This window comes from Segatella maculosa DSM 19339 = JCM 15638 (assembly GCF_000382385.1).
Taxonomy (GTDB): Bacteria; Bacteroidota; Bacteroidia; order Bacteroidales; family Bacteroidaceae; genus Prevotella; species Prevotella maculosa.
The window spans coordinates 57,672-115,342 of record NZ_KB908324.1; the positions used below are offsets into that span (position 1 = coordinate 57,672).

General features: G+C 47.6%; 44 protein-coding genes and 2 tRNA genes (1 of these 46 only partly in view). 20 read left to right on the top strand and 26 right to left on the bottom strand.

The genetic code is table 11. The annotated features are described in order from the left end of the window. Both H164_RS0107150 and H164_RS0107155 read left to right on the top strand, forming a co-directional pair. On the top strand, positions 1–4,353 hold the 3' portion of the coding sequence (locus tag H164_RS0107150; RefSeq protein WP_019967983.1) for a phage tail tape measure protein. Its footprint begins 261 nt before the window's first position; the window shows 4,353 of its 4,614 coding nt (coding positions 262–4,614); the start codon falls outside the window, past its left edge; its stop codon occupies positions 4,351–4,353. Next, on the top strand, positions 4,353–6,257 hold the full coding sequence (locus H164_RS0107155) for a hypothetical protein (protein ID WP_019967984.1): 1,905 nt from the start codon (positions 4,353–4,355) through the stop codon (positions 6,255–6,257). Before H164_RS0107150 ends, H164_RS0107155 begins: the two co-directional genes overlap by 1 nt. 105 nt (positions 6,258–6,362) lie before the next feature. Here H164_RS0107155 and H164_RS0107160 read toward each other — a convergent pair whose 3' ends face one another. Together H164_RS0107160 and H164_RS0107165 are read right to left on the bottom strand one after the other, a co-directional pair. Then, a complete protein-coding gene (locus H164_RS0107160) occupies positions 6,363–7,529 on the bottom strand; it encodes a tyrosine-type recombinase/integrase (protein WP_019967985.1) in 1,167 nt (388 codons plus the stop codon). Between the two features lie 119 nt (positions 7,530–7,648). Next, positions 7,649–7,721, bottom strand: a tRNA-Met gene (locus H164_RS0107165). Between the two features lie 221 nt (positions 7,722–7,942). On the opposite strand from H164_RS0107165, the gene H164_RS0107170 reads away from it, so the two are divergent. Beyond that, a complete protein-coding gene (locus H164_RS0107170; protein WP_025829845.1) occupies positions 7,943–8,536 on the top strand; it encodes a TetR/AcrR family transcriptional regulator in 594 nt (197 codons plus the stop codon). Positions 8,537–8,692: 156 nt separating this feature from the next. Further along, positions 8,693–11,470, top strand: a complete 2,778-nt coding sequence (locus tag H164_RS0107175; RefSeq protein WP_019967986.1) for an AAA domain-containing protein — start codon at positions 8,693–8,695, stop codon at positions 11,468–11,470. 772 nt (positions 11,471–12,242) lie between these two features. Here the strand turns inward: H164_RS0107175 and H164_RS0107180 are convergent. The 10 genes from H164_RS0107180 to H164_RS0107225 all read right to left on the bottom strand — a co-directional run bounded on the left by H164_RS0107180 (position 12,243) and on the right by H164_RS0107225 (position 20,461). Next, positions 12,243–12,779, bottom strand: a complete 537-nt coding sequence (locus H164_RS0107180; protein ID WP_019967987.1) for a 2-oxoacid:acceptor oxidoreductase family protein — start codon at positions 12,777–12,779, stop codon at positions 12,243–12,245. Between the two features lie 12 nt (positions 12,780–12,791). Further along, positions 12,792–13,559 carry a thiamine pyrophosphate-dependent enzyme gene (locus H164_RS0107185; protein ID WP_019967988.1) on the bottom strand — a complete coding sequence of 256 codons (768 nt, stop codon included), beginning with the start codon at positions 13,557–13,559 and terminating at the stop codon, positions 12,792–12,794. Continuing rightward, positions 13,552–14,643, bottom strand: coding sequence for a 3-methyl-2-oxobutanoate dehydrogenase subunit VorB (locus H164_RS0107190; protein ID WP_019967989.1), 1,092 nt, complete (start codon positions 14,641–14,643; stop codon positions 13,552–13,554). Before H164_RS0107190 ends, H164_RS0107185 begins: the two co-directional genes overlap by 8 nt. Before the next feature lie 14 nt (positions 14,644–14,657). Then, positions 14,658–14,888, bottom strand: a complete 231-nt coding sequence (locus H164_RS0107195) for a 4Fe-4S dicluster domain-containing protein (RefSeq protein ID WP_008564890.1) — start codon at positions 14,886–14,888, stop codon at positions 14,658–14,660. A 35-nt stretch (positions 14,889–14,923) separates the two neighbouring features. Next, positions 14,924–15,103, bottom strand: a complete 180-nt coding sequence (locus H164_RS0107200; RefSeq protein WP_008564891.1) for a tetratricopeptide repeat protein — start codon at positions 15,101–15,103, stop codon at positions 14,924–14,926. A gap of 131 nt (positions 15,104–15,234) precedes the next feature. After that, on the bottom strand, positions 15,235–15,948 hold the full coding sequence (locus tag H164_RS0107205; protein ID WP_025829844.1) for an HAD family hydrolase: 714 nt from the start codon (positions 15,946–15,948) through the stop codon (positions 15,235–15,237). Continuing rightward, positions 15,948–17,291 carry a glucose-6-phosphate isomerase gene (locus H164_RS0107210; protein WP_019967991.1) on the bottom strand — a complete coding sequence of 448 codons (1,344 nt, stop codon included), beginning with the start codon at positions 17,289–17,291 and terminating at the stop codon, positions 15,948–15,950. The genes H164_RS0107205 and H164_RS0107210 overlap by 1 nt, the downstream gene beginning before the upstream one ends. 47 nt (positions 17,292–17,338) lie before the next feature. After that, positions 17,339–18,334, bottom strand: coding sequence for an NAD(P)H-dependent glycerol-3-phosphate dehydrogenase (locus H164_RS0107215; RefSeq protein ID WP_019967992.1), 996 nt, complete (start codon positions 18,332–18,334; stop codon positions 17,339–17,341). Beyond that, positions 18,327–20,066 (bottom strand): lysine--tRNA ligase, encoded by a 1,740-nt coding sequence (lysS, locus tag H164_RS0107220; protein ID WP_019967993.1) that lies wholly within the window; start codon positions 20,064–20,066, stop codon positions 18,327–18,329. Before lysS ends, H164_RS0107215 begins: the two co-directional genes overlap by 8 nt. Positions 20,067–20,387: 321 nt before the next feature. Then, positions 20,388–20,461 (bottom strand) — tRNA-Met (locus H164_RS0107225). Between the two features lie 201 nt (positions 20,462–20,662). Here H164_RS0107225 and H164_RS0107230 point away from each other — a divergent pair. The 15 genes from H164_RS0107230 (at position 20,663) to H164_RS0107305 (ending at position 37,781) form a co-directional block, all read left to right on the top strand. Beyond that, positions 20,663–22,567, top strand: a complete 1,905-nt coding sequence (locus H164_RS0107230) for an LptF/LptG family permease (protein ID WP_019967994.1) — start codon at positions 20,663–20,665, stop codon at positions 22,565–22,567. A 62-nt stretch (positions 22,568–22,629) separates the two neighbouring features. Beyond that, positions 22,630–23,841: a bifunctional 3,4-dihydroxy-2-butanone-4-phosphate synthase/GTP cyclohydrolase II gene (locus H164_RS0107235; protein WP_019967995.1), complete on the top strand. Its 1,212-nt coding sequence runs from the start codon at positions 22,630–22,632 to the stop codon at positions 23,839–23,841. Between the two features lie 424 nt (positions 23,842–24,265). After that, positions 24,266–25,459 carry a pyridoxal phosphate-dependent aminotransferase gene (locus H164_RS0107245; protein WP_019967996.1) on the top strand — a complete coding sequence of 398 codons (1,194 nt, stop codon included), beginning with the start codon at positions 24,266–24,268 and terminating at the stop codon, positions 25,457–25,459. A gap of 193 nt (positions 25,460–25,652) precedes the next feature. Then, on the top strand, positions 25,653–26,489 hold the full coding sequence (locus H164_RS0107250) for a MotA/TolQ/ExbB proton channel family protein (RefSeq protein ID WP_019967997.1): 837 nt from the start codon (positions 25,653–25,655) through the stop codon (positions 26,487–26,489). 30 nt (positions 26,490–26,519) lie between these two features. Beyond that, the gene (locus H164_RS0107255; RefSeq protein WP_008564905.1) at positions 26,520–27,161 is read left to right on the top strand and encodes an ExbD/TolR family protein; all 642 of its coding nucleotides are present in this window, start codon (positions 26,520–26,522) and stop codon (positions 27,159–27,161) included. A 3-nt stretch (positions 27,162–27,164) separates the two neighbouring features. Continuing rightward, entirely contained in the window at positions 27,165–27,812 is a 648-nt protein-coding gene (locus H164_RS0107260; protein WP_019967998.1) for an ExbD/TolR family protein, read from the top strand. Positions 27,813–27,848: 36 nt separating this feature from the next. Next, positions 27,849–28,688, top strand: coding sequence for an energy transducer TonB (locus H164_RS0107265; RefSeq protein ID WP_019967999.1), 840 nt, complete (start codon positions 27,849–27,851; stop codon positions 28,686–28,688). Between the two features lie 9 nt (positions 28,689–28,697). Next, positions 28,698–29,657 carry a PstS family phosphate ABC transporter substrate-binding protein gene (locus tag H164_RS0107270; protein ID WP_019968000.1) on the top strand — a complete coding sequence of 320 codons (960 nt, stop codon included), beginning with the start codon at positions 28,698–28,700 and terminating at the stop codon, positions 29,655–29,657. A 76-nt stretch (positions 29,658–29,733) separates the two neighbouring features. After that, complete coding sequence (locus tag H164_RS0107275; protein ID WP_026356274.1) at positions 29,734–31,164, top strand: tetratricopeptide repeat protein; 1,431 nt, start codon at positions 29,734–29,736, stop codon at positions 31,162–31,164. Positions 31,165–31,613: 449 nt separating this feature from the next. Next, positions 31,614–32,801 carry an N-acetylglucosamine-6-phosphate deacetylase gene (nagA, locus tag H164_RS0107280; RefSeq protein WP_019968002.1) on the top strand — a complete coding sequence of 396 codons (1,188 nt, stop codon included), beginning with the start codon at positions 31,614–31,616 and terminating at the stop codon, positions 32,799–32,801. A 2-nt stretch (positions 32,802–32,803) separates the two neighbouring features. After that, a complete protein-coding gene (locus H164_RS0107285) occupies positions 32,804–33,574 on the top strand; it encodes a glucosamine-6-phosphate deaminase (protein ID WP_025829840.1) in 771 nt (256 codons plus the stop codon). Between the two features lie 425 nt (positions 33,575–33,999). Further along, entirely contained in the window at positions 34,000–34,956 is a 957-nt protein-coding gene (locus H164_RS0107290) for a methylenetetrahydrofolate reductase (protein WP_019968004.1), read from the top strand. 3 nt (positions 34,957–34,959) lie between these two features. Then, on the top strand, positions 34,960–36,108 hold the full coding sequence (locus H164_RS0107295; RefSeq protein ID WP_019968005.1) for a DNA polymerase III subunit: 1,149 nt from the start codon (positions 34,960–34,962) through the stop codon (positions 36,106–36,108). A 9-nt stretch (positions 36,109–36,117) separates the two neighbouring features. Continuing rightward, a complete protein-coding gene (locus H164_RS0107300) occupies positions 36,118–37,296 on the top strand; it encodes a PSP1 domain-containing protein (protein WP_019968006.1) in 1,179 nt (392 codons plus the stop codon). After that, positions 37,293–37,781, top strand: a complete 489-nt coding sequence (locus H164_RS0107305; RefSeq protein WP_019968007.1) for a gliding motility lipoprotein GldH — start codon at positions 37,293–37,295, stop codon at positions 37,779–37,781. The genes H164_RS0107300 and H164_RS0107305 overlap by 4 nt, the downstream gene beginning before the upstream one ends. Before the next feature lie 212 nt (positions 37,782–37,993). On the opposite strand, the gene H164_RS15490 is transcribed toward H164_RS0107305, so the two are convergent. From H164_RS15490 to H164_RS0107355, 11 genes are all read right to left on the bottom strand, one after another. After that, positions 37,994–38,131, bottom strand: coding sequence for a hypothetical protein (locus H164_RS15490; protein ID WP_154652122.1), 138 nt, complete (start codon positions 38,129–38,131; stop codon positions 37,994–37,996). A gap of 65 nt (positions 38,132–38,196) precedes the next feature. Next, complete coding sequence (gene rodA, locus H164_RS0107310) at positions 38,197–39,669, bottom strand: rod shape-determining protein RodA (RefSeq protein WP_019968008.1); 1,473 nt, start codon at positions 39,667–39,669, stop codon at positions 38,197–38,199. Further along, complete coding sequence (gene mrdA / locus H164_RS0107315) at positions 39,650–41,500, bottom strand: penicillin-binding protein 2 (protein WP_019968009.1); 1,851 nt, start codon at positions 41,498–41,500, stop codon at positions 39,650–39,652. Before mrdA ends, rodA begins: the two co-directional genes overlap by 20 nt. Positions 41,501–41,546: 46 nt before the next feature. Next, positions 41,547–42,047 carry a rod shape-determining protein MreD gene (gene mreD / locus H164_RS0107320; protein ID WP_025829838.1) on the bottom strand — a complete coding sequence of 167 codons (501 nt, stop codon included), beginning with the start codon at positions 42,045–42,047 and terminating at the stop codon, positions 41,547–41,549. A gap of 22 nt (positions 42,048–42,069) precedes the next feature. Beyond that, positions 42,070–42,945, bottom strand: coding sequence for a rod shape-determining protein MreC (gene mreC, locus H164_RS0107325; protein ID WP_026356275.1), 876 nt, complete (start codon positions 42,943–42,945; stop codon positions 42,070–42,072). A 69-nt stretch (positions 42,946–43,014) separates the two neighbouring features. Beyond that, the gene (locus H164_RS0107330) at positions 43,015–44,037 is read right to left on the bottom strand and encodes a rod shape-determining protein (protein ID WP_025829837.1); all 1,023 of its coding nucleotides are present in this window, start codon (positions 44,035–44,037) and stop codon (positions 43,015–43,017) included. Between the two features lie 3 nt (positions 44,038–44,040). After that, a complete protein-coding gene (locus tag H164_RS0107335; protein WP_019968013.1) occupies positions 44,041–44,640 on the bottom strand; it encodes an IMP cyclohydrolase in 600 nt (199 codons plus the stop codon). A gap of 85 nt (positions 44,641–44,725) precedes the next feature. Continuing rightward, positions 44,726–46,081 (bottom strand): NAD(P)-dependent oxidoreductase, encoded by a 1,356-nt coding sequence (locus tag H164_RS0107340; RefSeq protein WP_026356276.1) that lies wholly within the window; start codon positions 46,079–46,081, stop codon positions 44,726–44,728. 456 nt (positions 46,082–46,537) lie between these two features. Beyond that, entirely contained in the window at positions 46,538–47,410 is an 873-nt protein-coding gene (locus tag H164_RS0107345) for a sigma-70 family RNA polymerase sigma factor (protein ID WP_008564927.1), read from the bottom strand. A gap of 234 nt (positions 47,411–47,644) precedes the next feature. Further along, positions 47,645–49,153: an MBOAT family O-acyltransferase gene (locus tag H164_RS0107350; RefSeq protein WP_019968015.1), complete on the bottom strand. Its 1,509-nt coding sequence runs from the start codon at positions 49,151–49,153 to the stop codon at positions 47,645–47,647. Continuing rightward, the gene (locus H164_RS0107355; RefSeq protein WP_025829834.1) at positions 49,150–50,538 is read right to left on the bottom strand and encodes a GDSL-type esterase/lipase family protein; all 1,389 of its coding nucleotides are present in this window, start codon (positions 50,536–50,538) and stop codon (positions 49,150–49,152) included. Before H164_RS0107355 ends, H164_RS0107350 begins: the two co-directional genes overlap by 4 nt. 199 nt (positions 50,539–50,737) lie before the next feature. On the opposite strand from H164_RS0107355, the gene H164_RS0107360 reads away from it, so the two are divergent. Then, a complete protein-coding gene (locus tag H164_RS0107360) occupies positions 50,738–53,725 on the top strand; it encodes a ligand-binding sensor domain-containing protein (RefSeq protein ID WP_026356277.1) in 2,988 nt (995 codons plus the stop codon). Between the two features lie 286 nt (positions 53,726–54,011). Here the strand turns inward: H164_RS0107360 and H164_RS0107365 are convergent, their stop codons facing one another. From H164_RS0107365 to H164_RS0107375, 3 genes are read right to left on the bottom strand one after another with little or no spacing between them, the layout of a single operon-like run. Continuing rightward, positions 54,012–54,704, bottom strand: coding sequence for a thiamine diphosphokinase (locus tag H164_RS0107365; protein ID WP_019968018.1), 693 nt, complete (start codon positions 54,702–54,704; stop codon positions 54,012–54,014). Beyond that, positions 54,677–55,267, bottom strand: coding sequence for a nicotinamide riboside transporter PnuC (gene pnuC, locus H164_RS0107370; protein WP_019968019.1), 591 nt, complete (start codon positions 55,265–55,267; stop codon positions 54,677–54,679). The genes H164_RS0107365 and pnuC overlap by 28 nt, the downstream gene beginning before the upstream one ends. Position 55,268: 1 nt before the next feature. After that, positions 55,269–57,446 (bottom strand): TonB-dependent receptor, encoded by a 2,178-nt coding sequence (locus tag H164_RS0107375; protein WP_019968020.1) that lies wholly within the window; start codon positions 57,444–57,446, stop codon positions 55,269–55,271. Positions 57,447–57,671: the final 225 nt, after the last annotated feature.

Below are 57,671 nucleotides of genomic sequence, written 5' to 3' on the forward strand. Positions count from 1 at the left end.
CTTGAAAAGGCTGTACGTTCGCTTAAAAGGCAGCAGAAGAAAACGAATGACGAAAATCTTTATGCTGAAATTGCTGTACAGATACAACGATGCAAGGAGCGTATTGATGAATTCAAGCAGGCTGAACGTGGGGCTACAGAAGAGGCGAAAGCGCTTTCGGCTGGCATGCTCAATTTGCGTAATGTAATGTCAAATATCGGTCACGCTTCTTTGAATAAATTGCGTGAGGCTGAAAGTTATTTGAAGAAGCAAGTTAGCAATCAGGATCCGTCTTCAACTTCTTATGCTACTTCTGTTAGTCAACTGAAAGAGGTTCAGGCCCAAATTCTGAAAATTGAGACTGAACAGAAACGCGTTAATCAGCTTGTTGATCAATACGATGATGAGATTAAGCAGGCACATAAGGATATGAGCACTGTGCAGCGAGAGACGAAGCTTGTTAATGATACCTTGCGAACACTTGATCATGCTTCTGTTGATAAACTGCAGTATTCTATCAAGATCATCAATGAGAACTTGCGGCACATGGATCGTGGTACCGCGGAATTTAAGCAGATGTCTGAGCAGGCGAAACGCTTACGTACTGAACTCGCTAAGGTGAACTTTGAGGGTAGGGCACAACAATCCTGGATTAACCGTACCGCTGATTGGTTCAACAAAATGCAGGGCATGGCAATAGCTGCTGTAGCTTCTTTGTCGGGTGTCGCATTGACAGTGCGTCAGTGTGTCAGCGAATTTGCGAAAATGGACGAGGAACTTGTTAACGTTCAGAAATATACGGGGCAGACGAAACAGGAGGTTGAGGAGATGAACGAGACCTTTAAGAATATGAATACTCGTACTCCTCGCGAAAAGCTTAATCAGCTTGCACAAGATGCTGGGCGACTGGGTATTCACACGAAAGAGGCGGTTGAGGAATTTGTCGACGGAGCGGATAAAATTAACGTTGCGTTAGGCGATGATCTTGGTGACGATGCTGTTAAAAATATCGGTAAGCTCGCACAAATGTTTGGCGAAGATAAGACTAAGGGCTTGCGTGGAGCAATGTTGGCAACCGGTTCTGTTGTCAATGAACTTGCACAGAATTCTTCTGCAGCAGGTAGCTATCTTGTTGACTTTACCGCACGCCTTGCCGGTGTAGGTAAACAAGCGAAATTGTCGCAGCAGCAGATTATGAGTTATGCTTCTGTTCTTGATCAGAATATGCAGCAGGACGAAACGGCTGCTACAGCCATGAGCGGGTTGATTAGTAAGATGTTCCAAAATCCTGCTAAATTTGCGAAGCTTGCAGGACAGAATGTTAAGGAGTTCTCAAAACTTTTGAAGACTGATGCAAATGAGGCGTTGTTACGCTTCTTCGCTGCAATGAAAGCGAAAGGTGGATTTGCACAGTTGGCTCCGATGTTTGAGAAAATGAAGCTTGACGGCACGCGTTCAGTAGGCGTGCTTTCGGTCATGGCAGATAAACTTGATGATGTCAAAAAGGCGCAGGTTCTTGCTAATCAGGCTTATGCAAGTGGCACAAGTGTGCTCAACGAGTTCAATACGCAGATGTCTTCAGAGCAAGCGAAGCTTGATATAGCTTCTAAGAAATTCAAGGAAATGCGTATTGAATTGGGTAAGAAACTTTTACCTATTGCGTCGCATGGCTTGAAGCTGGGTTCTACTTTCATTGAGTTACTAAGTACGCTGATTGACTTTGCAAGTAAATACGCTGTTACTATTATAACCCTAACGGCAACGATAGGCGCTTTAATTGTAGCTGAAAATCTTGATATTCTTAAGAAGAAAGCTGTCGCATTTTGGAATGATGTACTTATTGCTGGCACTAAAAAACTTTGGACGTTACTAATAAGTAATCCTTATATTGCGCTGGCTGGAGCTGTGGCTACATTAGTTGCTATATTGATAGATTTAACAAGAAAGACGAATACACAGGCTGCAGCACAAAAAACGCTAAATGATATACGAGAGAAAGCACAGGAGGATATCGTAGAAGAGAAGCAAAAGATTGAAGCGCTTGTTGCTGTAGCAAGAGATGACACTAATTCTATGAATGATAGAATTAAAGCGACAAAGGAGCTAAATAGAATTATTCCTAACTACAATGCACAACTTGATAAAACGACAGGTAAATATAGGGAGAATAAAAAGGCTCTTGATGAATATCTGTCATCTTTAGTTCATAAATATGAAATCGAGGGTGCAAAGGCAATGTTGGCAGATTTAGGTAAGCAGGCTGCAAAAGCAAGAATTGACGTAGATAATGCAAAAAAAGCAGTAAGGGAGGCGAAAGAACTGCAGAAATCCGGTGTAGGACAATCTTATACAACTTCTTGGGGTAGCGTAGGTAATACTACTGTTGATTATATGCAAAAGGTTAATGTTGATCTCGAAAAAGCAAATAATAAAGCTGCTGAAGTCAAGGCTAAACAAGATGCTATTATGAAAACATGGGGTAATGATATTAAGAAGAGTGTTATTGCTTCGATTGGAAAAGATAGCGATGATCCTGATACTGGCGGAGGTGGTACTGTCGGAGGTGAAGATGAAAAGGCAAAGGCAAAGAAAAAGCGTGAGGCTGAAGAACGTAGGCGAAAGGCTGAACAAAAACGCGCTATGCTTGAAGAATTAAAGGCTGCTAAGGCACATACTGACGAATTACATGCACAGAATATTGCTGCTAAGGCTGCAGGTTTGAAGACGGATAGGAAGTTTATTGAAGATCAACATCTGATAACCATTTCCGGCATTGACAGTCAGATTTCTATTTATAAGAAGTATAACGAGGAATATCGGCAGCTGACTGATGACCGCATGCGTGAAGAAGAAGAGATGTCACGTGCACATAATAAATTTATGCTGAAAGATATTATCAAGCGTAATCAGTTAGAGGTTGCGCAGGCACATGCTGATTTCTTGAATGTGAACTCTGAAATCTATATGAATGAAGAGGCGCTGAATGAGCGTCTCTATGAGATTGACATGTCGGCTATGGCCGACCGCATCGCTGCTTTGCGTGAGGGCTCGGAGGAGTGGCTTGATGCAAAGGACGAAATGGAACGGGCTGAACTTGAACATAGCATTCAGCAACAGCGCCATTTCGCGGAACTGTTGTCACGGTACCGCGAACAATGGGGGCGCAAAGATGTCAAGCAACAGCAACAAATTGAACTCATGGGCTTACAAACGCTTTATGAGAAGAAGCTTATTAAGGAGAAAGAATATCAGGAAATGCGTAAAATGATTATCGCAAAGTACGAAGAAGAGGCTTCTGAAGTAAACTTGAAGAACTCTAAAGGCAAGAGGCAGCGTGACTATGTTGATACAAAATATCGCACTGTGAGAAATAATGCTGAAGCTGATTATGAAAATAAGCATGGCAATGGCACTTCTGTTGTTGATTACATGACAAAAGACCTTAATCTTTTTGCGAACTCGTGGGCAACGATTAAGCAACTTGAAAAAGACGGTGTCATTTCGCATCAGGAAGCTATGCAAATGATGCTGAAAGCTACCGGTGACCTTGGTGAGGGAATAGTACAGAAAATGGAGGCTGCCATGAACGCTATTCAGCCGATCATGAACGCAATGTCATCATACTGGGCTGCGCAATCTGACTATGAGCAGAGGGTTACAGAAAAGAAGTACGATAAGCTTATCAATGCAGCAGGCAAGAATTCTGCAAAACAAAAGAAACTCGAAGAGAAAAAGCAGAAAGAACTTGCTAAAATCAAGACGAAGTATAATAAAAAGCAGATGAAAATGGAGATTGCACAAGCGACAGCGACAATGCTGATTGGTGCGATGAGTGCTTATACTTCTGCTTTGAAAGGTGCTCCATATCCTGCTAACCAGGTTCTTGCCCCACTTGCTGCCGGTATAGCCATGGCTGCGGGTTTACTCAATATCGCTGCTATTAAGAAACAACATGCTGCTGAAGAAGCGGGCTATTACGAGGGTGGCTTTACAGGCGGTAGCAATTACCGCCGTCGAGCAGGCGTTGTGCATGAGGGTGAATTTGTTGTTAATCATTCGGGGGTTAACAATACTGCTTTGGGGCCAGTTCTGCAGATGATAGATGTTGCGCAGCGTAATAACACTGTAGGACAACTCTCTTCTGCTGATGTTTCGCGTCAGCTGGGGCAGGGAGGGACTGCCGTTGTTGCACCTGTCGTGAATGTTGCGAATGACAATGCGGAGTTGAAATCAACGTTGCAGGAGGTTGTACAGGTTGTTGCTTTGTTGCACGAGTCGGTGAAGGACGGTATTCCTGCATTCTACTCTATCGACGGGGAAAATGGGGTTGCAAGAGGTCTTGAAAAATTGAAGAAACTTAAAAAGAACGTATAATGATTATCTGTTATATTGACAACAAAAAGGTATTTCCGAACACAACGGATAAAATAAAAGTCACGTATGAAAATCAATTTATCAAGGATAGTGGATCATACACTTATGAGATATCTTTCCCGATGTCTATTCAAGCAAACAAGGAGTTTTTCAAGAACATCAATCGTTTTGATGTGAAGAAAAAGATACAGAGCTTTGAGAATTGTGCCCTGCTGGTTGACAATCGTCTGATTATCTCAGGCAAAGGGCATATTACAAGTGTCACGGCTGCTGCAGTAAAGCTGCAGATTGCAGGAGGAAAGTCGCGCATTAAGTATAATTCTGCGTTCGAAAAGCATTTTATTGATGAAATAAAATACCCTAAAGTTGCGATAACAAAGGGAATAAATCATGAAGTCTACAATGAGTTTGGGATGAACGAAGTTATTGCAAGTGACAACTTTGGTTCTGAAATATTAGCTATTGATCTGACAGACTATTACTTTGTCGGACAACCTGATGTCGCAGCTTTCAATCCTATCAATGACGAAACGAATGAGCGTACAGCAAACCAAATTATGGGAATTGAATTTAACAAGGTTAATCTCCAAGGACACAAGTATAAGCCTTCAAAGGCCTATCCCTATATGACAAATCTTGCAGTGCAGCCGTTTCTTATGTATGTGCTACGCAAAGTTTTAGAATATGAGGGTTACAAGCTTACGCGTAATGATTTTGATTGTGAACCTTGGAACCGTCTGTTGATAGCAAGTGCAAGATTGGGTGGGAAAATTCAAAATGCATTGCCTCATTGGTCTGTTTATAAATTTTTAGACGAAGTGCGCAAGCTGTTTAATGCGTCTATAATTTTTGATGATCAGACGAAGACGGTGCAAGTACTTTCGCAGAATGAGTTGATTTCGAACAGTGCTGTATCATACCAGTGCGATGATGAATATTCAAGCGAATTCGATGAAGACGGGTTGGAAAATATTGCTACTTCTAATATAGAATATTCATTTGATGACTCTATTCATCGCGATGAAATAGATTTGCTCCCTTTAGAAATACTACATAAATATCCTGTCAAAGAGTTCAGATCATTGCAAGAGCGTAATGCTGCGATAGACAAAATGTCGGCAAGAGAGAAAAGAACTACTATTTTTAAAGTTGGATATGAGTACTATATTTATATAAAGGCAAGTGAAGAATTAAAGCTTAATGTATCTCATGTTTTATCAAGGTGTGGAATATTTGCACCTCTTGTGCGTGACATAAATAATGATACTTCAATAAAGTTAAATATTATACCTGTTGCAACGTATCAACGTAAGAGGTGGCTTGACGGTGAGGGAAATAAATGGATTAAGATGTTTGATAAAATTCCTAATGACCCTGTTATTTTACCTTCTATCAGCAATGATAAAGAGGCAGGCATTGACGATATGACCAAGGATGAAGAAGACGATTCCTATTATTACACCGTTGAAGATGCTATCAAGAATGGTGTCAACAATAAAAAGGAAAAGGAAGAGGAAGAAGATGAAAAAATGGATGTTATGTTTCAATACCCCGTTGTTAGAAATTTAACAGGTAGAGGGTACATCGAATATAGCGATAGAGAATTTCGAGAAAAAAAAGGTAATCGTTATCCTGTGACAGGTGTGTTTGCTGTTGAAAAGCGGCCGTTCGGTTTTGGTTTATCTTCTGACAGCCCATTGTCACTATCTGCTTTGCCCCATAAGTCTATCAATGTTGATAGCAAAAATAAGCTGTGCATAAAATTTTATACAGATGAAATTCCAGACCCCTCAAAGATTTACAACTTTAGAAATAAGCTTTTTATTTGCGAAAAGGTTGAGTTAGAGATAGACGCAAATGGAATTTCTAAACAAAAGACGGGATATTTCTATGAGTTTCTTTAAGCCTTATGCCTGATTTGTGTGTTAATTGTGTGTAGTGCCCACTTCTGCAACTTGCTGATTTTCAGTGAGTGTGCAGTTGTGGGTCTTGTGTGTATTTATAGCTGTCTATAAGTTGCCGGCGAAGTGCTTTGTCTGCTCGTTCACAACGTTATCTCTTTTTAGATATTTGTTTGTCACTGCAATATCGCTGTGCCGGGCCTGGTCACGTGCTACGACAATGCCTTCTGCATTTGCAAGGTCACGTATTCCACTATCTTTCAAACTGTAAAACTGATAGCTTGCTGGAAAATTCAAGGCCTTGCGCACCTTACCCCATTCCAACCGAAATTGATTGATATTGATTTGTCGCTCTCCTGGTATAATGTCATGTCCGAATACATAACAGTGTGACGGATAGCTAAAGATGTTTTGCTTGATCATGATTTTTAGCACAGCATCATTTAACGCTACATATTGCCCTTTGCGATTTTTCGAAACCTTTGCATCTATATATACAGTTTGATTTGTAATATCGATGTCACCGATAGTGATATGTCGCAACTCATCAGGGCGTATAAAGGTGTAATATTCCATCATGCAGGCAAGATAGAACGGTGGATTTTCGCGTGATACGTATGTCTTTAACTTAGAGAGTGCTGCAGGTGTTAGCGCATCGCGGAACTTCTCTTGTTCCTTTATCATGTGAATTTGTTCAATAGGGTTGAATTCAAGATACTTGCGATTGACGAGCCATGTCGCGAATGTTGACAACCAGGTGCGATAGTTATTGCGTGTCTTCGCTGATACGTCTTTATCGAACAGCAGATAATCAAGAAAATCAATTGCAAAAGCAGTGTTGAACTCATTAACAACCTGTATCTCTCTGCCATTTTCATGCATGTATATTTTCAGCTGATTTAATCTACTTAGATAGTCGCGTTGTGTTTTTGCTTTCAATGTGCCTTTGTTTGCTTCAATGTTTATGCAATTCTCATAACGCTCAAGAACGGTTTTAAAATCAGTATAATAGCGAGGGTTATAAGTTGTAACAAAAGGGTTCCAGCCTGCTTTCAGGCGCTTCATGATATTATGTATCATTTCTGCAGCCATGTCCTCGCGCTCATGGGCACTTTTATAACGATTTAACATGTACTTTTTTCGCTGCATCTTATTAGTTGCTGGGTTAAAAACGGTGAAATCTACATACCAATCTTTACCCTTGTGCAGGCGAGGGTAGGTGAAATCTACAATACTATCGAAGAAGCGAGTTGATGTTGAATTTTCAAAATACATTTTTTTACATTGTTTGCTTTCACAACCAATGCAGTTTATATTTTGTACTAAATTTGTCCCTTGTTTTTTGAACTAAATCACCCGAAAGGCCTGTATGAGCGCTTTCGGGTGAGGGGAAGTTGCGGAGGCAAGACTCGAACATGCGACCTCCAGGTTATGAGCCTGGCGAGCTACCAACTGCTCCACTCCGCGATGTTAAACGTTGCAAATCAAGAGCATATGATGTTGATTTCAATCCCTTTTTCTTGATTGCGAGTGCAAAGGTACGGCATATTTCTGTAACAACCAAATTTTTTCTGTGTATTTTTTGTATGACTTCATTTTTTATGCCATCTGTTTGGTCGTTTAAAATAAACGCTCTATTTTTGCACACATAGTTTATTGTGTGCAAATAGAAGCTGAAGTGAGTTAATATGTCAATATCAAAAACAAGACAAAGATTAGTAGATGTGGCGCGACAACTGTTTGCCAAGAACGGTATTGCCAATACGACGATGAACGATATTGCCGTTGCTTCTGGCAAAGGACGCCGAACATTATATACCTATTTCAATCGGAAAGAGGACGTTTATTCGGCGGTCATTGAGTCGGAATTAGAGCGTTTGTCCGACAAGTTGGACGAAGTGGCGTGCATGAAGATGCGTCCGCAGGATAAAATCATAGAACTTATCTACACCCACCTGAGTATGATTCGTGAAACGGTAGTAAGGAATGGTAACCTTCGCGCTGAGTTTTTCCGTAATATTTGGATGGTGGAGAAAGTGAGAAAGAACTTCGATGAGGACGAAATCGAACTGTTTCGCAAGGTATATGCCGAGGGAAAGGCTGACGGTGAGTTTGATATCGACAGTGTAGACCTCGTGGCCGACATTACCCACTACTGTATCAAGGGACTTGAAGTGCCGTTCATCTATGGCCGACTGGGCCACGGTCTGACCGAGGAAACCAGTAAACCGCTTGTCGCCAAGGTGGTCTACGGTGCTTTGGGTAAGTCGATTGCAAGGTGATATGTTTCCTTTTCTTACCCCATGTAGTATAGTTTCCTGTGTGATTTCTGTGTCAGAATATGTGTTTGGCGTACTTCGTACGGACGCTTCCGGCCAAATAAATTGTAGAATTAAAGAGAAACGAGTTGCCTTGTTGCAGAAACGGTGATGTGCCAAATGGAAACTTCTAACATGATATTGCTCAAAGGAGAGCCTAAGACATTTCAAATCAAGTCTGTCAAGAAAGATAATAGAAATGTCTTTTGGGTGACTTTTTCTGATAAACGAACCTTTCCTTATCGTCAGAGAGACATTGTTTTTCTCTCTTCGTCTGTTGAAATAAACGTGGAAGACAGCCATTTGACTCGGGCAGATAGGCGTTTAAGTCCCAAAAGAGCATGGGTCTTCACGCATGGTTTCAAGAAGTTCTATCGTCTTGAGTTTGATAATGGCATAAGAGAATATAAAGATAGTGATCTGAAAGTAGAAAAATCAGTCTTATCTGATAAGAAAGCTTTGCACATTTTTCTTTACCTTAAAGAGGTCTCCAGCGTAAATACAATACCAACAGAGACCGGTTTGATTTCTCTTTTTACAAAATATCAGCAGCTAAACTTTATCGAAGAAGACTGCACAATGGCTACTTTTCTTAAACCTTCACTGCTAAAAGTGCATAAAGGTTTAGGAATTTATCTGTTTCCTTTCAGGAGTAATCGTAGTCAGATGATAGCGGTCCGGTCTGCTTTCAGCAGCCAAATCAGTGTTATTCAAGGGCCTCCGGGAACGGGAAAGACGCAGACTATTCTGAATATCATTGCGAATATTGTCGCAACGGGTAAGTCGGTATTGGCTGTTAGCAATAATAATGCGGCGGTAGAAAACGTACGTGAGAAGTTGGAACAAGTGGGTTTTGGCTTTCTTGTGGCCTCTTTGGGACGCTCTGAAAAGCAGCAATTGTTTATTGAAAAAGGACAAGTCGGCTATCCCGACATGAGAGATTGGAGTTTGGAAAACTACAACGAAGAAACAAAAGTACTTCATGGCTTGAACGAAAAAGTAGGAAACGTCTTTCTCAAACAAGAGCAATTAGCTCAAAACAGGCTTTTAATGGAAAGCTTGTTAACCGAACGATCTCATTTCTTATCAGAGCATAACTATGATGAGATGCGGCTGGAAAGCTATAAAAAAGGCCCATCAGATAGATTGATGAAGATGTGGTTGGAGTTGGAAAGCGAAGCCGAAGCGTGCGAGTTGGCAGAGAATTCGCCTTTGAAGCGACTCATTAGGTTTCTCCATAAAATAAGAAGAAGATTTCTGTTACGTATCATCTATTCCATCAAGCATGTTCAAGACAGAAAGGTTTTGTTGGCGGATATGAAAGCATTATACTATGTTTGTAAACTGAAAGAACTGCAGTGTGACATAGAAGTGGCTGAAACATTCTTGCAAGAAACAAAGGCCGACGAATTATTGGAAGCCCAGACGAAGACATCTTTGGCCTTGTTGAAACATCACTTATCCTTGAAATATAAGGGTACAAACATCAGGCCGCGCTTCGAATCCAATGACCTCTATCGTAAATCTGATGAAATAGCAAAGGAATATCCTGTTGTTTTGAGTACGACATTCTCTGCCCGGAACACATTACCCGGTCATATCTTCGATTATCTCATCATGGATGAAGCCTCACAGGTCTCTGTTGATTCGGCTGTTTTGGCTTTATCGGTTGCTCGTAATGCCGTCATTGTGGGCGATGTCTTGCAACTTTCGCATATTGTAGACAAGGAGGAAAGGCCCAACTTACTTAAAATCAACCACGAGTTTGGCATACCCGAAGCCTATAATTGTCTCGAACAGAGTTTTCTGTCTTCTGTTCTTCATGTGTTACCCCACGCACCTCAGATTTTATTGCGGGAGCATTACCGTTGCGAACCGGTTATTATTGACTTCTGTAATCAGAAGTTTTATGGTGGAAATCTCATTATTATGTCAACCTCAAAAGGTGGTGAAACGGCTATGAAGGTGGTAAAAACGGTGCCGGGAAACCTGCATCGAAAGATTTATGATAGCCAATCCGGCCGATGGGAAACCTTTAATCAGCGTGAGAACGACGAGCTTCAACATCTCTTAATGGCCGAACCTGAGCTTGAAAAAGACCTTGGTGTCATTACTCCTTACCGTGGACAAGTGCACCTTTTGCGGCGGAATATAAGTAATAAACTTGTGGAAATAGACACTATTCATAAGTATCAAGGCCGTGAAAAGGATACAATTGTCTTTAGTACGGTCTTGAGTCAATACGACGATTTCTGTGATAATCCGAACCTTGTCAACGTGGCTGTGTCGCGTGCCAAGCGATGTTTTGTCTTGATAACAAATGGAAATGAAACGACAAAACCGTCTGTCATAGGCGATTTAATCAATTATATCCAGTATCATGGCGTGATAGTAGAGAGCAAACTCCATTCTATTTTCGACTTGTTGTACTCATCTTATGCCCAACAGCGCATGCATTATCTGGCAGGTAAGCCCAAAGTGTCAGATTATGACTCGGAGAATATTGCCTATAATGTGCTTTTAACGATATTGAAAACGCATAAAGTGTGGAATGTCCTGCATGCTTTTCCGCATTATCCTCTCTATGATTTGATTCGTGACCTATCCGGTTTGACGGATAAACAGCATCGTTTTGTGGCGAGCCCAATGGCTCATGTGGATTTTCTTATTAGCAACCGAGTTACCAAACAGCCTGTTCTTGCAATTGAAGTCAATGGCTTTTCCTATCACCATAAGGGTACGGCACAGGCCGAACGTGATGCTATAAAGCGCTCAATTCTCAGTGCAAAGGGCATTCGGTTGCTGGAGTTAGACACGGTTGGCAGCGGAGAAATCGAGGAAGTGGAGGCCGTGTTGACAAACGAACTTGGCCGGATTGGCACACCTGATGAGGCATGATGCAATGCCACTCCCGCTGATCAGAAAGACTGCTTGCTGTACCATGGCAAACCATTGGGGACAAATTGATGTGAAATCGATGATAAACAGGTGTTCAAGATGATTTCCTGTGCTCCAAGGATAGCCTGCATAATAAGCCGACCACATTATGGTTAAGGACGTATATGGTTAGAGACGCGCATCTCGCCCCATTATATGAAAAACTTTGACAATAGGTCTTGCCTTATTCACGTATTTGAATCGAGAAACATCGGTGGCGGAAATACGCGAGTTACGCGCCTATTTTGTAATTCATTGTTAGACGGTCAGTTATCGAATTCATTTGTTTTGAAAACGGATTTCAGGGCAGAGCGACAGGTAAAATCATTGGAATAAGAAACCAAAATGGGCCATCTAATGGTATCAAATGGGTCATTTAAGCATACAAAGTGGGCTGTTTAGTGCAGTAGAATGGGCAATATTGCTTTGCAAAATGTCAGAAATAGCGGATTTGTGATGGACATATTGTTTTGAAATTCCCGTTTTCTATTTTTCCATTTCTATTTGATGGCGTCAAGAAATGTTAAAAACAGGGAAAGAAAACGGACAAAATAAGACGATAATCTTGGCTCATCTAAAAGGAGAAAAGTCCAATTTATAGAACTGTCTTCTTGTATATTACAAAAAGGAATAAGACAAACGAAAACAGATTTTGAACCTTATAAAAATAGAAAAGAAGCCATTTGCTGGCTTCTTTTCTTTTATGTTTTTTGCAAGTTCGGTCTCCCTCGCTTCACTCAATCAGCTTCATTCCCTCTTCAACGGCCTGCATGTTGAGCGGAATCAGCTTGTGGTGGCGCTCCGGCAGTGTTTTGTAGAGGGCCTTTTGCAGGCCTTCCGTACTGACGATGGGGTACACTTTGAGGAGCGCACCGAGCACGATCATGTTGAAAACCTTGGCATTTTTCAGTTCGGCGGCCTTGTCCATAGCGTCGATGCGATAGGTCGTTATGTCGTTACGTTGGGGAGGATTGACGATACCGAAGCCGTCGTAGATGAGCGTTCCGCTCGGTTTGAGCTTGGGCATGAACTTATCCAATGAGGGTTGATTGAGCACAATGGCTACGTCATACGTGCTGAGAATGGGCGAAGAGATGCGTTCGTCGCTGACGATGACGGTCACGTTGGCCGTTCCTCCGCGCTGTTCGGGGCCGTAGGCAGGCATCCATGTGACCTCTTTTCCTTCGAGCAGGCCCGAATAGGCGAGGATTTTGCCCATCGAGAGCACGCCCTGACCGCCGAAGCCGGCTATGATGATTTCTGTTTTCATGCGTTGTGTTGTTTAAAGTGAGGTGGTGTCTTTGAGATCACCCTTGGGATATTTCTCGAACATGTGCTCTTGCATCCACTCGTTGGCCTTGACTGGTGTCAGTTTCCAACCGCTGTTGCAGGTGGAAACAATCTCAACAAGACTCGAACCGAGGCCTTTCATAGAGGCTTCAAATGCCTTTCTAATGGCCTTTTTTGCCTTATGTATGGCTGCAACTGTCTCTACACTCTGTCGCGAAACATAGCAGGTTCCCTCCAAACGAGCAGCAAGTTCGGTGATGTTCAAGGGGTAGCCGTGGAGCTCGGGCACGCGACCGAAGGGGCAAGTTGCAGTCTTTTGGCCCAGCAAAGTGGTTGGAGCCATCTGTCCACCCGTCATACCATAGATGGCATTATTAATGAAAATGATGGCGATATGCTCCCCGCGGTTGAGCGAGTGTATGGTCTCTGCCGTTCCGATGCAGGCCAAATCGCCGTCGCCCTGATAGGTGAATACGAGCCGATCGGGCCAAAGTCGCTTGATGCCCGTGGCCAAAGCAGGGGCCCTACCGTGTGGGGCTTCCTGCCAATCGATGTCGATATAGCGGTAAGCAAAGACGGCGCAACCTACCGGACTGACGCCGATGGCCTTCTCTTCCATGCCCATTTCGGCAATGACTTCGGCCACCAACTTGTGCACAACGCCGTGGGAACAACCCGCACAGTAGTGCATTGGCGTGTCGTTCATCAGTTCCGGCTTGGCATAAACAAGGTTTTCGGGTGATATGATGTCGTTATTCATTGTCGATAAGTTTAGTCTTTAATGCGTTAACAATCTCTTCCGGGTCGGGCACAATGCCTCCCAATCGGCCGAAATGTGCCACGGGTATTTTGCCTCCCACGGCCAAACTGACGTCTTGGACCATCTGTCCGGCGTTGATTTCTGCCACAAGTATGCCCTTCTTTCCAGCTGCGGCGTTCTGCAATTCCTTTTCGGGAAAGGGCCAAAGTGTTATCGGTCGGAAGAGTCCGAGCCTGATATCGTGGGCCCGGGCCACCTCCATACTCTTCTCTGCAATGCGGGCCGCGCTTCCGAAAGCAACCACCAAGTAGTCTGCATCGTCGCATTTCGTCAGTTCACATCGCGTCTCGTTGGCTTTTATCTGGCGGTATTTCGCTTGCAAATGCAGGTTTTTCTGCTCCATCACTTCGGGCATCAATTCGAGCGAAGTGATGATGTTTGGCGCGCGAAGTTTGCTTCTTCCGGTCGTTGCCCAAGGGCATTCACGCAGGATTTCGGCTTCTGTTCGGCGCGGTTTCTGCGGAGGTAGCACCACTTTTTCCATCATTTGGCCAATCACTCCATCGCTAAGTATCATCGCCGGATTGCGGTATTTGAATGCCAATGTGAATGCCAAATCAACGAAATCTGCCATCTCTTGCACGGAATTCGGAGCCAAAACGATGACGTTATAGTCGCCATTTCCACCGCCACGAGTGGCTTGATTATAGTCGCTTTGACTGGGTTGAATGGTCCCAAGGCCCGGTCCTCCGCGCTGAACGTTCACGATTACGCCCGGCAATTCGGCCCCCGCCATGTAGGAAATGCCCTCTTGCATCAAGGCAATACCGGGACTTGAACTGGAGGTGAGCACGCGTTTTCCGGCTCCGGCTCCGCCATACAGCATATTGATGGAGGCCACTTCGCTCTCGGCTTGCAGTACGACCATTCCCGTTGTTTCCCACGGTTTGAGTAGCGCAAGCGTCTCTATGATTTCGCTTTGTGGCGTGATGGGGTAGCCGAAATAGCCGTCGGCACCGCATCGTATGGCCGCATGAGCGATGGCTTCGTTGCCCTTCATGAGTTTTATTTCTTTCTCTTCCATAGCTTCAATCTTGTTTATTCGAGTTTCTTTCGATAGACCGTGATGCACCCGTCGGGGCAAACAATGCCGCAAGCTGTGCAACCTATGCATTCATCGGGGCGTGCGGCTATGGCAAACGGATAGCCGTTTACGTTGACTTTTCTGTCAGTTAGGGCGATAACGTCTTTCGGGCAGGCTACAACGCAAAGCGAACAGCCCTTGCATCGTTCCTCATTTACCACGATGGCACCAACTATTTTTCCCATAATGTTTTTGATATATGTTTGTTGTCGACACCTTTTTACGGATTATACATGTCCTTGCAATAGAAGACATAGATGTCTTCAAGCATCTTTTTAGCCTCAGCTGCGGGACTTTCCGGGTCAAGAGCGATGGCTTCCATATATGCTTCCATAGCACGTTTGAAGTCACCTTGCCGGCGAAAGTCATTGCCGAGCCTGTAATAATCTGCGGATGTCATGTCGTTAATGTCTTTGTTAAAACAAATTTACTACCTACAAAGGCTATCCAACAAACATCAAGTAAGTTTTTAAGCTATATTAAAATAGTTTTGCTTAAAAGTGCGCACGCCACGAAAGAGTGTGCATAAATCTAAATAAAGTTGTCCCATTCGTTACGGAACTGTGTCATTTTATCGTATAACACGTCGGCTCCTTCGTCGAGAAGTGCCTTGTCGGGCAGTGGACCACTGTTGATGGCAACGGTGAAGATGCCTGCGGAAACACCGGAACGGACACCGAGCGGAGCATTCTCGACAACGATTCCTTCGAATGGTTTCAGGTTTCCGGCTTTCTGAAGCCCCATGAGATAGGGGTCGGGGTAGGGCTTTCCGCGTTTCACATCATAGGCCGTCGTGATGTGGTTTTCGTCAAGATAGCGGCCGAAATCGTTGAGCAGACGCCGAATAAGCGGTCGTTGTCCGCTGCCGGTGACCACGTTTACCGTCATTCCTGCACGCCTTATCTTCTCCATCATGTCGAAGACGCCGTCGAAAATCGGGGCATCCGGCATCTCATGGAAGATGCGGCTTTTCTCGTCATACATGCGTTGTGCCTCCTCTAAAGAGACCTCTTTGCCTTGACGCGTGGCAATTTGGCGGATGGTGTCAATACCCCTTGCTCCCTCGGTGGCGTAGGCATCGGCTTCGGTCATGTCTATTCCGAACCTTTTCATGCTTTCTTGCCACGCAATGGCATGGTGGGGCATGCTGTCATAAAGCACACCGTCCATATCAAAAAGCACGGCTTTGGGGCTGAAATGCCCAAAGCCGTGTCTTTCTAAGTATTGTCTTATGCTGTCATTCATCAGAGCCTTTCACGGATGGCCTTGCTTTCTGCCTCGTAACCGGGCTTGTTGAGCAGGGCAAACATGTTCTTCTTGTAGGCCTCGACCCCCGGTTGATTGAACGGATTCACCTGAAGCAAGTTGCCACTGATGCCGCATGCGATCTCAAAGAAATAGATGAGTTGCCCGACGTAGTAGGCATTCAGGCGTGGAACACTGATGCGAATATTGGGCACACCCCCATCGACATGTGCCAAACGTGTACCGAGTTCGGCCATCTTATTCACGTCATCGACGCGCTTTCCTTCGAGGAAGTTGAGTCCGTCAAGGTTCTCTTCGTCGTGTGGAAAGAGCAGTTTCCGCTCCGGTTCTTCTACACTGATGACGGTTTCGAAGATAGAACGCTCGCCTTCTTGTATCCATTGACCCATCGAATGCAGGTCGGTCGTGAAATCACATGCCGCAGGGAAGATGCCTTTATGGTCTTTTCCTTCGCTCTCTCCGTAGAGTTGTTTCCACCATTCTGCAAAGAAATGCAGTTTGGGTTGATAGTTAATGACAATCTCTATCTTCTTTCCTGCGTTGTAAAGTCCGTTGCGTACAGCCGCATACTGAGCTGCCGGATTCTCAGCAAACGGCACATTCATACCACAGGCGCGTTCCATTTCTTGTGCACCGCCAACCAATTCTTTCACGTCGAAGCCTGCACAAGCAATCGGAAGCAGGCCGACCGGTGTGAGAACAGAGAAGCGTCCGCCCACATTGTCGGGGATAATGAAGCTCTTATAACCTTCTTTGTCGGCACAAATACGGGCTGCTCCTTTCTTCGCATCAGTTACGGCAACAATCACATCCCTTGCATCTTCCTTGCCGCGTTGGGCTTCGCACAGCTTCTTCAGCAGGCGGAAAGTAAGTGCGGTTTCAGTAGTTGTGCCCGATTTACTGATGTTGATGACCCCGAACTTCTTGCCTTTTAAGTAGTCGGTAAGCTCAAAGAGATAGTCTTCTCCGATGTTGTTGCCGGCAAAAAGAATGGTAGGATTCTTCTTATTCTGCAGCAACCAAGCGAAACTGTTGCCCAAAGCCTCGATAACGGCACGTGCACCAAGATAGGAACCACCGATGCCCGCAACGACAATAACCTCGCACTTCGCGCGCAAAATGTCGGCCGTAGCCTGTATTTCATCAAGGAATGCAGGCGTAATACTTGACGGCAAGTGAAGCCAACCAAGGAAATCATTACCCGGACAAGTACCGTTTTCAAGTGCTTCTTGAGCGGCCTTGACTCGACTTTCATAGGCTTCTACGGTTCCGCCTTTGAGGAACTGTGCTGCCTTCGTGATGTCTAAATTAATATTTTTCATTGTTTTTTTGTTATTATCCTGACCTTATACGCATACAAGGTCATTGATTATCTGAAACTTTCTGTCAATAATTTGATTTCAATCTGTGGATTGCTGCGGGCATACAAGATATTGTAGACTGCATCAAGAATGGGCATCTCCACATGTATTTGGCTGTTGATTTCCTTCATACACTTGGTTCCGAAGTAGCCTTCTGCTATCATCTCCATTTCAATTTGTGCACTCTTCACGGAATATCCCTTGCCAATCATCTTGCCGAACGTGCGGTTTCGACTGAACTTGCTATAGCCCGTGACAAGCAAATCACCCAAGTAGACGCTGTCGTCGATGCTACGTTGGGCAGGATAAACGGCCGTCAAGAAGCGGTTCATCTCCTGAATGGCATTAGAAAGCAGGACGGCTTGGAAATTGTCGCCATATTTCAAGCCATTGCAAATGCCTGCCGCAATGGCATAGACATTCTTCAGCACCGCTGCATATTCGATGCCCACAATGTCAGTCGAGGTCTTTGTCTTGATGTATTCGCCTGCAACAACGTCGGCAAATGCCTGAGCCTTTTCCGCATCAGCGCAGGCAATGGTCAGATAGGTGAGGCGTTCGAGCACGATTTCCTCGGAATGTGACGGTCCGCCGATGCATGCCAAGTGCGCATAAGGAACCTCCCACACTCGATGGAAATACTCTGATACCACGAGATTTTCATCGGGAACGATACCTTTTATGGCTGTGACGATGAACTTATCATGCAACGGCGTATTGAGTTTTTTCAGGTGATTTTTCAAATAAGGTGATGGAGTGACGAACACAAGTGTATCATAGTCATGCGCAATCCTGTTGATGTCGCTCGAAAAATCAATCTCATCGACATTGAAAAGTGCCGTCGTCAGGTAGGCAGGATTATGGCCTAAACGCTTGAAATCGGCTATACGGTCGTCCCGACGCATGTACCATCCGATGTGTCGGGTGTGCTTTACGACGACTTTGGCTATGGCCGTAGCCCACGAACCGCCGCCGATGATGGCTATGTTTCCGCAGTTATGCATTCGCTATGTCTATCCAGTTCTGGATTTGTTCAACTGTGGGCTTCTCGTAATTCAGCTTGTATTTCTTGTTGATTTCGCCGAGTTTCTGTTGCAATCCTTGTGCCTTTTCATCCTTGATGTCGCTGATGAGGTTGAAACCGGCCTTGCGCAACACGTAGACCCAAGCCTCTTCAACACCCAATTCAGCCCACTCCTTGACACTGCTCTGTGGCATTTTGGCCTCGGGTTTCATCTGTGGAAAAAGCAAGACCTCCTGAATGAACTCTTTACCCGTCATCAACATGCAGAGTCGATCGATGCCTATTCCGATGCCGGATGTAGGAGGCATGCCGTATTGGAGGGCGCGAAGGAAGTCTTGATCGATGACCATTGCCTCGTCATCTCCCTTGTCTGCCAACTTCATTTGCTCCTTAAAGCGTTCTTCTTGATCCAAAGGATCGTTCAATTCGGAGTAGGCATTGGCAAGCTCTTTGCCGTTCACCATAAGCTCAAAACGCTCTGTAAGCCCCGCTTTCGAGCGGTGCATCTTGGTCAGCGGGCTCATTTCTACGGGGTAATCCGTGATAAATGTAGGCTGAATAAAGCTGCCTTCGCAGAATTCACCGAAGATTTCATCGATGAGTTTTCCCTTACCAAAGCTCTCATCTATGCCCTCCATCTTCAGCTCTACGGTGGCAATCCGGCGTATTTCTTCCTCATCTTTGTCTGCAAGGTCAAAGCCAGTCTTCTCCTTAATGGCCTCAAGAATGGGTAAACGGCGGAATGGTGCCTTGAAAGAAATCGTGTTTTCACTGTTCTGGACTTCCGTACTTCCGTTGTTGACAGCCTTACAAATGGTTTCAAGCAACTGTTCCGTGAAGCGCATCATCCAATTGTAATCCTTGTATTGCACATAGAGTTCCATGCAAGTGAACTCCGGATTATGAAACTTGTCCATGCCTTCGTTACGGAAGTTTTTGCCGATTTCATATACACCTTCAAAGCCACCGACAATCAATCTCTTCAGATAAAGCTCGGTTGCAATGCGCATATACATATCGATGTTAAGCGCATTGAAGTGTGTGATGAACGGTCGTGCACTCGCACCTCCTGCAATACTCTGCAGTGTAGGGGTCTCTACTTCGGTATATCCGTGCGCATCAAAGAAGTTACGCATGGTGCGTAAGATGGTAGCACGCTTGAGAAAGGTGTCCTTAACACCATCGTTTACAATCAAATCTACATAGCGTTGGCGTGCCCGAAGCTCCGGGTCATCGAACTTGTCGTAGGCAATTCCGTCCTTATATTTAACGATTGGCAATGGTTTAAGGCTCTTGCTGAGAAGCTTGATCTCACGTGCATGCACGCTGATTTCACCCGTTTGAGTGCGGAAAACGAAGCCTTTCACGCCGATGATATCACCGATGTCGAGTAGCTTTTTGAATACCTTGTTATATAGGTCCTTGTCGTCTGTGGGGCAGATGTCGTCACGTGAGATGTAAACTTGTATACGCCCTTTGCTGTCCTGCAGCTCCGCGAAACTGGCTTTTCCCATGATTCGTCGGCTCATCATGCGGCCCGCAATCACTACTTCGCGCGGTTCGGCGTCGTCTTTGAATTCTTTTTTGATATCGGTTGAGAATGCATTCGTAGGAAATTCGGCCGCAGGATAGGGATCGATGCCCATATCTCGTAATTCTTGGAGGCACTGTCTGCGGATAATCTCCTGTTCACTTAATTCTAAAACGTTCATGTCTATAGTCGAATATTCATTATTTTCCAATTGCAAAATTAATAAATTATTCCGAATATGCGCCGCTTTTATTGTTTTTTTAAGTAGTATAGTTGTAAATCAATTAATTACAAAATATATAGAAGCGATGATTACCACAGATAAAGTTACAGAGATTTTCTGTTATTATCAATGAAGTTTTGTGAGGATTTGGAAGCAGAACCGAGTAAGAAACTTCAAATAACTCTCACAGACGAGGGTTATAAGCACCTCAAATAAGCCAGTTTCATGCCCTATAAAGACAAAATCCCTATAGCCAATAGGTTACAGGGAGAAAGAATGTAGCGGGGGTGGGACCCGAACCCACGACCTCCGGATTATGAATCCGACGCTCTAACCAGCTGAGCTATCCCGCCATCACATTCGACTTGATTGTCGATTGCGGGTGCAAAGATAGTACAAAGTTTTGAAACCGCAAAAAAATATCAGAAAATTGTGTGATGTTTTAGGGGTGATATTGATAAAAAACACAAAAAAGAAAGGCAATCTGATAATTTTATGCTACTTTTGCAGCGAAGTCGGCACGTTGTCGCGAAACGAAAGGAAAGTAGTTTCAAATGATTCGAATCAAGAAATTAGATATATTCATCGCCAAACAGTTTGGTTTACTCTTTGTGGGCACATTCTTCATTTGTCAGTTTGTGCTGATGATGCAATTCCTTTGGAGATACGTCGAAGAGTTGATAGGCAAGGGGCTCTCCATGGAAATCATGGCTAAATTCTTTTGGTATATGGCGTTGATGCTGGTGCCTCAGGCGTTGCCGCTGGCCATTTTGCTTTCGTCGTTGATAACATTCGGTAATTTGGGTGAGAGTAGTGAGCTGACAGCCATCAAAGCCGCGGGGATTTCGTTAATGCAGGCTTTCAGATCGCTCATTGTGATTACGTTGATAATTTGTGGCATTTCGTTTGTGTTTCAGAACAATATTGGGCCCGAAGCCAACAATAGGATTGGACAACTGCTGCTTTCGATGAAACAAAAGAGTCCAGAACTTGAAATTCCAGAGGGAATCTTCTACGACGGTATACCGAACTGTAACCTGTATGTTCAGCATAAGGACTTGAAGACGGGCAAGCTTTATGGCATCATGATTTATCGAATGACGGGTAGCTATGAAGACCAAGCTATCATATTGGCCGACTCGGGGATGCTACAGGCGACGGCAGAGAAGAAGCATCTGATATTAACGCTGTGGAGTGGAGAATGGTTTGAGAACATGCAGAACGATGCTTTCGGGAACAGTGCCGCTGTTCCTTATCGACGGGAGACATTCACGGGTAAAAAGATTGTGCTCGACTTTGACGGGGGGTTTAACTTGGCTGATGCTTCGGCTTTGTCGAACGATGCACGCGGAAAGAGTCTTGCCCGGATTTATAGGGACAAAGATTCGTTGGAACAGAGCTACGATAGCGTGGGACGGCAGTATTATGCCGATGCTCGGCTGAGTTTGTATTTCATACCACACATTAACCGACGGGACTCCATGCTGGCCGTGAAAGCCGGACAGGCAAAAGATTTCAGTATAGACTCGGTATTCAGCAAGTTAACGGTGCAGCAGAAGCAACAGGTGTTGAGCGAGGCTATGAGCAAGGTGCAAGGCGCAGTGAGCGATTTGGACTTCAAAAGCATGTTCACCGAAGACGGCGACCGCCTTATCCGTCTCCACGAGATGGAAGCCATCAGCAAATTCAGCGTGGCTTTATCGTGTTTGATATTCTTTTTCATCGGTGCGCCATTGGGGGTCATTATCAGGAAAGGCGGACTGGGTATACCTGTCATCATCTCCGTGCTGGTGTTCATTGTCTATTACATTCTCGATAATTCGGGATCTAAGATGGCACGAAGTGGTATCTGGACCGTATGGTTCGGTAAGGGACTGGCTCCCGCGGTGTTGGCACCGCTTGCCGTGTTCTTCACCTATAAGGCTTCGAACGATTCGGCCGTCTTCAACCTCGATTTGTATCGTGACAGGCTTTTCAAGCTATTGGGATTGCGACTCAAACGGCATGTCTTCGGGAAAGAAGTCATCATTGACGAGCCTACATACGAAGAAGATGCCAAGCGGTTGTGTACAGTTAGCAAGGAGATTGCCGACTATTCCGCATATCATCGGCTGAAACGTCCGCCCGACCCGATAAAAGTATTCTTCATATATCGGCCCGACCATGAGGTAGAGCGCATCAGCGAGGAGTTGGAAGCAGTCATTGCCGATTTGTCGAACACGCGAGATGTCTATATACTGAACGAGTTGAACAATTATCCGGTCTTGTCTGTCAAGGCACACACGCGTCCATTTGAGCGGCGATGGCTGAACATGCTGTCGGCCCTCGTGTTGCCCTTGGGTATCTTCTTCTATTGTAGAATGTGGCGTTTCCGCCTGCGGTTACTTCACGACCTGAAGACCATCGGACTGACAAACAGTAAAATCATAAACAGAATTGAAGCAGGTAGTTTGAAATAATTTTCTTCTACCTTATATTATAGGAGAGGTTGAAAGACCGAAACATCAGATTAAGAATAATTATGGAAGATTTCAGATTAAGCAGCATCGAAGATGCCATAAAAGATTTCAGAGAAGGGAAGTTTGTCATCGTCGTTGACGATGAAGACCGCGAGAACGAGGGCGACCTGATCATCGCCGCGGAAAAGATTACCCCGGAAAAAGTGAATTTCATGCTCAAGAACGCCCGTGGTGTGCTTTGTGCTCCGTTAACGCTGTCGAGGGCAGAGGAGCTTGACTTGCCGCATCAGGTGGCGGACAACACGTCGATGCTCGGGACACCGTTCACGATAACCGTAGACAAACTTGATGGCTGCACAACGGGCGTCTCTACACACGACCGTGCAGAAACCATCAGGGCATTGGCCGATCCGAATTCTGTCCCGCAGACTTTCGGGCGGCCGGGGCATATCAATCCGCTGTATGCGCAGGACAACGGTGTGCTGCGGCGCAGTGGCCACACCGAGGCTGCCGTAGACCTTTGCAAGTTGGCTGGACTTTATCCGGTGGGCGCGTTGATGGAAATTATGAACGAAGACGGTACGATGGCGCGCATGCCGCAGCTGATGGCCCGTGCCCGCGAGTGGGACCTGAAGATTATCACCATCAAGGACCTGATTGCTTATCGGCTGAAGACGGAAACGACGATTGAAGTGGGCGTAGAAGTCGATTTGCCCACCGTCTACGGCCATTTCCGCCTGATACCATTCCGCCAGACCAGCAATGGACAGGAGCACATGGCCGTCGTCAAGGGTCAGTGGACGGAGGAAGAACCCGTCTTGGTGCGCGTGCATTCTTCTTGCGCCACGGGAGATATCCTCGGCAGCCTGCGTTGCGATTGTGGCGAGCAGCTGCACAAGGCCATGGAAATGATAGAGAAAGAAGGCAAAGGTGCCGTCATTTATATGCAGCAGGAGGGCCGTGGCATCGGTCTGATGAACAAGATGGCCGCCTATAAGTTGCAGGAACAGGGCTACGACACGGTGGACGCGAACGTACATCTAGGCTTCAAGCCCGACGAGCGCGACTATGGCTGCGGTGCACAGATGTTACGACATCTCGGCATTCATAAAATGCGACTGATGACCAACAACCCCACCAAGCGCGTCGGGTTGGAGGCCTACGGACTGGAAATCGTGGAGAATGTTCCGATAGAAGTCAAGCCGAACGAATACGACAAGAAATATCTTCAGACCAAGCGCGACCGCATGGGACATACGCTCCGTCTGAAATGACGCGGCGGTGAGCGCCTTAGGGTGTGGGCGTGCAGGAAGCGCGAGGCCGAGGGAAAGAAATCATTGAAAAATCCGGAAAAGTAAAATATTTTCGCACTTTTTTGGAACCAAAAAATCACTTCCGTAACTCACTGATAATCAACGGTTTGAAGAGAGTAAAAATTCCCTTATAGGAGAATTTAAATTGTCTTATAAGGGAATTTAAATTGTCTTATAAGAGAATTTGAAAAGAATGCGTAGCAAATTTGAATTCGCCTTAATAATGTAAAGAATTTTTATGTATGCTTTCTTGACGGTCTGCATAGAGATTTTGTTCAGAATGTGCACGAAAGGAATGTTTTGCAAAAAAAACATCGACAAATCGTCGCTGTAACGAATAAATTGATTACTTTTGTATCAGATTAAAACCAGAGACTGTGAAACTATGGGACAATTATCAGACCGTTTGAACCGGCTCGCGCCATCGGCAACACTTGCGATGTCGCAGAAGAGTAGCGAGATGAAGGCACAGGGAATCGATGTTATCAACATGAGCGTGGGAGAGCCCGACTTCAACACGCCGGAGCACATCAAAGCTGCTGCCAAGAAAGCCGTGGACGAGAACTATTCAAAATATTCTCCGGTGCCGGGCTATCCCGACTTAAGAAAAGCGATTGTCGAAAAACTGAAGCGGGAGAACGGGTTGGATTATACGGTCAATGAGGTTTTGGTCAGCAATGGTGCCAAGCAGAGCGTTTGCAATACGATTATGGCACTAATCAACGACGGTGACGAAGTTATTATCCCTGCACCTTATTGGGTGAGCTATCCGCAGATGGTCAAGTTGGCCGGTGGCAATCCTGTGTTCGTGAGTGCCGGTTTCGAGCAGAACTTCAAAATGACGCCCAGGCAGTTGGAGTCGGCGATTACGCCCAAGACAAAGCTACTGATTCTATGTTCGCCGAGTAACCCAACGGGTAGCGTTTATTCACAGGAGGAGTTGGCTGCATTGGCTGATGTTGTCAAGCAACACGATGGGCTCTACGTCTTGGCCGATGAGATTTACGAACACATTAATTATATCGGTAGACATGCCAGCATCGCCAAGGTCGATGGTATGAAAGAACGCACGATTGTTGTGAACGGAGTTTCCAAAGCCTATGCCATGACGGGCTGGCGCATCGGCTATATCGCTGCGCCGGAGTGGATCGTCAAAGGGTGCAATAAACTTCAAGGACAATATACCAGTGGCCCGTGCTCGGTGAGCCAGAAGGCTGCCGAGGCCGCCTATACATTGGGACAAGTCTGCGTAGAAGAAATGAGGAAGGCATTCGAACGCCGTCGGAATTTGATAGTGCGGCTGGCCAAGGATATCCCGGGCTTGGAGGTCAATGAGCCGCAGGGCGCTTTCTATTTGTTCCCGAAGTGCAGTAGTTTCTTTGGTAAGAGTGACGGCATGACAACCATTCACAATGCGACTGACTTTGCACTCTATTTGTTGGATAAGGCACACGTTGCAACTGTTAGCGGAGATGCGTTCGGTGCTCCGGAATGTTTCCGTATGAGCTATGCCACGAGCGATGAAAATATCAAGGAGGCCATGTGCCGTATCAAAGAGGCTCTGGCAAAATTGAAATGAGAAGCAGCGAATGGGAGAGATAGGCAAAGAAAATCTCTCGTTAAAACTTCTTAATTAGAGATGTAGTTGTTCATAAATTGCTATCTTTGCCAAGTATATTATTCATTAAAGTAGTAGGCAAGACTTTTGGATATGATAAAACAAGAGGATTAAATATCAACATATTATAATAACTAAATTTTATTTTAAAATTATGGCAACAACACAAAAAACAGCCGGCCCTAAGAAGTCTCAGGGCTTTCAGGGAGTAAGAAGTGCATTCTGGATTATCGCCGTTTGCTTAGTTATCGCTTTTACTTTGTTCTACACATGGTTTGGTCATGCAAGCCACTTCCAAGGTGGTGACTCCAATGGTTCTCCTGCAGACGTATGGGGTACAATCTTCAAAGGCGGTTTCATCGTGCCAGTTATCCACGCTCTGTTGCTCACCGTATTGGCAATGTCTATCGAGCGCATTCTCGCAATGAAGACGGCTTTCGGTACAGGTTCTCTGCCTAAGTTCGTTGTTAACATCAAGGAAGCGCTGAATGCAAATGACTTTGCTAAAGCTCGTCAGCTCTGCGATAAGCAGAGAGGTTCAGTTGCGAATGTTGTTTATGCTTCTCTTGATGCTTATAAGAATATGGAGAGTGGAGCAAATGCAGCCTTGAAAAAGTCTCAGAAGGTTTCCAAGATACAGTTGGCTCACGAAGAGGCTACTCAGCTTGAGATGCCTACACTGACAATGAACCTTCCTATCATTGCTACAATCGTAACATTGGGTACATTGACTGGTCTTCTTGGTACTGTAACCGGTATGATTAAGTCGTTCTCTGCACTGTCTGCAGGTGGTGGCGCTGACTCTGCCGCTCTTTCTGCCGGTATTTCTGAGGCCTTGATCAACACCGCATTCGGTATTTTGACATCATGGTGTGCCGTAGTATCTTACAACTATTTCACCAACAAGGTTGATAAGTTGACATACGCACTCGACGAGGTAGGTTACTCAATTGCTCAGACATACGAAGCTAACCACGTAGAAGAGGCTTAATTTTTGCTAACCCTTTAAAAATTTATCGCTATGGGTAAAGTAAAAATTAAGAAAAGTGACGTTTGGATCGATATGACGCCTATGTCAGACGTTATGACCCTGTTGCTTACCTTCTTCATGCTGACTTCTACATTCGTCAAGAATGAGCCGGTAAAGGTAAACACTCCGGGTTCTGTGTCTGAAATCAAGGTGCCTGAGAACGGCGTCCTGACCATTCTGGTCAATCCTGAAAAGGATGCGACCGGCAAGCCGACAGGCGAAGGTCAGGTATTCATGAGTTTGGATAATACTGACCAATTAGGTCAGGTTTTAGATAACATGGCCGATAAGTTCGGTGTTTCTTTGACTGCTGCGCAGAGTAAGACTTTCAAGACGGAATCTACATTCGGTGTTCCGATGAATGAACTCAGTAGCTACTTGGCTTCCTCGCCTTCGATGCGCCAGAAGACCTTGCCGACAAAAGGTATTCCGATGGACAGTATCAAGGGCGGTATGAGTGAGTTCCAGCAATGGGTAGACGCTGCTCGTCATGTCAATGAGGATATCAAGATTGCTTTGAAAGCCGATGCTGCGACACCTTATAAGACTGTTAAGAAGGTGATGAGTGAACTCCAAGATATGGATGAGAGCCATTACTATATGATTACACAGCTTAAAAAACAGGAGGACTAATCAATGGCAAAAAAAGAAAGCAAACAGAAAAAGATGACTGTCCGCGTAGACTTTACGCCTATGGTGGATATGCTCATGTTGCTGATCACGTTCTTCATGTTGTGTACATCGCTCAGTAAGCCTCAGACCATGGAGTTGACGATGCCGAGTAATGATGAGAATGTCACAAATGATCAGAAGACGGAAGCCAAGGCTTCTGAAGCAATTACGATCTATGTGACAGCAGACAACAAGATATATTATGGTGAAGGTGAGCCTCAGTATAACAATCCAACATGGATTAAAGAAACGACATGGGGCAACGACGGTATCCGCAAAGTATTGAGAAATCATGCTACGGCAAACGGAACCAAACCGGTAACCCGTATAGAACTTGCTGTGAAAGAGTTAAACGCAGAGAAGGCTAATAATCCCAAGATGTATCCTGACAGTATTTATATGAAGAAGCTTAGCAAGCTAAAGGCCGGAGAACTTAAGGATGGCAAGATTCCTACCTTGACTGTTATCATCAAGCCTTCAGACAATGCTTCTTATAAGAATATGGTCGATGCACTTGACGAGATGCAGATTCTAAGTATTGGTACTTACGTCATTGATAAACTCAATCCTGATGATCTTCACTTGTTGAAGCTCAGAGGAGTGAAACTCTGATTGGTGAAGTAACGAAACTATTTAAAACAGAAACAAATGGCAAAAGTAGATTTATACGATCCCAAATGGGTCGATATGGTGTTCGCCCATAGGAACCAAGCTTACGGAGCATATAAGCTTCGTAAGGGGACCACAGGGCGTAATATCAAGTCGCTCTTGATTTTGGTCATTGCTGCAGCTCTCGTTGGTGGTTTTCTTGCTTGGAAAGTGATTTCTCAGAAGAACGCAGAGGCTCAGCAGGCTTATATGGAGGCAATGCAACTTGCAAAGCTTCAGCAAGAGGCTAAGAAACACGAGAAGAAGGAGGTTGTACAGCCTAAAGTACAACCAAAGAAGGAAATTCCCGTCGCTCGTGAGACACAGAAGTTCGTTGCACCTGTTATCAAGAAAGATGAACTTGTAAAGGAGTCTAACACACTTAAGCAAATGGATCAGTTGGACGACAAGGTGGCTGTCGGAACGGAAACCCATGAAGGTACTAAAGATCGTACCATCGAGGCTGTTCGTAATGATATTGCCGTCAATACTCCTCCTCCTGCTCCTAAGGAAGAGGTTACGCAGAAAGTGTTTGAAGTGGTTGAGGTTATGCCATCGTTCCCCGGTGGGCAGGCTGCTTTGTTGCAGTATCTCAATTCGCATGTGAAATATCCTGTCGTAGCTCAAGAGAATGGTATTCAGGGTCGTGTGACGATTTCATTCGTTGTCGAGCGTGACGGCTCCATTACGGATGTTCGTGTAGCACGTCCTGTAGACCCATCACTCGACCGTGAGGCTGCGCGTGTTGTAAGTAGCATGCCAAGATGGACTCCCGGTAAGCAGAATGGTGCTGCCGTTCGTGTGAAGTTTAATGTGCCTGTACAATTTAAGTTACAGTAATTAAAATAAATGAATAAGAAATTATCTTATATATTTATTGGACTATTCCTGACTTTGGTCTTTTTCTCATCTTGTGATGGGAAAAAGACCAAGGGCAGTAGAACTGATACGCCTACGTCGGGTACAATCGAGTTTGTCGCTGACGAGAGTTTCAGTCCTTTTATCGAAGAGGAGAGACAACAGTTTGAGTTTGAATACCCGAAAGCACATCTGATAGCACGCTATGCCGATGATATAACGGGGTTCAAGAAACTTCAGGATTTGAAGACTTGCTTGTTCTTTACGTCTCGTGCTTTGAAAGCCGGTGAGGTGGCTTATTTCAAATCCAAGAATCTTATCCCCTCTGTATTTCCTATCGGATATGACGGCTTGGCTTTTATCGTCAATCGAAACAATACGGATACTTGTATCACGGTTAATGATATTAAACGAGTATTGAGCGGTGAAGTCAAGAAATGGAGCGAGCTATATCCGAAATCTAAACGTGGAGACATTGAAGTCGTGTTTGATAATCCGGCTTCTGCAACTTTGCATTATGTCATTGACTCTATCATGGGTGGCAAGAACCTTACGGCCGATAACATTGTCGCAGCCAAAAGTAGTAAGGCCGTTATTGAATATGTCAACAAGAATATCAATGCAATCGGTATTATTGGATCGAATTGGCTGAATGATAAGCGCGATTCGACGAATACCACTTTTAAGAAGAATATTCATGTCATGTCTGTATCTATTAAAGAAAAGGCCACACCAATGAACAGTTGGAAGCCTTATCAGGCATATCTTTTGGACGGTCGTTATCCCTTTGCGCGTACGCTTTATGCAATTGTGATTGATCCCTATAAGGCGCTCCCTTGGAGTTTTGCCAATTACGTGACCGGACCAAAGGGGCAGTTGATTTTGTTTAAGACGGGACTACTGCCTTACAGAGGTGACATCTCAATAAAAACAGTTCATGTCAAAAGGTAATTGATAGGAGACAACCTGCTTATCAACACTTTTAGCAGGCACATCGATTATTGTTAATCTGTAAAGAATGGAAAATATGAAAAGAATGAAATATGTAGTAGCTGGATTTCTGATGATGGGATTATCGCTTCCGGCTGTGGCACAGAATGCTAATTACAGTGTGATGCTGAAGCCGATAGAGCAATCTTTGAAAGACAATCCCAATATGGATGCCAAGACGCTGAAGAATCTGACCAAGGATTATCAGAAAGAGTTTAAGAAAGATCCAAAAGCTTTGGTGGCTCTTGGTGAAGCTTTATTGATTAACAAACAATATGATGAGGCTTCAAACATCGGCAATGCTGTGATAGCCAAATATAAGGACTTTGGCGATGCTTATATTCTTTTAGGCGACATTGCTGCAATGAAAGATGACGGTGGTAATGCTGCTATGTGGTATGAGCAGAGCATGACGATGGACCCGAAGAATCCGCAGGGCTATATGCGCTATGCTAATGTCTATAGAAAGCGGAGTCCCGAAGAGAGCGAGCGGGCGTTGAACCTATTGAAGCAGAATTGCCCTGATTTCCCCATTGAGGCTGAAGCTGGAAACAACTTCTATTTGGCCGGCAACTATGCTAAGGCTTTCGAGTATTTCTCTAAGTCGAACAAGGAAGACCTTGCAGAATATTATCTTGTTGGGTATGCAGTCTCTGCCTATATGGCCAATAAGAAGGAGGAAAGTCTTGATATCTCAAAGTTAGGAATTCAGAAGTTTGCTAAGAACATCACTTTCGACCGTGTGGCGCTTTGGAGTGCTGTTGATTTGCAGAAGTATGACGAGGCTATCAACTATGCCAAGATAGTCCTCAACACGGATTCGGTTGAGAAAAGTGCTCGCGACTATATCTACTACGGACTTGCACTTCGAGGCAACAAAGCATATGATGAGGCCATCGCACAGTATCAGAAGGCTTTCGACTTGAACAAGGAAGACTACAAACCCTATCAGTATATGGCCGACACCTATGCTGAAATGGGACAGGAAGACAAGGCTTTGGAATGTAACGAAGTCTACATGGCTCACAACCAGAATGCCACTCCTTCCGACTATGCCAAGCTGGCCAACATCTATGTTCAAAAGGCAGAAAAGGGGGGAGACGGCAAACAAGCCAATTTAGACAAGGCTTATGGCATCTATGGACAAATGGCCGAGAAGTGGCCGACCATTGCTGCTTGGGTCAATAACATGGCCGGTATGCAGGCTTCAAAGGCCGGGCAAGACGAAAAGGGGGCCGAGTTCTTCCAAAAGGCAGTAGACTTGTTGGCCAACAAGGCGGACCGGCAAGATGATGAAATAACGACTCTAAAGTCAGCCTTGGCCAATCTCGGCTATTATTATTGGGTGACCAAGAATGATCTTGAAGCGGCCAAACCTTATTATGAGCAGCTTATCAAGCTCGATCCCGATGACAAGAATGCGCGTGCCGCTCTTGGCTTGGATGCTGAAGCCGCTCCGCAGCAATAATTGACACGCTTTATCTGTAAGCGTGGGGGAGGATAAAAACAGCCATTCCCCCTCTGTTCAAAAAGAGAGCCGCGTCTGATTGAAAATAGAGGCGGCTCTCTTTTAATTTCGAACCGCCTCTGATTTAATTCCGACACGGCACGAAACGAAGCGAGAGCCACCTCGCAATGAATTCCGACGCGGCACGGAATGAAGTGAGAGCCGCCTCGCAATGAATTCCGACGCGGCACGGAATTTACGGAGAGGGGGAGGTAAATTCACTGAGAGGGGGGTCTCACTGAAGTGAGAGGGGGATGTAAATGAAAAAAGAGCCCCATCTAATTTCAAAAAGATATAGATCTAATTTAAAAAAGATCCCCATCTGATTGAGAAGCGGATGCAAGTACGTCTTGACACGCCCTATAAATCACGATATTGAAAAACATAAACCTCTATAATTATAATAGCTTATGAACATAGATTGTGCCATTATTCACGGAAATGTCATTACCCCGTCACGCATCATCGAGCAAGGTTGTGTGCTTATTGCAGATGGTAAAATCGTAGATGTGTTGGATACGATTCCGAGATTGGGCGAAACGGTGGACATTATTGATGCCAAAGGAAACTATGTGGCCCCCGGCTTCATTGATTTGCATACGCATGGCGCAGGCGGTGCCGATTTTATGGACGGCAATACGGCGGCTTATCTTACAGTAGCCCGTATGCATGCTTCGCACGGTACGACACTGTTATACCCGACGACACTGACCAGCAGCAATGAATTGCTTTATGAGACATTCGAAACCTATCAAGATGCGGTTCGAAATAACAAAGACGGTGCGCAGTTTGGCGGCCTGCATCTTGAGGGGCCTTATTTTTCTCCATTCCAAAGCGGCGCGCAGGATAAGTGTTACCTGCGTAATCCGCAGCCGGAAGAGTATATGGAGATATTAAATCGCACAGACGACATAGCCCGCTGGAGTCTTGCACCGGAATTACCGGGTGCTAATGCGTTTATTAATGTTCTGCACGAGCGCGGAATTTTGGCTGCGGCAGGACATACCAACGCCACATTCGAGGAGATGCAAGAGGCTTATCAAAACGGACTTACCCACTTGACGCATTTCTATTCGTGCATGAGTAGCATCACCCGGCGAAATGCCTATCGCTATGCCGGCGTACTGGAATTCGGTTATTATGAAGATGATATCACCGTAGAAATCATAGCCGACGGCATTCACGTGCCCTCCTCGCTGTTGAAGTTGGTGACCAAGATCAAAGGAGTTGAACGTATTGCCTTGATAACTGATTCCATGCGTGCAGCCGGCATGCCTGAAGGGAAAAGCATATTGGGAAGCCTGACCAACGGACAGGAAGTGATTGTAGAAGAGGGCGTGGCCAAGTTGCCCGATCGGAGTGCTTTTGCAGGGAGTGTGGCTACTGCCGACCGGTTGGTACGTACCGTCATTCGTGAAGGAAACGTTACATTGCATGATGCCGTCCGCATGATGAGCGAAACACCTGCACGAATCATGCACGTCGATGACCGGAAAGGAAAAATCAGGAAAGGGATGGATGCCGATATCGTCGTCTTCGACAATAACATCACCATATTACAAACCATCATTAACGGAACAACAGTTTATACGAGATAACCATGTTAACAAGAACTTTTAAGACAGACAAATTAATCGTCAATATATACGATTCGAGAACCGAAATGGGTAAAGGAGCAGCAGCAGAAGCCGCAGCATACCTGAGGCATCTCCTTGCAAAGAAAGAAGAGGCATATATTGTATTCGCTGCAGCGCCTTCTCAAAATGAGTTTCTTGCGGAATTAGCGGCTGCACCCGACATTGCTTGGCAGCGCATACATGCTTTGCACATGGACGAATACATCGGACTTCCTGCCGATGCACCGCAAGGCTTTGGTAATTTCTTAAAACGAAGTATCTTTGATAAGGTCCCTTTTGCCTCTGTCCACTATATTGGAACGGAAAAGACAGCAGAACAGGCATGTGCCGAATACGATAAGTTGCTGCGTGCGCACCCTATTGATATTGTGTTCATGGGGATTGGCGAGAATGGACACATTGCTTTCAACGACCCGCATGTAGCCGATTTCAATGACCCCGAACCTATCAAGAAGGTAGAACTGGACTTGACTTGCCGCAAACAACAAGTAAACGACGGCTGTTTTGCTGCTTTGGACGAAGTGCCTCGATGCGCATTGACATTAACTATCCCCACACTTCTTTCTGCCGACCGAATCTTTTGCATTGTTCCGGCTTCAACAAAAGCCAATGCTGTCAAGGCTACCGTATATGGTGATATCTCAACGCAGTGTCCGGCCTCTATCCTTCGACAGCATGATTATGCCACACTTTATGTCGATACGGATAGTGGCAAGTATCTAATCAATCAATAAACAAGATAATACGGAGTATCAATCAGTTTATAGCGGCGGGCAGAGCTTTGGTTTACAGTGTAAAATCATTGGTTCCTGGTGCCGTGCCCCGAACTTATGTTTTCAAAGTGACTTCAAATGCAGCTATAGTTGACAGCAGAGGCTATTGTGATAATAGTCTTCCTTTATGAACTACTGAATAGCTTTTGGGGAGATTGCTGCAATAGACTATTTATCTCAGTCATTTTACCTTGTAATCTCAGTCATATTATGAGGCAAAATGGCTGAGATTAGCGTGTAAAATGGCTGAGATTGAAAAGGCATAATGGCCGAGACAAATTAGCAGGTTGTGCAAGTTAGTTCGCTGGCATCATACGATGGGCGCGCGTGCTTTTATTTTCAGTTTGATGCCGTTTCTATTTTTTTTATTATCTTTGCAGGAGCGTATGAAGGTAATAGACATTATTCAACAACATAAAGATAGGAGAGGGCTCTCGTTCGAGGTGCTGCCACCCTTGAAAGGGAACGGCACCGATGGCTTGTTTGCCACGATTGACAAGCTAAGAGAACTTGAACCGCTTTTCATCAACATCACGACGCACCACAGCGAATACGTCTATAAGGAGCTGCCCAACGGACAGTTCGAGCGCAATCGCGTGAGGCGCCGCCCGGGAACGGTGGCCATTGCCGCTGCTCTGCAGAACAGATACCGGCTGCCCGTGGTGCCTCATGTGATATGCAGCGGTGCAACGGCAGAGGATATCGAATATGAACTGCTCGATCTGCAGTTTCTGGGTATTGAGAACTTGCTGCTGCTGCGGGGCGACAAAGCCAAGGACGACCGTGTGTTCACGCCGACGCCGGGCGGATATGCCCACACGACGGAGCTGATGCACCAAGTGAATCGCTTTAATGAGGGTTTCTTCAACGACGACACGCCTATCAAGCATCCCGGAACGCCGTTTGCCTATGGCGTGGCGGCCTATCCCGAGAAGCATGAGGAGGCACCCAACTTGGAGATGGACATGCAGTATCTGAAGATGAAGCAGGAGATGGGCGCGCAATATGCCGTGACGCAGCTGTTCTATGACAACGGCAAGTTCTTCGATTTCGTCAGTCGAGCCCGTCAGGCAGGCATTACGATTCCTATTATTCCCGGCATCAAACCGCTGGCACGGCTGTCGCAGTTGACGGTTGTGCCGCGCACGTTCCGTTGCGACCTGCCCGAGGCACTTGCCAACGAGGTCGTGAAGTGCAAGAGCGACGAAGATGCCTGCCGGTTGGGCATAGCGTGGGGCATCGACCAGTGTCGCGAGCTCTATGCTTCGGGCTTCCACACCATCCATTTCTATACCGTCTCGGCCGTGGACAGTGTCAAAGAGATCGCAAAAGAAATTCTGTAAGGCATGAAGTTCAGTGAGGTTATCGGACAGGAAGACGTCAAGGACCGGCTCCGCGAGCTGGTTCGCGAGCGACGTGTGCCCAATACGCTGATGTTCTGCGGGCCGGGGGGGAGTGGAAAGATGGCCCTTGCCCTCGCCTTTGCCTCTTATCTGCTGGGCGAGCGCGATGGCGAAGCGTCGTTGCTTGCCGATTCGCAGGCCATTGTCAACGCCGAAGCGATGCTGGCCCGCTGGGAGCACCCCGATTTGCACTTCACCTATCCCGTCATTAAGCCTGTGGGCACTTCGGCCGAGCACAAGATGACGAGCGACGACTTCACGCGCGAGTGGCACGAACTGCTCTGCAAGTCGCCTTATTTCAGTATGGACGCGTGGCTCGCCTGCATGGACGCGGCCAATCAGCAGGCCATCATCGGCGCAGGTGAGAGCGATGAGCTCACGCGCAAGCTCAGCCTGAAATCGAGTCAAGGCGGCTACAAGGTGAGCATCATTTGGTTGCCTGAACGAATGAACGTGGAATGCGCCAACAAACTGCTGAAACTCTTGGAGGAACCGCCGCGCCAAACGGTGTTCATCATGGTGTGCGAAGAGCCCGATGCGCTGCTTGACACCATCAAGAGTCGCACGCAACGCATCGACATCAAGCGTATTGACGACGCATCGCTGGAGCAGGCACTCATAGAAAGGCGAGCCATTGACGTCGATACCGCTCACCGCATCGCACGCATCGCAGGTGGAAACTGGTTGCGCGCACTCGAAAACCTTGAGGCTGGCAACGAAAACCGACTGTTTCTCGACATGTTCATCATGCTCATGCGGCTGGCTTATCAGCGCAATATCAAGGAGCTGAAGCAGTGGAGCGAGGCCGTGGCCGGCTACGGACGCGAAAAGCAGCGCCGACTTCTGCGCTATATGATGCGCATGGTGAGGGAAAACTTCATGTATAACTTCGGACAACCCGAGCTGTGCTACCTGACGCAGGAGGAAGAGAACTTCTCTTGTAAATTCGCACGGTTCATCAACGAGGCCAATGTGGTAGACATCAATGAGCTTCTACAGAAGGCCCACCGCGACATAGGGCAGAACGCCAACGCGAAGATCGTCTTCTTCGACTTGGCACTGCAAATGATTGTTTTATTAATAAGAAAGTAAAGACTTCGTATGGACTTCAAGAATATGAAATTCAAGATGGCAACAGGCTGCGACCGCGGCCTCTGCCATAAAGGATGCGGGCGGCAAAACCGGCAACTCAACACGTATGACTGGCTGGCCGACGTGCCCGGAAACGCCGAAAGCACCGACCTCGTGGAGGTACAGTTTAAGAACACGCGCAAGGGATATTATCATAACGTCAACAAACTCAGTCTCGCGAAAGGCGATGTGGTGGCCGTTGAGGCCAGTCCGGGGCATGATATCGGTACGGTCACGCTGACGGGCCGCCTCGTGAAGCTGCAGTTGAAGCGGATAAACCTTAGGTCGACCGATGACATCAAGCGCATCTATCGCATCGCCAAGCCGGTAGACATGGAGAAATTCCGTGAGGCAAAGGCGCGCGAACACGACACGATGATCGAGAGCAGAGAGATAGCCCGGCGCCTTGGCCTGAAGATGAAGATTGGTGACGTGGAATATCAGGGAGACGGCAATAAGGCCATCTTCTACTACATCGCCGACGAACGTGTAGACTTCCGACAGCTCATCAAAGACCTCGCCGCTGCCTTCCATGTGCGCATCGAAATGAAGCAGATAGGTGCGCGGCAGGAGGCTGGGCGCATCGGCGGAACAGGCCCCTGCGGCCGCGAACTGTGCTGTGCCACATGGATGAAGAACTTCGTCAGCGTGAGCACCAACGCTGCCCGCTTCCAAGACGTGTCGCTCAATCCCCAGAAGCTCGCCGGCATGTGCGCCAAGCTCAAGTGTTGCCTGAACTATGAAGTGGACGATTATATGGAAGCCGGACGACGTATGCCGCCGCGCGACGCGGTATTGCAGACGAAGGATACCGACTACCATCAGTTCAAAGCCGACATACTGGCAGGCCGCGTAGCCTATTCTACCGACAAGCATATGGCCGTCAATCTCGAAACCATCACAGCACGCCGGGCCAACGATATCATCGCCATGAACCGGCGCGGGGAGAAGCCCCTCTCGCTCCTCGAGAACGATAAGGCCAAGATGCCCGAGAGGCCCAAAGACCTGCTGGTCGACGACATTAACCGCTTCGACAAGACTAAGCGAAAGAAGAAAAAGCGCGCCCCCGCCCGCGACGCAGGTAATCATGGCCGCCCCGAAAAGCCGGCTGACACGCGCACGCAGCCCGACGCCGCCCCGAAACCATGAAGACGCGCAACGCCATCATACCGCTACTCTTTGCCTTGGCCCTCACATCGTGCACGGGCGGAAAGGTATATGATTGCTACCAGCACACGCCTGTCGGAGGCTGGGAGCGCAACGATACTTTGATGTTCGCCGACATAGCCCGCTTCTCGCGCAGCGCTGTCTATACGGCCGAACTCGGTCTACGCATCTCGGGCGCCTACCCGTTCATGGGCCTCACGCTCATCGTCGATAAACACTTCTACCCTCGACATACCGTTGAGAGCGATACCATCGACTGCTCGCTTATCGACCACAACGGAAACAGCCGGGGCGTAGGGGGTGTGGGTTATTACCAATATCGCTTCGGGCTTAACCCTATACAAGTTTCGGCCGGCGACAGTATCGTCGTCAGCATCAGGCACAATATGAAGCGTGAGATACTGCCGGGTATCAGCGACGTGGGGCTGATGCTGACCGAAGCAGCAGACAGACCGAAGTATAAGTAGTCCCACCCCCTTTTACCTATTACGCCATTACCGATGCGCGTAAACATCGTTATCAGTATACGCCAGCTTGGGGTAAAAGAATCTACCCGATAGCGCTACGGCGTCGGATGACAGTTCCTTTTTACATTTTTTATCTTCCGCCGTGGCGGAAGAATATTTTCTTTACTTTTTTTATCTTCCGCCACGGCGGAAGAACTTTCTTTTTACATTTTTTACATTCCGCCATGGCGGAAGAATATTTCTTTCACATTTTTTATCTTCCGCCGTGGCGGAAGAACAATTCTTTTACGTTTTTTATCTTCCGCCACGGCGGAAGAACGTTCCTTTCTTATTTTACTATTTTCCGCCATGGCGGAAGAGCATTCTTTTTTATTTTACTATTATCCACCATGGGCGACGAGTATTCTGGCCGGAGTCAGCGCATACGTGTGAGGTTTCTTCCGGCATCGATGCGCAGGAAGATGAACAGTAGGAGGGTGAAGCCCCATAGTGATGAGCCGCCGTAGCTGAAAAAGGGGAGCGGAATTCCTATCACGGGTGTGAGGCCGAGCACCATGCCCACGTTGATGAAGACGTGGAACAGGAAGATGCTCAATACGCCGTAGCCGTAGATACGCCCGAAAGACATGGGCTGCCGTTCGGCAAGACGTATGAGGCGGAGAATGAGGAGGAGGAACAGGACGAGAACGGTGGCCGAGCCAAGGAACCCTTCTTCCTCGCCGACGGTACAGAAGATGAAATCGGTGTCTTGCTCGGGCACGAACTTAAGTTTGGTTTGTGTGCCGTTGAGGAAGCCCTTGCCGCGGAGTCCGCCCGAGCCTATGGCTATTTCGCTTTGATGTACGTTGTAACCGGCGCCGTTGAGGTCGTCTTCGAGGCCAAGGAGCACGTTGATACGGACGCGCTGATGGGGCTCGAGCACTTTGTTGAGCACGTAGTCGGCGGAGTGAAAAAAGGCTATGGAGCCGATGGTGAAGAGGCTGATGAGGGCGTAGGTGGTGATGCGGGTGCGTAGCCATCGCAGGAGGAGGATGACGATGACGGCGATGCTGACAGCGAACTGCAGGGGTACGGTGTCGAAGGGTATGACGTAGGCGGAGAAGAGCCATGCGGCAAGGGTGAGGCCGGCTGTCGCTCCGAGGAGATACCACATGAGGCGGCGGTCGCGGCTGTATATGCCTACCATGGCGGCGGTGAACACCTGTATGAGGAGCATGACGACGGACACGCCGACCGAGGTGGGCGTGTGAAGGAGCGGGGTATCTTCGTATTTGATGCCGACGACGAAGTAGACGACCATTGCGATGCCGGTGAAGAGGATACTGCCGGGCATTCCTTCTCGGTAGAACATGAGGAAGAAGGCGATGTAGACGAGGGCCGAACCGGTTTCACGTTGTGCGACAATGAAGAGCATGGGGAGGAGGATGATAGTGCAAGCCATGGCGAAGTGCTTCCAGCGTCGGATGTCGAAGCCATATGACCCCATGAGTTTGGCGGCTGCGAGTGCTGTGGCGAATTTTGCGAACTCGGCGGGCTGGAGGCGTAGGGGCCCAAATACGAGCCACGAACGTGAACCTTTTATCTGGTGAGGGTTGAAGATAGTGAGGAATAGCAATAATAATAGGAGGGCATAGATGACGTAGGCAAAGGTGTCGTAGAACCTGTCGTCGAGCAGGAGAATGACGAGGCCGAGGAAGAGCGAGGTCGCTATCCAGACGATTTGCATGCCTGAACGGGTGGAGAGACTGAGAATGTCGGTGTCGCCGTAGGTGTAGCCTGCACCGCATACACTTACCCACCCGAAAGCGAGTAGGGCGACGTAGATGGCAACTGTCCACCAGTCTAGCGATCTGAATATGTTGTGTTGTTTACCTGTCATGGGTGCCATAAGCAATCCTTTTATGTTGTAGTGTTTCGGCCATATGCTCGGCAGATGGTGAGAGTCGGCCCGTCATGTATTGCTCGAAGAGTACACCTGCAATGGGTACGGCGAAGTCGGCGCCGAAGCCTCCGTTCTCCACGTAAACGGCGATAGCCACCTTGGGACGGTCCATTGGTGCGAACCCCATGAAGACGGAATGGTCGCGGCCGTGGTTCTGCGCGGTGCCGGTCTTTCCGCAGATGGCGTATGGGAGTCGACCGAGGTCGCGGCAGGTGCCTTTGAGCACCGACGAGCGCATGCCGGCGATGACGGTACGGTAGGCACGCTCGGAGGCCATGGTGCGGTGGCGTCGGGTGTAGGCAGTGTCGAGGGGTAGGCCCTGCACTTTGCGGACGACATGTGGTGTGTAGAAGTAGCCTCGGTTGGCGATGGTGGCACCGAGATTGGCTATCTGCAGGGGCGTGAGATTAATCTCACCCTGTCCGATGGATATGCTGATGACGGTCAGGCCATTCCATGCATTACGGTAAGCATGGTCGTAGAACGAGGCATTGGGTATAAGTCCGCGCTTCTCACCGGGGAGGTCGATGCCGAGTTTGTAGCCGAGCCCCATGCTGACCATGTAGTCGCGCCAGCGGTTCATGGCGTTCTGTACGGAGCCGTATTTGCGTCGGTTGCCGAGCATATAGTAGAGCCCCCAACAGAAATAGGCATTGCATGAGGTGCTGATGGCCTCGACGAGATTGAGGGGCGAGACGTGGCCGTGGCAACCTACGTGTAGTCCGCGGTAGAAGAAGCCGTGATGGCAGGTGAACATGGTGTTGGGCGTGATGATACCCTCGGTGAGATAGGTGAGTGCCTGAGTGGTCTTGAAAGTTGAGCCCGGGGGGTATAGTCCCATGATGGAGCGGTTGAGCAGCGGCTTCCATACGTCCTTGGAGAGCGCCTTGTGGGCTTTGCTGCGTTTGCGGCCAATGAGGTAGCGCGGGTCATAGGTGGGCGAAGATGCCATGGCGAGCACTTCACCCGTAGCCGGCTCAATGGCGACAATACTTCCTATCTTACCTTGTAGCATTCGTTCGGCGAGAGCCTGCAGTTTCAAGTCGAGGCTCAGGGTGAGATCTCTGCCAGCTACGGGGCGATGATCAAGTTCCCCATTACGGTAGCTACCTTGTATCCTGCCGTGGGCATCACGCAACATGATACGTATGCCTTTTTCACCACGTAGTTCTTTCTCGTAGTACTTCTCGACACCGAGTTTCCCGATATAGTCTCCGGGCTGATAGTAGTCGTCGTCTTCGATGTTGGCCGGTGATACTTCGCCGATGTCGCCTAAGACGTGAGCTGCATAGGGGTAGGTGTATTGTCGAATACTACGTTTCTGTATGTAGAAGCCGGGGAAGCGGAACATCTTCTCGCGGAATATACTGAACTCTTGGTCAGACAGTAGGCTCAAGAAGAGTTGTTCGGTGAAGCGGCTGTATCCGGGGTTCTTGTTGCGGTCTTTAATATCGTCCATTCGCTTGATGAAGTAGCTCTTAGTTATGCCGAGCGCATTGCATAGTTCAAGGGTATCTATGTGGTTCTTGGTTTCGTTCATCACGACCATGATGTCGTAGGCAGGCTGGTTGTAGACCATGAGCTTGCCGTTACGATCGTAGATGGAACCGCGTGAGGGGTAGTCAATCTTCTTGAGAAAGGCGTTACTGTCGGCGTTCTTCTTGAAGTCGTCGCTGAGTAGCTGTATCGTGAACAGGCGGACGATGTAGACAAGCACGATGGCCACTGCCACGCCGCCTATCACAAAACGTCTGTTTTCGAGATTATAGTCTTTCACCTGTCAAGTAATACTTTTGTTATGGGACGAATAAATAGGACCGATTTCATTTTGAACGGAAATTCTCCAGCGTGATAGCAAGAACCACAGTGATGGTTGTACTGCCGGCAATGCACTCAAGCCATTGCAGCCAGTTGAAGAAGTTGAACGTCTCAAGCGTGAAGAAAAGCGTGCAATAGATGAGTACCATCAGAAAGGTGTAGCAGATGAAACGGGTTGCTCCCAATGAGCGGATCGAAGGGCAAAGGTCATCTGCACTGTCGCGTTGCAGGAAGAGGACGAGCATATAAGGCTGAATAAGTCCCATGAAAGTAGTCGAAGCCATGGAGACGCCCGGCGTGTTGGAAAAAATGTCTATGAAGAAGCCCATGATGAAGCCGGACAGCAGTGCCATCCAGCGTGGAATATTGCGTGGAAATAGCAATACGACATAGATATAGAGTAAGGGAGTGGCACAGTTGAACAGATGGATATGGTTGAAGACCAAGATCTGCACTAACAATAAAGCCACAAAGATGGCGACTCCTCTTAGTAACTGTGTGTTCATTTTCTTACATCCTCCCTTGATTTTAGTTTGCTTTGCCACTCTCCCTCGTGCGGATAGAGTCTTCTGCAGCCCGCATGATATCTGCTTGTTCTGACAGTGCTGTGTTATCAATCACACAGACGTCACGTAGCTTACCGAAGTCTGTTGCCAGTTCGACTTTCAGGCGATAGGACATCTGGTCTGTAGAATTGTAGACGTGCAATATTTTGCCAACCATCACACCCGCTGGAAATACGGAGGAATAGCCGCTTGTGACAACGTTCTCATAGAGTTTGAAGTGGGCATGGCGCGGTACATCGTCAACATAGGCTTCAGACGTGTTGCCGCCTGTCCAATGCAGGTATCCGAAATAACCGCGTCCTTGGATAATGCAGCTGATATTCGATTGCGAATTGAGCACAGGAATGACAATGGCATAGTGGGCTGAAGTAAGATAGACGATGCCAACGACCCCCGTTCCGCAGACTACGCCCATATCTTTCTTCACTCCGTCGGCCTCCCCCTTGTTGATGGTCAGTAAATTGTCCCGTCTGTTCCAAGACATGCCTACCACCTTGGCCGGAATGAGCCGGTAAGGGTGAAGACTTTGTAGCAAAAGGCTCCTGTTCATGGCAGTATCGGCAGCAGAATCGCCCAAATCCCTTTCAAGTTTGGCGAGTCGTTGTTCCAAATACAGGTTACGTTGAGTGAGCTGCTCGTTTATCTTCGACAATTGGAAATAGGATTCTATTTTCGAACTTGTGTCGTATATCTTCCCGGCCACGATATTGGCTGATGAAAACCATACACTTCCTTGATAACTGTTGAACCGGAACAGGAGTACAAAGCTGATAGCCTCCAATAGAACAAACAGCAACCAATAACTGTATTTGGCCAGAAAGTCTAAGAGATTACGCATACCTGAATTGATCATGAAATATTAGGTGTTGGCAAATTAACTGATAATCGTCAACACCTAACATCAGATTTATCGCATCAAGAAAGAAAAACGGTCTACGTTCTTAAGTGCAATGCCTGCGCCTCTTGCCACGCTGTGCAACGGGTCTTCGGCGATATGGAACGGAATGTTTATCTTTTCGGTCAGGCGTTTATCCAAACCACGCAGCAAAGCTCCGCCGCCACTGAGATATATTCCGTTCTTTACGATGTCGGCATAGAGCTCGGGTGGCGTGTTCTCCAGTGCGGAAAGAACGGCATTCTCAATCTTGGCAACCGTCTTGTCGAGGCAATGTGCTATTTCCTGATAGCATACCGGGACTTCCATGGGCAAGGCCGTGATGCGGTTAGGTCCGTGGACAGTGAAGTCTTCAGGGCCCTCTTCGCCCAACTCGGTCAGTGCTGACCCCACGTGTATCTTGATTCGCTCAGCCATACGTTCGCTGACTTTAACATTGTGCTGGCGGCTCATGTATTCTTGAATATCGGCCGTCAAATCGTCTCCGGCTGTACGTATGGAGTTATTGCTGACGATACCACCCAGTGAAATAACGGCAATCTCCGTGCTGCCACCGCCGATATCAACGATCATGTTCCCCTCAGGAGCCTCGACATCGATGCCGATGCCAATCGCGGCAGCCATCGGCTCGAAAATTAAGTAGACATCGCGGCCGTCGGCATGCTCGGCACTGTCGCGGACGGCACGCAGTTCAACCTCGGTCGAGCCTGATGGCACGCCGATGACCATGCGCAACGATGGCGACCAGAGCCTGCTTCCCGAATGAACCATTTTGATTAGGCCACGCATCATTTGCTCGCAGGCCGTGAAGTCGGCAATGACACCATCTCGTAGTGGGCGTACGGTGCGAATATTGTCGTGTGTCTTCTCATACATCATCTTTGCCTTGGCGCCCACGGCAATCATTTTATCGGTGTTGCGGTCAAGAGCCACGACGGAAGGTTCGTCAACAACGATTTTGTCATCGCTGATGATGATGGTGTTGGCTGTGCCGAGGTCCATTGCTATTTCTTGGACAAAAGAAAAAAATCCCATATGTTATATATTATTTACAAACCAATTGTGAATTGCGGTGTCGTAATGGCTGCTGACTCCGAAAGCGCGTTCTGCGAACAGTTTGCGTTCAGTCAAGTCGGTCTGGGCACCCTTCTTCTTGAGTATATCGAGCAATATGCCGTATTCGGCCTTGCTCGGAATGATGACGACATCCTTGAAGTTCTTCGCGCCGGCACGTATCAGAGAGATACCGCCAATGTCAATCTTCTCGATGATGTCTGCCTCCGACGCGCCACTTGCCACAGTCTGCTCGAAAGGATAGAGGTCGACAACGACAAGGTCTATAGACGGAATCTCGTATTGTGCCATCTGTGCTAAGTCATTTTCATTTTCACGCCGTGCCAAAATACCTCCGAAGACTTTCGGATGCAGCGTTTTTACGCGGCCACCCAAGATAGACGGGTAGGTAGTGATGCTCTCAACGGTCTGGCATTCATAGCCCAATGACTCGATAAAGCTTTGTGTTCCGCCCGTAGAAACGAACTTCACACCTTCTTCATGCAGCTTGGCAAGCAACTCCTCCAAGCCATCTTTGTGGAAGACGGAGACGAGAGCAGTCTTGATTTTTTTTATTTCAGCCATGATGATTTTGAAAAATATGAACTATTTGCCCGCAAAGTTACTAAAATATGCTGATAGAAACCGCTAAAAAAACAAAAAATATATATTATTTATCAGTGATATGTTGCTCTTCCACTTTCTTTGCTGCTTCCAACAGCTTGATGGCATCGACGTATTGTGCCATACCTTGTGCCACGTCCTTAGCCGCTTTCATGGCCAATACCACCGTTTGTGGCCGGTGAACTACGTCACCTCCCGCAAAGACACCGCGGCGTGTAGTCATGCCATAAGGCCGTTCTACGACCTTCACGTAGCCTTTCTCGTCTACTTCAATGCCCTCCGTCGTGCTCACAATGCGGTTGGCCGGTCGGCTGCCGATGGCCAGAAAGACGCGGTCGAAGCGCTCGACGAGTTCTCCTTCGGGCGTGCTTAGCCGGCATGCTGCCAGCCTTCTGTTTTCTCCGGCAATGAACTCGGTCACCGAAGTGTTCCATTTGAACTTCACACCTTCGCTGACAGCCTGCTCATATTCGGCCTTGATGGCTGGCATTTCCTCTTGGGTGCGGCGGTAAAGCACCGTCACATCCGCCCCCAAACGAATGGCCGTGCGGGCAGCATCCATGGCAACGTTTCCTCCACCGATGACGCCTACCTTCTCACCGTCGCGCAATGGCACCATATCTCGCCCGATGGCCCCTTCATTATAGCTGTTTACGTTGTGCAAGAAGTAGGTACTCTGACTGACACCCCGCAGCTTTGCGCCCGGTGTACTGTCCATGTTCTGCGGAACGGAAGTGCCCGTGCCCATGAAAATGGCATCGTATCCCTGATGAAACAAGCTGTCTACGTTTACACTATTCTCTCCGACGAGCACGTTGCACTCGAAATTGACACCCAAAGCCTCTATTTTTTGTATCTCGGCACGCACCACTTTCTTCGGCAGACGGTATTCCGGAATGCCATACATCAGTACGCCTCCCGGCTCATCCTGCCCTTCGAAGATGGTCACATTAAAGCCTTGGCGTGCCAAATCGCCTGCAACCGTCAGCCCGGCAGGGCCGGATCCGATGACTGCAATCTTGCCTCTGTCCTTCTGTGGCAGCTTTTCTCGGGTGAGATTCATTGCGGTATCGAAGTCTGCAATGAACTGTTCAATCTTCCCAATCTGTATAGGTGTGCCTTTCTTATTCATCACGCAATGACCTTGACACTGCTTTTCGTGCGGGCAAACTCGCCCACAAATGGCCGGCAGATTGCTCTTTTCGTTGATGATACGCATGGCGTCGCCCATGTTTCCCATGCTCAGTGCGTGGATAAAATCGGGAATATCGTTTTCTATCGGACAACCTTTCCGGCATTGCGGAACCTTACATTGCAGGCATTTCTTGGCCTCGGCGATGGCCTCAATCATAGTAAAGCCTTCGTCAACGGCCTGAAATGAATTTGTTTCCTCTGTATTCATCGTTTTTATCTTGTTCGTTACGTATCTGTTTTGCTATCTTGAAGTGGCAAAATTAAGCATTTAATCATAGAACAAGCGTGAATGTAGGGTGTATAAAAGAATATTAACATTAATTAATTGCGGCGGAATTTGTTGCCGATAACACTGCCGTCAAACCGCCGCAGTTCCCATCTTGTTTTTCAAGGTGCATCAAGACGGTCCGCAACTTCAGCCATTTTGCCGTGCAATATGGCTCACTTTAGCGCGTGAAATCAGCCATATTGCGCGCTAAAATGGCTGATATTGAAAAGCGATACGAACGCATTGGTAATCAACCTACTGCGATAGTGGAAGCATCAAAAAGGAAAGACTTTCGGGAAGTATCACTATGTGCGTTCTGAGTTCGCAGATTTTACTCAACAAAAAAGAGAGACAGGAGGCCTCTCTTTTCTTATTTCACGCGGTAAAACGACGGTTTTATCCCAAATATTTCATCAAAATCTTGGCATAACCGCTGTCGCGCAGCTTGGCAATGCTCTTTTCTCTGATTTGCCGGACACGCTCGCGAGTGAGGCCCAATTGGTCACCTATCTCTTCAAGCCCCTTCTCGTGGCAACCGATGCCATAGCATTCGCGAATGATAGTTATCTCTCTGTCTTTCAAAACCTTGCGCAAAACGTTTTCCAATTCAAGTGCCATTGACTCGTGGTCCACCTGCTTGTCGGTGCGACTATCGTCTCCGCCGGCCATGATATCGACCATGCTGTTGTCCTCACCTTCTTGGAACGGCGCGTCAATACTGACGTGATGACTGTCGGCCATCAGGCTTTGATCAATCTTTTCTTCCTCAATCTGCGTTGCATTCGCCAGCTCTGTCAGCGACGGTTTACGCTGATTCTCCTGCTCGAACTTATTGATTTCACGATTGATTTTATTGAGTGAGCCCACCTGATTGAGCGGAAGACGCACGATACGGCTTTGTTCGGCGATGGCTTGCAGAATGCTTTGGCGTATCCACCACACGGCATAGGAAATGAATTTGAAGCCGCGAGTCTCGTCAAACTTCTCGGCTGCTTTCACAAGACCGATGTTTCCCTCGTCGATAAGGTCGGTCAATGAGAGGCCTTGGTGCTGATATTGCTTGGCAACCGACACCACGAAACGAAGATTGGCGGTGACTAATTTCTCCTTTGCACGCTCGCCGTCACGACCGCCTTTCTTGATTTTCTGTGCCAATTCGATTTCTTCGTCAATTGAAATCAACGGGGCACGTCCAATCTCTACGAGGTATTTATCCAAAGCCTCACTCGAACGGTTCGTAATACTCTTCTGGATCTTTAGCTGTCTCATCTTTTTACCTCTTCTATCCTATTCTTAACTTCTTGAAAATCAACTTCGTGTGTATTTACCTCTATATAAAAGACGTGCAAAGGTACACATTATTATATAACAAAACAAGTTATTTTGCCTTGTTTTAACCATATTTATGATATTAAATATTGTGTTAACGGCGGACGTAAACCTGTGAATGCCGCTTTTCAAGCGTATTGTTTGGGGAATGGAAGCGGCCGAACGACATCGTTATCAGAACTGAAAATAGATGAATGGTTGTATCGTGGAGCTTTTTATCTGAATGACGATGTAGATGACGGCCGTCAGCAGGAGCGCGCAGACCACCACGTTGCAACGGCGAAGCGCGGCGATGATTCGCTCTTGCCATGCATCGGGCAGGAAATGCGTGAGGAATCCGAAGGCCATGAAAGCCAATACATATTTATATCCGCTTGCAATCTGTAACCAAAGTTCGGCGTGGAAATCGCTGAAAATGCGTAGAAGCATCGTTTGTCCTGCAGAGAATGAAGTCTGACGGAAGAAAATCCACGTGAAGCAAACAAAGTGAAAGGTCAGCAATATGGCCGCCCATTTGCGGATACCGCGCGGACAATAGCTGCGCGCATGGTGCAAAATCTCTTGGCTGAACAGCTTGTGTGCGGCCAAGGCGACGCCGTGCATGCCACCCCAAACAATGAAATTGAGGCTGGCGCCGTGCCAAAGTCCGCCCAAAAGCATGGTCAGAATGAGGTTGACATACTGCCGCAGCTTGCCTTTCCGGTTGCCGCCGAGAGAGATATAGATGTAATCGCGTATCCAAGTGGACAGCGAGATGTGCCAGCGTCGCCAGAAATCGGTGATGCTTGTGGCGCGATAAGGCGCATTGAAGTTGAGCGGGAAGCGGAACCCCAGCAGCAATGCGATGCCAATAGCCATGTCGCTGTAGCCACTGAAGTCACAATAGATTTGCAATGCATAGCCATAGATGCCGAGAAGGTTCTCCATGCCGCTGTAAAGCGTGGGGTTATCGAAGATGCGGTCTACAAAGTTGAGGCTGATATAATCGCTGATGACCGCCTTTTTGAATAGTCCGATAATGATGAAGTAGACGCCGCGGGCGAACATGTCGGGCGTAATGACGACCGGCTTGCGAATTTGTGGCGCAAAATCCGAGGCACGCACGATGGGACCTGCTACCAGTTGCGGGAAGAATGACACGTAGAACGCATAGTCAAGGAGGCGAGGTAAGGGCTTCAGGTTGCCGCGATAGACGTCAATGGTGTAGCTCAGGCTTTGGAAAGTGAAGAAGCTGATGCCCACGGGGAGGAAGATGTCCCACGGTTGGAAGTTGAAATCGAGCATCCGACTGACCATTCCTGCAAAGAAGTTCGTGTATTTGAAATAGCCCAATAGGCCGAGATCGATCATCAGGCTCAATGCCACCAGCCACTTGCGGCGGCGACGCAAGCACCGTTCCTTTCCCTTTTCGGTCAACGAACGGTCGGCCAATGTTTGGATACGTCGCGCGATGAGGTAATCGCTCACTGTGACGATGGCCAGCAGAAAGAAGTAGAGGCCGCTGCTCTTGTAATAGAAATAATAGGAGAAAAGCGTCACAAAGAGCAACCGGGGCTGCAAATGCCGACGCAGCAGCATGTAGACGAACGAAAAGCCCAGAAAGAGAAACAAGAAGAGACCGCTCGAAAAGAGGAGCGGTTCTTGTGGATTATATGAGAGAAGGCTGATGAGTCGCTGTATCATTGTTGTTCCAAAGCCTTGCGGCGTTTATAGTTTTCCAGTCCGGCAATAAAAGAAGGGAACACCTTTCCGGCCACCACTTTACCACCGCCGAAGCTCAAGTGCGTGTAGTCCTTATTGGCCCGGTGGCTGTCTACGAGCCTTTTCATGCTGCTTTCACCGCCCATGGCCTGATAAAGATTGAAGAAACCCACCCCGCAGTCGGCTGCCAATTGCGCTTGCAAGGCCACCAGTTCCTTCACTTCCTTCAGGGTTGTGATGCCCTCGGCCGAGCGTTGGTCGCGGTCGGGTACGCTTACGACGAGAATACCTGCTGAGGGATAGGCCGCACGAAGGTTCTCTATCGACCGCTTCATGCGCTTTATATAAACCTTGAGCAGTGGAAGCGTGTTTCCTTTTACAGCTTCATTGAGCCCGTAATGAACGACAATCAGGTCGTAAGGCCGCAGCCGTGCGAAGTCTGAAAGGGTAGAAGAGGGAATGCGTCCCAACTGTGCACCCGACGAGCCGCGCATGGAAAAGTTGTCGAGAATGACGCCGTTGTCCGACTCGAGGGCCATGCCGAAGAGTGTGGTGCGGGGCGTTACACGCGTGAACCGATAGCTCACGGCATTCATGTTGCCCTTGGTTTCGATCATCTGCACTTCGTCCGAGGCGCGGGTGCGGCACATATAGGGCTGCCCATCGCTTATTGCGATCCTTATATTGACAGACTGCGGACTGCGAAAGAAGAGCTTCGCGCTCTGCCAGTCGGCCACATGAGGCTGCCGTTTCGAGCCGCGCGTCGTGACCGATGCCCCTTCCCGCGGCACATAATAACGTTGGGCGATGCCTTGACGCAGCTTGTCGAAAGGCTTTTTCACCACGGCAAACTCCGCAATCCCGCTGTAGTGCTGGTTGACAGTGCGACGGAAGGCCACCAACGGCGTGCCGCAATCGACCCAACCCACGCCCGAACCGCCGAACCGACTTTGGAACAGCGCGCGGAGATAGTCTGTCAAGATGTCGCCCTCAATGAACGAGTCGCCGAAATAGGCGATACGTATCGGGCGACCGAGCGTCGTGACGCGACTCAACTGCGCATAGAACGCGTCCATGCCGCCCGCCTTGCCACCCGAAAAGTCGGCAATGGGCTCCACACCTTTCGGCCATCGCTCCTTGAAATTCACCTTTCGGCCATGGCGTACGACGGCTACGACGGGCGTGGGTGCCTTGGGTGTGGGCACCACCTCGGTCTCGTTCGCCTCGATTTCGGGCTGTATCTGACTGAGCATGTTGACGTGTCGCAGTTCCGTTCCACCGATGTCGAGCGTGGGCAATCCATGCATCGACAGCAAAAAGGCCACCGTCAATCCTGCTAAAGTAAAAGTCCTCACAGACTGGTCCATTGCTGTTCTCTCTTTTTCTCTTTACCTTAATGGGCCGGCAAAGTTAAGCATAAAATCTGATATACGCGTTCCTTTCGGCAATTTTATTTGTCATCGGGTGCCACAACGAATGATATTGCAAATCGATTTGGCGGTTCTTACGTTTTTTTTTGCTATCTTTGCATCATCAAACAAATCATAACGACCTTTATTCAATGGCATGAAGCGTCTTCTACTACTGTTTCTTTCGTCGCTGTTTGGCTTGTGTTCATGGGCGCAACCGACCTACGTCACGCGGTGCAATACCTCATATCTGAACATGACGAACGGGCTTCCGAGCAATTTCATTGATGATATCTATGCCGACAGTTACGGGTTTATCTGGATAGCCACGCACGGTGGAGGACTCGTCCGCTATGACGGTTACGCCTATCGTTACTTCAATGAGGGCCCGAGAGGTATGGCATTGCGCAGCAACACTTGTCATAATATGGTGGAAGACAGGTTTCATCGATTGTGGATCAGTTTTGAAGAACATACCAAAGTACTCGATCTGAAGACCATGCTTCCGGTGGTTCCTGCGAGCAGGAATGATATTTTGCGGCGTATTCTCGGCGAGCTTTCCGTGAAAGTCTACCGCGATAGCAAGGATGCTTTGTGGTTGGTGACCCGTTCAACCATCTATCATGTAACTTTTGATGACGTGGGTAATGTTCTCAGGATATTACAAATGGGTTGTCAAGTCAACACACCCGATATCGCCATGGAGGATATCGACCGAGATGGTTCGGTATGGATGGCTATCGATGGTGGGCTGTATAAGCTCGCTATTGTGCATGGAAAGCTCGTCAAGCGTATGATAACTCCCACCTTATCTTATATGGGCGACACCTTCTTTACCTGCTTGAAAATGTTCCAAAAAGATGTATGGATCGGAACTTCAAAGGGGCTCTTACGCTATAATTCGACTGCAAAGACATTGAAAGTGTACGAAAAAAATAGGGGCGGAAGTTCGCTTTCGCATGACTATGTGTCGTCGCTTGCCGTGTCTGAAGGCCGGTTGCTCGTGGGAACCTTGGGTGGAGTAGATTTCTATCAGCCTGAAACTGATGATTTTCTGCATTGGGATACGGGCAGTAAGACCAATCCACTGTGCAGCAACTTTGTAAATTGTCTCTTTGTCTTCCATGGTTTTACGTGGGTAGGAACGGATTCAGGGGGCATCACCAAACTGAATCCGCGTCCGCTGCAAATAGAGAATTTCTATCATACCGATAATACTACAAGTCTTTCGCCCAATGCCGTGAATGCAATGTATGCTGAACCGAACGGTACTTTGTGGGTGGGAACGATAGAAGGAGGCCTGAACCGCAAGGCAAGGGGGAGCAATTCGTTCACGCATTTCACGGCAGACAACTCGGCATTGACACAGAATGCCGTATCGGCCTTAGTCCCAGACGGGAACGAAAGGCTGTGGATAGGAACGTGGGGTGGTGGACTCAACATGATAGACCTGCGCAGGCATACCGGCATCGTACCCCTATCTTTGCCCCAACATTATGCTTGGCTAACCCAGTTTGTGGGTGCCTTGTGCTATGATGCACACAATAGGCTGATGTGGATCGGCAGCAACGACGGCATCAGTGCTTATGACTTGCAGCGCAAGGAACTGTTTTCCCCTTTCAAGGGTTGCGAGAATATCCGTGGAGCCATCGGCAGCGTCATTGACAGGGATGGCTGTCTTTGGATGGGTTGTGGGGCAGGTGTTGTGAAGATCGACCTGAAATCCAACCGCAAAAATCCACGCCTTTTTTCCTATATCCACTTCTCTACGAAACTTGATGACCCCAAAAGCGGCATCATTGACAAGATTTGTGCTCTCTGTTTAGGGCGTGACGGTACGCTGTGGTTGGGCAGTAACGGCTACGGTCTCTATAAAAGAATGGTGGATAGAGGTGGGAAAACCGTCTTTAAGGCCTATACCCAACGCGACGGTTTAGCCAATAATGTCGTGAAAGGCATCGCGGAAGATGCCCGTGGAATACTATGGATAACAACCGATAACGGCCTCTCTCGGTTTAATCCTCACACGGAAGCTTTCACCAATTACACTGTCGGTGACGGACTGCTTTCATCACAATTCTATTGGAATTCGGCCTTTGCATCCGGTGGAACCTTGTATTTCGGCAGTGACAAGGGTGTAACGGTGCTTCATGGTGACAATTCGGCCTCGCTTTATCATGGTCGGCTGCGCTTCACACGACTGCTGGTGAACAACGAAGAGCCAGCGGTTGGCTCTTCTGTTTTAGACAAAGACATCTCACAAGCCACGCAGATAAACGTCAGCGAGGGTGATAAATCTATCGTGTTTGAGTTTTCTTCGCTTAGTTATGGCAACGAACAGCAGAGTGTTTACAGCTGTCGAATGAAAGGATTTGAAGACGATTGGATTCAGTTAAGGCCCGGAGAGCATGGCATGCGCTATACCAATCTTCCACCAGGCGACTATGAATTCCAAGTGAAGTTCGTCTCAGCATCGGGCCAAAGCAATGATATGATGGCTTCAGTGGCTGTCAGCGTGTCGCCCTATTTCTGGAAGACGTGGTGGTTTGAGCTGTTGTTGTTCATTGTTGTGGGCCTTTTGGCACGTTTTGTTTATCAGCGCAGGGTGAAAGAATTGCGTCGAAGAGAGGCTGAACGCTTGATGCAACCGATTGAAGAAGCCTTGCGTGAGAGCGAAGAACCATCGGAATTGCAACACCGTATAGAAGAAATTCTGCACGTACAACAGAAAATGAAGCGGAGCAAACAGCGTAGTTTCTTGACCGACCAAACCGAAATGGACCGTAATGAGAAGCCTTTCATGGACCAAGTGATGGCCGTTGTGGAACAGCATTACATGGATTCGGATTTCGGAGTGGCCGAGTTGGCCGACGCGCTGGGCCTCAATCGCAGCATATTGAGCCGTAGGTTGGGGATGGAAACGGGTCTTCCAACAAGTCAGTTCCTACGCAATTACCGCCTTGATGTGGCCAAAGACATTCTCATGAAGAACCCCCACGACCGGAATATCACCGAAATTGCTTATAAAGTGGGTTTCAATGACCCCAAATACTTTACACGATGTTTCAAGAAGAAGTTCGGGGTTTCTCCGTCGAGAAGTCTTGTTCCTGAACCAAAACCGAAAAGTAATTCCCGTCATCTTTGAAAGATTCACTCATGGGTTCCCATTTCCAACATCTTGACACAAAAAAAATACCGCAATCTCACGACTGCGGCAGTGATGATCAAGTACGTATATTAACAAACAATTATTGTTGGTCCGTCTCTCACGAGTTGAAGCCAACTTGTTTGTAAATATGAAACAAAATCTATAGTCACATCTCCAAAGAGAAAATGCCTTTAGATGTTTGACGCTACGAATATACATATTATTTTCCAAACCGCCAAATCATCGAGATAATTCTTTGCTCTTGATGATAGATATGCACATCTTAGCGTTTTATTTTTTCCTCTAATGTCAGATAAACAAGATAGAACGAGTCGCCATGAAGGCAAACATGGTTTCCTTGGGCCTCGTTGAGTGTGCCCTGCCATAGGCTATCAAACGCGCGAGTATTCCATACCAAGCCTTCGCTTTCGAGTCGCTTGCAACCGAAATTGAAGATGCTTACCTGTTGACGGGCAAAGGTTTCGAAGCGGCTTTCCATGCATGTGGGAATGAAATAACCATAATCCGTGAGCATCACGGGGTGTAAATCGAACTCCTGATAATAGCGCATCAAGAGCGAGATGTTGGCCATCGTGTGGTCTTCACGCTTGCCCGTTGCCGCCAGATAAGCTACGGTAGCACCTTTCATGCGTGGCAGACCGGCTACGTAGCGTGTAGCTTTGGTCAAGTCGTTGTCGTTTTGTTCGTCTACTTGAATGAAATGCAACCTTTCTTTCAGTGCGGGGGTGATGCTGTCTCCGTCGCCCACCACCGTGATTTTCCGGGGCTCTATACCTCGGGCGATAAGCATTTCGGCCCCACCGTCGCAGGCTATGATACGTTGGGCATGATGAATGACATCCAAAGCCACTGCTCCTTCGGGGAAGGCTCCATTGGCCACGATGACGGTGTCAAAGTGAGTGCCCTGGCGAATGAGTGGATAGCAGTTCATCTGTGGTTCATCATTTGTGTCCATTTCCTGTATCCTGCCACGGCAATCACTACATATAGCCCATATAGCCCGGCTTTGAAAGGAATTCCTTTAATGATATAAAGGTAGCAACTGATGAGGTCTACGACAATCCAGAAGCCCCATTGCTCCACATATTTGCGTGCCAAGGCCCACAATCCGACAAAGCTCAGCGCATTGGTGAAAGCATCAAGCAGTGGAACGGTGGAGTTGGTGTATGTCCGGAGCACCCAATAAGTGAAGCCCCATGCGGTAAAGAAGAACAGCATGGCAGGCAGATAGAGTTGCTTGCGCATGTGGGTGATGGGCAAATCTTCGCCTTCTTGCTGTCCATGTTTCTTGCCAAAGCGCCACACCATGTAGCCATATAGTGCGGCACCTGTGTAATATACGGCCATAGCGGCATCACCATAAAGCCCGTGACTGTAGTAAAGCCAGATGTCGAGTAGGGGCATCAGGATACCGACAAGCCACAGCAAGATGCTCGCCCGATATTCCAATACAATGTAAATCAGGCCTAACAGCGTGGTCAGTATGTCGAGCCAATGGAGTGATAGGAATGCTGTCATATCAGAATGTGAGGCTTAAATGTGCCAAAAAGTTGATGGGTGCTTGCGGAGAATAAACGGTCTCGTTCGATGTTTCGCGGCCGTTGTCGTCGTAAGTTGCACTGGCATGGCCGTTAGAAAAATACTTCTTGGAGAATAAATTGTAGATGGTTGCCCCTACAGATACCTGTTTTATCGATTTAAGTTTGAACGAATAGCTGAGGTCGAGATTGGAAACAAAGTAACCATTGAGCATCAAATTGCGATTATTATCGTTCGTCATGTATTGCTCACCGATGTATTGGCTCTGCAAAGCTGCCGCGAAGCCATGGTAATCGAAAGTGAAAATGTTGTTGAAAATCACGTCGGGCGAGAAGCTGAGATGCGTGGTTCCGAAGTTCAAAGGCTTCTTGTTGTCGCTCTTCACGGTCCAATCTTTCGCACGATTGCGGCTGAATGTGGCGTTAGCATCCCAACGGAACCAGTCAATTGGCTTCCATGCGCCCTGCAATTCAATGCCTTGACGATATGAATTTCCCACGTTTTGATGAATCATCTCACCGGTGGCGCTGATTTCTCCGGTCAGGACAAACTGGTCTTTATAGGTCATGTGATAGAAGTTAACGCCTCCGCTGAACGTCTCGCTTTGATATTTGTAGCCCAATTCCCAGTCGTTCATGCGCTCGGCCCTTGGCTTTGGATCTGGATTTCCCTCGAAATCGTTGCGAACGGGCTCGCGATGAGAGATAGCCCATGAGCCATAGAGTGCGTGATTAGGGTTGATTTGCCAGAATAATCCGGCCTTCGGGTTGAAGAAGTTGTAGTGTTCATCATAGCGCCAGCCTTCCGTTTGAGCTGTAGAATACTTGTCGTCGGGATTCTGAATGCGGTAGTTGATGTGACGATATTGTAGGTCTACGTAGGCATTGAGGCCCTTGCCGACTTCATAGTTCAGCTTCCCATAAAAGCTGTTTTCGTCTTTCTCGGCCTTGTTTCGATAGTATTCGGTATCGGGATAGTTGGTAACCGTGGGGTTGATAACGCTCACGAGCGTGCCGAAGTGGCGCCCGTTGTAATGGTTCATGGCTCCTCCGAGCGATGCTTCCCAGCGTCCTTGCTTATAATTCAGGGCATACACACCGCCGAAGAAGTCGTTCCGTAGGTACTTCCGCCGAATAAGGTCCGACGTGAGTGTACTGCCCTTGAACCCATAAGCGGCCAATGCCTGATGGGACTTGTACTGTTCATAATAGCCGAAGCCAGCGGTATAGTGCAGTCCGACGTTGAAATTGAATCCTTTGCCAAGCAGTTGTGTCCAGATAAGCTGGTAGTTTTGCTGATGATAATTGTCGGTTTGGTTGTCATAGAAGCGCGTCTTGCCGTCGGCATCGGTATATTTTCCGCACGGATTATAGCGTCGTCCGTACTTCTCCATCTGCTTTTTCGAGGCATAATCCCACGCCATGTAAGTCTTTTCCGTGCCGTTGAAAGTGAGCAACTTCACAAGCGTGTTCTCCCCGGTGTAGGCACCTTGCAGGAAATAAGAATTCAGTTGGCTCGTTGCTCGCTCGATATAGCCGTTGCTTCCGATGTTTGAAAGACGGCCGTCGAAGCTCCAATGATCGGCCAAGAGACCCGAACCAAAGCGTAGACTCTCCTTGTGGGTGCCGTAACTGCCTGCCGAAGTATTGAGATTAAGGTAGGGTAGGAGCGAAGGAGCATCGGTCTGCATGTTGATGGTGGCTCCGAATGCTGCACTACCATTGGTAGATGTGCCCACACCACGCTGTATCTGAACGTCCTTTACGCTCGACATGAAGTCGCCCATATTGACAAAGAATACCAGAGAACTCTCGGCATCGTTCACCGGAATGCCGTTGGCACTGATGTTGATGCGACTTGGGTCGGTGCCACGCACTTTTATCGACGTATATCCGATGCCGTTTCCTGCGTCGCTGGTCATCGTGACACTCGGTGTCAACGATAGCAGGAAGGGAATGTCACGTCCGTGATTGAGCTTTCTGATTTGTTCTTTGTCGAGGGTCGAAAAAGCCATCGGTGTCTTTTGATTGGCACGGGTGGAGACTACTTGCACGTCCTGCAATTCATACGTTTTCATCGTGTCAATCCTTTCTCCCGTTGCATACGCCCGGCTTGCAACAAGCACAAGGGCAGTCAGCATGATTTGTGTTTTGTTCATTTCGAAGTGTTGTTAGTGATAAATCTTTTGTATGCTCTTCGCAGAACACGGGGCAACGCATCGCATCATACACCATTGCATCTTAAAAATGAACTCGTGGAAATTGTCAATCCCTTCGTCGGCATTACCCGTTTCAGGTTCCATGGGTCTGTTCTCAGCATCCGCAAACGCGGTAGCACCCCGTATCTTGCGTTCCAATCTTCTTGATCGGAAACGCTGGCAAAG

Bases quoted from the DNA above. Each gene is read 5' to 3' on its own strand.
- H164_RS0107155 (WP_019967984.1), top strand. From the start codon at position 4,353: ATGATTATCTGTTATATTGACAACAAAAAGGTATTTCCGAACACAACG.
- H164_RS0107160 (WP_019967985.1), bottom strand. From the start codon at position 7,529: ATGTATTTTGAAAATTCAACATCAACTCGCTTCTTCGATAGTATTGTA.
- H164_RS0107170 (WP_025829845.1), top strand. From the start codon at position 7,943: ATGTCAATATCAAAAACAAGACAAAGATTAGTAGATGTGGCGCGACAA.
- H164_RS0107175 (WP_019967986.1), top strand. From the start codon at position 8,693: ATGGAAACTTCTAACATGATATTGCTCAAAGGAGAGCCTAAGACATTT.
- H164_RS0107180 (WP_019967987.1), bottom strand. From the start codon at position 12,779: ATGAAAACAGAAATCATCATAGCCGGCTTCGGCGGTCAGGGCGTGCTC.
- H164_RS0107185 (WP_019967988.1), bottom strand. From the start codon at position 13,559: ATGAATAACGACATCATATCACCCGAAAACCTTGTTTATGCCAAGCCG.
- H164_RS0107190 (WP_019967989.1), bottom strand. From the start codon at position 14,643: ATGGAAGAGAAAGAAATAAAACTCATGAAGGGCAACGAAGCCATCGCT.
- H164_RS0107195 (WP_008564890.1), bottom strand. From the start codon at position 14,888: ATGGGAAAAATAGTTGGTGCCATCGTGGTAAATGAGGAACGATGCAAG.
- H164_RS0107200 (WP_008564891.1), bottom strand. From the start codon at position 15,103: ATGACATCCGCAGATTATTACAGGCTCGGCAATGACTTTCGCCGGCAA.
- H164_RS0107205 (WP_025829844.1), bottom strand. From the start codon at position 15,948: ATGAATGACAGCATAAGACAATACTTAGAAAGACACGGCTTTGGGCAT.
- H164_RS0107210 (WP_019967991.1), bottom strand. From the start codon at position 17,291: ATGAAAAATATTAATTTAGACATCACGAAGGCAGCACAGTTCCTCAAA.
- H164_RS0107215 (WP_019967992.1), bottom strand. From the start codon at position 18,334: ATGCATAACTGCGGAAACATAGCCATCATCGGCGGCGGTTCGTGGGCT.
- lysS (WP_019967993.1), bottom strand. From the start codon at position 20,066: ATGAACGTTTTAGAATTAAGTGAACAGGAGATTATCCGCAGACAGTGC.
- H164_RS0107230 (WP_019967994.1), top strand. From the start codon at position 20,663: ATGATTCGAATCAAGAAATTAGATATATTCATCGCCAAACAGTTTGGT.
- H164_RS0107235 (WP_019967995.1), top strand. From the start codon at position 22,630: ATGGAAGATTTCAGATTAAGCAGCATCGAAGATGCCATAAAAGATTTC.
- H164_RS0107245 (WP_019967996.1), top strand. From the start codon at position 24,266: ATGGGACAATTATCAGACCGTTTGAACCGGCTCGCGCCATCGGCAACA.
- H164_RS0107250 (WP_019967997.1), top strand. From the start codon at position 25,653: ATGGCAACAACACAAAAAACAGCCGGCCCTAAGAAGTCTCAGGGCTTT.
- H164_RS0107255 (WP_008564905.1), top strand. From the start codon at position 26,520: ATGGGTAAAGTAAAAATTAAGAAAAGTGACGTTTGGATCGATATGACG.
- H164_RS0107260 (WP_019967998.1), top strand. From the start codon at position 27,165: ATGGCAAAAAAAGAAAGCAAACAGAAAAAGATGACTGTCCGCGTAGAC.
- H164_RS0107265 (WP_019967999.1), top strand. From the start codon at position 27,849: ATGGCAAAAGTAGATTTATACGATCCCAAATGGGTCGATATGGTGTTC.
- H164_RS0107270 (WP_019968000.1), top strand. From the start codon at position 28,698: ATGAATAAGAAATTATCTTATATATTTATTGGACTATTCCTGACTTTG.
- H164_RS0107275 (WP_026356274.1), top strand. From the start codon at position 29,734: ATGAAAAGAATGAAATATGTAGTAGCTGGATTTCTGATGATGGGATTA.
- nagA (WP_019968002.1), top strand. From the start codon at position 31,614: ATGAACATAGATTGTGCCATTATTCACGGAAATGTCATTACCCCGTCA.
- H164_RS0107285 (WP_025829840.1), top strand. From the start codon at position 32,804: ATGTTAACAAGAACTTTTAAGACAGACAAATTAATCGTCAATATATAC.
- H164_RS0107290 (WP_019968004.1), top strand. From the start codon at position 34,000: ATGAAGGTAATAGACATTATTCAACAACATAAAGATAGGAGAGGGCTC.
- H164_RS0107295 (WP_019968005.1), top strand. From the start codon at position 34,960: ATGAAGTTCAGTGAGGTTATCGGACAGGAAGACGTCAAGGACCGGCTC.
- H164_RS0107300 (WP_019968006.1), top strand. From the start codon at position 36,118: ATGGACTTCAAGAATATGAAATTCAAGATGGCAACAGGCTGCGACCGC.
- H164_RS0107305 (WP_019968007.1), top strand. From the start codon at position 37,293: ATGAAGACGCGCAACGCCATCATACCGCTACTCTTTGCCTTGGCCCTC.
- H164_RS15490 (WP_154652122.1), bottom strand. From the start codon at position 38,131: ATGGCGGAAAATAGTAAAATAAGAAAGGAACGTTCTTCCGCCGTGGCG.
- rodA (WP_019968008.1), bottom strand. From the start codon at position 39,669: ATGGCACCCATGACAGGTAAACAACACAACATATTCAGATCGCTAGAC.
- mreD (WP_025829838.1), bottom strand. From the start codon at position 42,047: ATGAACACACAGTTACTAAGAGGAGTCGCCATCTTTGTGGCTTTATTG.
- mreC (WP_026356275.1), bottom strand. From the start codon at position 42,945: ATGCGTAATCTCTTAGACTTTCTGGCCAAATACAGTTATTGGTTGCTG.
- H164_RS0107330 (WP_025829837.1), bottom strand. From the start codon at position 44,037: ATGGGATTTTTTTCTTTTGTCCAAGAAATAGCAATGGACCTCGGCACA.
- H164_RS0107335 (WP_019968013.1), bottom strand. From the start codon at position 44,640: ATGGCTGAAATAAAAAAAATCAAGACTGCTCTCGTCTCCGTCTTCCAC.
- H164_RS0107340 (WP_026356276.1), bottom strand. From the start codon at position 46,081: ATGAATACAGAGGAAACAAATTCATTTCAGGCCGTTGACGAAGGCTTT.
- H164_RS0107345 (WP_008564927.1), bottom strand. From the start codon at position 47,410: ATGAGACAGCTAAAGATCCAGAAGAGTATTACGAACCGTTCGAGTGAG.
- H164_RS0107350 (WP_019968015.1), bottom strand. From the start codon at position 49,153: ATGATACAGCGACTCATCAGCCTTCTCTCATATAATCCACAAGAACCG.
- H164_RS0107355 (WP_025829834.1), bottom strand. From the start codon at position 50,538: ATGGACCAGTCTGTGAGGACTTTTACTTTAGCAGGATTGACGGTGGCC.
- H164_RS0107360 (WP_026356277.1), top strand. From the start codon at position 50,738: ATGAAGCGTCTTCTACTACTGTTTCTTTCGTCGCTGTTTGGCTTGTGT.
- H164_RS0107365 (WP_019968018.1), bottom strand. From the start codon at position 54,704: ATGGACACAAATGATGAACCACAGATGAACTGCTATCCACTCATTCGC.
- pnuC (WP_019968019.1), bottom strand. From the start codon at position 55,267: ATGACAGCATTCCTATCACTCCATTGGCTCGACATACTGACCACGCTG.
- H164_RS0107375 (WP_019968020.1), bottom strand. From the start codon at position 57,446: ATGAACAAAACACAAATCATGCTGACTGCCCTTGTGCTTGTTGCAAGC.